This is a genomic window from Rhodoblastus acidophilus (assembly GCF_900187365.1).
Taxonomy (GTDB): domain Bacteria; phylum Pseudomonadota; class Alphaproteobacteria; order Rhizobiales; family Beijerinckiaceae; genus Rhodoblastus; species Rhodoblastus acidophilus.
The window spans coordinates 277,662-331,620 of sequence record NZ_FYDG01000003.1 but is presented as its reverse complement, the minus strand read 5'-3'; the positions used below and the strand labels follow the sequence as shown (position 1 = coordinate 331,620).

Here is a 53,959-nt window from a genome sequence, read left to right as displayed (position 1 = left end):
TTCTGGCACGCGCCTGCGGAGAACCACGCCGGCGACCTGATTTTCATCCAGGGTCATTCCTCGCCCGGCATCTACGCCCGCGCCTTCCTCGAAGGCCGCATCAGCGAGGAGCAGATCCTCAATTTCCGCCAGGAAGTGGACGGCAAGGGCCTGTCGTCCTATCCGCATCCCTGGCTGATGCCGGATTTCTGGCAATTCCCCACGGTCTCCATGGGCCTGGGGCCGCTGATGGCGATTTATCAGGCCCGCTTCCTGCGCTATCTCGAAGGACGCAGCCTGATCCACACCCACGAACGCAAAGTGTGGGCGTTCATGGGCGACGGCGAGATGGACGAGCCGGAATCGCTCGGCGCGATCTCGCTGGCCGGACGCGAAAAACTCGACAACCTGATTTTCGTCATCAACTGCAACCTGCAACGCCTCGACGGCCCGGTGCGCGGCAATGGCAAGATCATCCAGGAGCTTGAGGCCGATTTCCGCGGCGCCGGCTGGAACGTGGTCAAGCTGGTGTGGGGCACGGGCTGGGACGAGCTGCTGGCCCGCGACTTTTCCGGCCGCCTGCGCCAGTTGATGGAGGAATGCGTCGACGGCGAATATCAGGACTTCAAGTCGAAAAACGGCGCCTATATCCGCGCGAAGTTCTTCGGCCGCTATCCCGAGACCGCCGCCATGGTCAAGGACTGGTCGGACGAGAAAATCTGGAAGCTGACGCGCGGCGGGCACGATTCCCGCAAGATCTACGCCGCCTACAAGGCGGCGGTGGAGCACAAGGGCCAGCCCACCGTCATCCTCGCCAAGACCATCAAGGGCTATGGCATGGGCTCGGCCGGCGAAGCGCAGATGATGGCGCATCAGGCCAAGAAGATGAGCCTCGACGCGCTGAAGCAATTCCGCGACCGCTTCAACATTCCCGTCTCCGACGGCGAGATCGAGCATCTGCCGCTGATCAAGTTCCCGGCGGGCTCGGAAGAAGACAATTACCTGCACGAACGCCGCAAGGCGCTGGGCGGCTACCTGCCCGCGCGCAAGCGCCACGCCGAAAAGCTGGAGATCCCGCCGCTGTCGGCGTTCGAGCTGCAATTGCAGAGCACGCAGGGGCGCGAAATCTCCACCACCATGGCGTTCGTGCGCGTGCTGAACCATCTGCTGCGCGACAAGAACATCGGCAAGCGCATCGTGCCGATCGTGCCGGACGAATCCCGCACCTTCGGCATGGAGGGCATGTTCCGGCAATACGGAATCTTCTCGCAGGTCGGGCAGCTCTACAAGCCGCAGGATGCGGATCAACTGTCCTGGTACAAGGAGGACCGTTCCGGCCAGATGCTGCAGGAAGGCATCAACGAGGCCGGCGCCATGGCGAGTTGGATCGCGGCGGCCACGTCCTACGCCAATTCCAACACGCCGATGATCCCGTTCTACATCTATTATTCGATGTTCGGGTTCCAGCGCGTCCATGACCTGTGCTGGGCGGCGGGCGACATGCGCGCGCGCGGCTTCCTGCTCGGCGGCACCTCCGGGCGCACCACGCTCAACGGCGAGGGTTTGCAGCACGAGGACGGCCACAGCCACATCCTCTCGGCCACCGTGCCGAACTGCGTCTCCTATGACGCGACCTTCTCCTATGAAGTCGCGGTCATCGTGCAGCACGGCCTCAAGCGCATGTATGCCGACGACGAGGACGTCTATTTCTACCTCACCCTGCTCAACGAGAATTACGAGCATCCGGCCATGCCGGAAGGGGCGGAAGACGGCATCGTCAAGGGGGCCTACGTCTTCAAGCGCGCGCCCGCCGGCACGCCCAAGGAGAAGAAGGTCACCCTGCTCGGCTCCGGCGCCATTTTGCGCGAGGTGATCGCAGGCGCCGCGCAACTCGAACGCGATTTCGGCGTCCACGCCGACATTGTCGCGGTGACCAGCTTCACCGAACTCAAGCGCGAGGCCGAAAGCGTCGACCGCTGGAACCTGCTGCATCCGCTGGAGGACGAGCGGGTTCCCTATATCACGCAACTGCTGCAATCGCTGGGCGACAGCCCGGTGGTGGCCTCCACCGATTATGTCCGCGCCTTCGCCGAGCAGATCCGCGCCTATGTGCCGACGCGCTACAAGGTGCTGGGCACGGACGGTTTCGGCCGCTCCGACTTCCGCCGGAAGTTGCGCGCCTTTTTCGAGGTGGACCGCAATTTCGTCGCGCTCGCCAGCCTGAAGGCCATGGCGGATTCACAGCTCATCCCGGCCAAGAAGGTCGCCGAGGCGCTCGAGCTTTATCACATTGATCCGGAAAAGCCCGATCCGACGCGCGTGTGAACGCGCGCGATCCGCAAGGCCCGAATTATTTCTGGAAAGTCAAATCCATGTCCAAGATTGAAGTCAAAGTTCCCGATATCGGCGATTTCAAAGGCGTTCCCGTCATCGAAGTGCTGGTGAAGCCCGGCGACGTCATCAAGGCCGAAGATCCGCTGATCGTGCTGGAGAGCGACAAGGCCACCATGGAAGTGCCCGCCCCCGCCTCCGGGCGGGTCGGCGAGGTGCTGGTGAAGATCGGCGACAAGGTGGCCGAAGGCGTCGCCATCCTGACGCTCGAAGCCGAAAGCGCCCCCGCCCCCGCCCCGGTGACGCCGGCCGCGCCGCCGCCCGAACGCCGGGAGCAGCCCATCGCCGTCACCGACGAGTTCGACGCTGGCAAGGCTGCGCCTGCGATGAAACCCGGCCCGGCCCCCTTGCTCGGCCCGCGCGGGGCGCTGGTGGATTTCGGCGCCGTGTTCGCCTCGCCCGCCGTGCGCCGCCTCGCCCGCGAACTCGACGTCGATCTGACCAAGGTGCCGGCGTCCGGCGAAAAGGGCCGCGTCACCAAGGAAGACGTGAAAAAGTTCCTGGGCGGGGGCGCCGCCGCGCCCGCCGCCGCGAGTGGCGCCGGCATCCCCGAAATCCCCGCCATCGACTTTTCCAAATTCGGCCCGATCGAAGAGAAGCCGCTGTCGCGGATCAAGAAGCTTTCGGGGCCGTTCCTGCATCGCTCCTGGCTCAACGTGCCCGCCGTGACGCAGAACGACGAGGCCGACATCACCGATCTCGAAGAATTCCGCAAAAAACTCGACGACGAGGGCAAGAAGGCCAAGGAAGCCTATCGCGTTTCGCTGCTGCCGTTTTTGGTGCGCGCCAGCGTGGCGGTGCTGAAGGAGTTTCCCGATTTCAACTCGTCGCTCAGCCCCAACAAGGACGCGTTGATCCACAAGAAATACTGGAACATCGGTTTTGCGGCGGACACGCCGGAGGGCCTGGTGGTGCCGGTGATCAAGGACGCCGACAAGAAGGGCGTGCTGCAGATCGCCAAAGAACTGGGCGAGCTGTCCACCAGGGCGCGCGCGGGCAAACTGTCTCCGGCGGAAATGTCCGGGGCCACCTTCACCATTTCCTCGCTCGGCGGCATTGGCGGCACCAGCTTCAGCCCCATCGTCAATGCGCCGGAAGTGGCCATTCTCGGCGTAGTCCGCTCGAAAATGGCGCCGGTGTGGAACGGCAAGGAATTTGTCCCGCGCCTGATGCTGCCGCTGAGCCTGTCGTATGACCATCGCGTGGTCGACGGCGCGGCTGCGGCAAGGTTCGCGCGGGCGCTGGCGACGGTGCTCGAAGACATTCGCCGTCTCGCGCTGTGATTGGGGGCTGACATGACCATCGAAATCAAAGTCCCCGACATCGGCGACTTCAAGGACGTGCCGATCATCGAAATCCTGGTCAAGGCCGGCGACACGATCAAGCCGGAAGACCCGCTCGTCGTGCTGGAAAGCGACAAGGCGACCCTGGAAGTGCCTGCGCCGCAGGCCGGCGTGGTCAAGGAAATCAAGGTGAAGGTCGGCGACCGCGTTGGCGAAGGCGCGCTGCTGCTGACGCTGGACGCGGCGGAGGCCCAGCCCCCGGCGAAAGCCGAGGCCGACCGCGCGGCGCCCGCGCCCGCCCCGAGCGCCGCCGCAGCCGCCGACCTGCACGCCGAGGTGCTGGTGCTCGGCGCCGGTCCCGGCGGCTACAGCGCCGCCTTCCGCGCCGCCGACCTCGGCGCCAAGGTGGTTCTGGTCGAGCGTTGGAATATTTTAGGCGGCGTCTGCCTCAATGTCGGCTGCATCCCCTCCAAGGCGCTTTTGCACGCGGCCAAGGTGATCGACGAGGCGCGCGAAATGGCCGACCATGGCGTGTCGTTCGGCGAGCCGAGCATCGACCTCGACAAGCTGCGCGGCTGGAAGGACAGCGTGATCAAGCGCCTGACCGGCGGCCTCGCCGGCATGGCCAAGCAGCGCAAGGTCACGGTCGTCACCGGGTTGGGAAAATTCGCCTCGCCCACCACCGTCGAAGTGACGGCGGACGACGGATCGAAGAAGGTGATCTCCTTCGACAAGGCGATCATCGCGGCGGGCTCCGAGCCGGTCACCCTGCCCTTCATTCCGCATGACGACAAGCGCGTGATCGATTCCACCGGCGCGCTGGCGCTGGAGGACATTCCCGAAAAACTGCTGGTGCTGGGCGGCGGCATTATCGGGCTGGAAATGGCCACGGTCTATGTCGCGCTCGGCTCGCAAGTGACCATTGTCGAGCTGATGGACCAGATCATCCCCGGCGCCGACAAGGATGTGGTGGCGCCGCTGGCCAAGCGCCTCGGCAAGAAGGCCGAAATTCTGGTCAAGACCAAGGTCACGGCGGTCAAGGCGGAAGCCGACGGCCTGCGCGCGACGCTGGAAGGCGCCGATGGCGCGGTTCGCGAGGCGGCGTTCGACCGAATTCTGGTGGCGGTCGGCCGCAAGCCCAACGGCAAGCTGATCGGCGTCGAAAACGCCGGCGTGAACGTCGACGAGCGCGGGTTCATCGCGGTGGACAAGCAGATGCGCACCAATGTCGCGCATATTTTCGCCATCGGCGACATTGTGGGACAGCCGATGCTCGCCCACAAGGCGACCCATGAAGCCAAAGTGGCGGCGGAAGCATCTTTAGGCCACAAGTCGGCCTTCGACGCCAAGGTGATCCCCGGCGTGGCCTATACCGACCCGGAAGTCGCCTTTGTCGGCGTCAGCGAGAACGAGGCCAAAGCCAGGGGCTTGAACTATGGCAAGGCCGTATTCCCCTGGGCCGCCTCGGGCCGCTCGCTGTCGCTTGGCCGCGACGAGGGCCTGACCAAGGTGATCTTCGACGAGGACACCAAGCGCCTGCTCGGCGTCGGCATTGTCGGCCCCAGCGCCGGCGACCTGATCGCGGAAGCGGCGCTCGCCATCGAAATGGGCGCGGACGCCGAGGATATCGGCATGACCATCCACCCGCATCCCACTTTGTCGGAGACGTTCGGCCTCGCGGCGGAGCTTTACGAAGGCACGATCACGGATCTGATCGCGCCGAAGAAGAAAAAGTGAAACGCAAATGAGCCGCTCCGGCGGCTCATTCTTTTGCTGACCGACCGCGCCAAGCCAAAATGCGCCCGATGCTGCGGGAAAGGAACGGCCGCACCGGCAAGAACGCCCGGTAGCCCAGCTCCAGCACGGGCAACACGCCCGGCAGCGACGCCGCGCGCGCCGCCCAGCGCCAATTCGGCAAGCGACGCCAGATCTCGACGAAGGCCGCCGCGCCGGACAAGACGCGCCCGTCGCACGCGCGCACATGAAACCGCGCCATCGCGCGCTGACAGGTCATGCCGTCCGGGGTTGCGGCGCCGGGTTGCGAGACATCGACAAAACAAAGCGCGCCGGCGCGATCCTCGCGGCGATAATAGCCGATCTCCGCCTGACACAACGGACAGGATCCGTCGAAATACACCGTCGATTTCGCAAGCTCCGGCTCCACGGCGATCTCCAAAAAAGTCAGTTGACCAGAACCGGAGCCTGACCGACGTAGGTCCGATCCTCGATCTGGCGAACCAGGAAGTCGGCGACATCCGCCCGCGAGATGAGTCCATTGCGCCACTTCGACACTTCGGCAAGCGTCTGGTAGCGTCCGGTTTTCGGGCCATTGGTCAGAATTCCGGGCCGCGCGATGGTCCAGTCGAGACCGCTGTCCTTAATCAAACGCTCCTGCGCGCTCTTGTCATCGTAAGCGCGGCCGAGGAAAAACTTGAAGGGCAGTTTCTGCAAAAAACCGATGCTGGCGCGGCTGTCGCCGGCGCCAAAACCGGTGACGCAGATCAGACGCTTGACGCCCTTGGCCGCCATCGCCGCGACCAGCACGCGGGTCGCGGCCGAGAACAGGCTGACAGGCTTGAACAAATCTCCGCCGGCGATGCCCAGCGTCTGGATCACGACGTCCACCCCGGCCAGAGCCGCTTCGACATCCGCGGCCTTCAAAGCATCCCCCGAGACCTTTTCAAGATTGGGGTCCGAGATCTCTATTCCGGCGGCGGAGCGCGCGAGGGCGCGAACCTGATGGCCGGCCTTGAGAGCCTGGCGCGCCGTTTCCAGCCCGATCCCCTTGCTGGCGCCGATGATCAGCACATGCATTATGAAAAACCTTCCGTCGCAATTTCGAGCCGCACCGGCGGCTCGGCATTGCATATAGGGATTGCAAATCCGCCCCGGCAGGCTGTCGGCTGCATTTTCCAGCGCCTCAGCTCAAAGGCCTGCACACGAGCGGCGCCGAAAGCAGCGCGCGCCGGTCGGCGCTCAAGCCCACGGAAATGTCGAAATCGCCCGGCTCCAGCCTCGGCGTCAGATCGGGACCGAGGCACGCCAGCGCTTGCGCCGCCAGCGTGAAGGTCACGGTCCTGGTCTCGCCCGGAGCCAACGCCACCTTGGCCCAGTCCTTCAGCTCCAGCAGCGGCGGCGCCGCGCTCGCCACGCGGTCGCGCGCGAACAGAAACACCGTCTGCAGCGACGGGCGGTCGGACAGGTTCTTCGCATCGACCTCGACGCGCAAAATATCCCGGGCGCTGAATTCGCTTTGGCCCAGCCGCAACCTGTCCAGTTCGACCCTCGCATAGGACAGGCCGTGGCCGAACGGGAACTGCGGGTCGTTGGGCGCGTCGATATATTTGCTGGTGAAGGGATCGTTGTCTTTGAGCGGGCGCGAGGCCGGTCGTTCCGCGTAAAAAATCGGGATTTGTCCGACCTCTTGCGGCCAGGTCGCCGGCAACCGCCCGGCCGGGTCGATCCGACCGGTTAAAACCTCGGCGATGGCCTGACCGGCGGCGACGCCGAGGAACCAGGTCGCCACCAGCGCATCGGCCCGCTCCGCCAGCCAGGGAACGATCAGCGGCCGCCCCGACGACAGCAGCGCGACCACCGGGCGCCCGCTCGCCAGCACCGCCTCCGCGAGCTGCCGCTGGCGGCCCGGCAGGCCGGGATGGGCGCGGCTCGACGCCTCGCCGCTCATATTGGCGGCCTCGCCGAGGCAGAGCACGACGACTTCGGCGCCGTCGCACAACGCCACGGCCTCCGCTATGCCGCTGTCGTCGCCGCCGCGGATGCTCACGCCCGCCGCGTGAACAATGTCGCACTCAGGCAGCGCCGCGCGCAGCCCGTCGAGAACGCTCACGCATTGGCTCGCGTCGGCGGCGAGCGTCCACGGCCCGACCATTTCCTCGCGGGCGTCGGCCAGCGGCCCGATCACGGCGATGCGGCGCGTGGTTGCGCCGAGCGGCAGCGCGCCGTTGTTGGTCAGCAGCGTGACGCAGCCGCGCGCCGCCTCCAGCGCGAGTTCCCTGTCGGGCGGCGGCGCCGGCGCCCGGATGCGGCGATACGGATCGTCGAACAGGCCGAGCTTCTGCTTGAGTGTGAGGATGCGGCGCACGGCGGCGTCAATGTCGGCCATCTCCACCAGCCCGCGCGCAAGCGCCTCGGGCAGCGCCGACAGATAGACGCCGCTGACCATGTCGAGGTCCACGCCGGCTTTGAGCGCCAGCGCGCCGGCCTCAACGCGGTCGGCGGCGATTCCATGGTCGATCAGTTCTTCGATGGCGGCGTAATCGCTCATGATCACGCCGTCGAACCCGAGTTTTTGGCGCAGCCACCCGCGCAGCAGCGGAACATGGGCCGTCATCGGGACGCCATTGACCGAATTGAACGCCGCCATGATCGCGGCGCAGCCCGCCTGCACGGCGGCGCGGAACGGCGGCAGATAGGTTTCGTGCAGCGCGCGGTCGGAAATATCGGCGGCGGCGTATTCGCGCCCCGCCAACGCCGCGCCGCCGCCGACGAAATGTTTGGCGGTGGCGGCGACCGAAGCGGGCGAGGCCAGATCGCCCTGGAAGCCCAGCACCTTGGCGGCGGCGAAACGCGCGCCCAACAGCGGGTCCTCGCCAAAGCCCTCGGCCATGCGGCCCCAGCGCGGATCGCGCGCCGTGTCGAGCATGGGCGCGAAGGTCAGATCGGCGCCGTCCGCCGCCGCCTCGGCCGCCGCCGCGCGGGCCGTGCGCTCCCACAGGCCGGGATCGAACGCGCCGGCCTCGGCCAGCGGAATCGGGAATGCGGTTTTATGGCCGTGCAGCACGTCGCAGCCGAAAAACAGCGGTATGCCCAGGCGCGTTTCCTCCACGGCCAGCCTTTGAAACCCTTCGGTGGCCTGCTTGCCCCAGATGTTGAGCAGCGAGCCGGCCTCGCCCTTGCGCAGGCTTTCGGTCGTCGCTTCGCCGCGCACCGGCCCGGTGGTCGCGCCGCCCGCCGTGGCCATGGTCATCTGACCCAGCTTTTCGCCGAGGGTCATGCGGGCGAGCAGGGATTCGATAAGGGTGCCGGTCATGGTGTGCGCCGCCTTTCCCCCGCCATGTTATAAGCTTGGCCTTGGTTTGCGAAGGCGAATGCGATGGCGGGACCCATAGAGGCCGCGGATGAGGATTTTGTCGCGCTGGGGCGGGGTCTGTTGCGCGCGCTCAGCGCCTCGGCGCAGCGGCGGGTTCTGGCGGCGCTGGCGGCAGGGCTGTGCGTCGTGGTCGGCGGCGGCGCCTGGATGCAGATTCGCCTGAACGCCTGGACCAAGGCGTTCTACGATTCGCTCGCCGAGAGGAACCTGGACGCGTTCTTTCATCAGCTATTTCTCTATCTGTTCATCGCCGGAACGCTGCTCGCGCTCAACGTCGCGCAGAAGCGGCTGAATCTCACCATGAAGATGGTGCTGCGCGAGGGCCTGACCCGCGATCTGATCGCGCAATGGCTGGCGCCCGGTCGCGCTTTTCGCATCGGCGCCGCCGGCGCCATCGGGGTCAACCCGGACCAGCGCGTGCATGAGGACGCCAACCATCTGGCCGATCTCTCCACCGAACTCGGCGTCGGCTTGCTGCAATCGGCGCTGCTGCTCGCCTGTTTCATCGGCGTATTGTGGCGGCTGTCGGAAAATGTCGTGCTGTCGTTCCGAGGCCAGCATTTCAGCATCCCCGGCTATATGGTATGGGCGGCGCTGATTTACGCCGGCGCGGCCTCGTTCCTGTCGTGGCGGGCGGCGCGCAAGCTGGTGCCGCTGACGGCGGAACGCTACGCGCGCGAGTCCGACCTGCGCTTCGCCCTGGTCCACGCCAGCGACCATGGCGAGGGCATCGCCGTGCATCGCGGCGAGGCGGAGGAAAGAGGCAAGCTGAACGCGCGGTTCGACCGTCTGCTGGCGGTGCTGCGGCGACTGATCGGCGTGACCACGCGGCTGACCTGGGTGACCGCCGGCTCTGGCTGGATCATGCTGGCGGCGCCGACGCTGGTCGCCTCGCCCGCCTATTTTGCCGGCGATCTCAGCTTCGGCGGGCTGCTGATGGCGGTGGGCGCGTTCGAGCAGGTCAACCAGTCGCTGCGCTGGTTCGTGGACAATTCCAGCGCGATCGCCGACTGGCGCGCCACCCTGCTGCGCGTCGGCGGGTTTCGCCGGGCGCTGGAGGACCTGGATCGCTTCGGCGGCCCCTGCCGCATCGACCGCGCCGTCGCGCCGGACAATGTGCTGCGCCTCGACGATCTCGCCGTCGCCTCGCCGGCGGGCCGGATCAGGCTCGACGCGGCCCATGTCGAAATCGCGCCGGGCCAGCACACGCTGATCGTCGGCGCGCCCGGCGCCGGCAAGACCAGCCTGTTCCGCGCCCTGGCCGGCCTGTGGATCTGGGGCGACGGCCGCATCGGCCTGCCGGCGGACGACCGCATGATGTTCATGCCCAAGCGCGCCTATATTCCCGACGGGCGGCTGCGCGACGTGCTCGCCTATCCGGGCGCGGCGGACGCATTGGACCCCGCCCTGTTCGCGCAGGCGCTGGCGCGCATGGGCCTGAGCCATCTCGCCGGGCGGCTGGACGAGACCGCGCGCTGGGACCAGGAGTTGAGCGAAGCCGAACAGCAGGGCCTCGCCTTCGCCCGCCTGCTGCTGCATCGACCATTGTGGGTTGTAGTCGATTCCGCCATCGACTCGCTGTCCGCCGCCGCGCGCAAGGCGCTGCTCGACCTGTTCGGCGCCGAGCTTTCCGGCTCCACGCTGGTGTATATCGCCGGGCCGCAGGGCGACGATCCCTTCTTCGGGCGCGTGCTGCATCTGGCGCCCCAGGAGACCTGCCCCGCCGTTTCTCTTTCCTCCCAACAACTTCCGCGCTAATAACGCGCCTTCCCCGCAGGAACTCCCGCGAGCCGGTCGCCGGCTTCCGGCCCAGGCTCCTCGAAAACCAGAAACCGAGCGTGACATCGTCGCCCCGACGAGGTCAGGCCGGCCGGACGCACATATGGCCAATCCCGCTTACGATCTCGACCCCATCCATGTCATCGGCGGCGGCCTCGCCGGCTGCGAAGCCGCCTGGCAGATCGCCCGCGCCGGCGTCGCCGTCGTCCTGCACGAAATGCGGCCGGTGCGGCCGACCGACGCGCACAAGACCGACGCGCTGGCGGAACTGGTCTGCTCCAACTCGTTCCGCTCCGACGAAGCCTCGACCAATGCCGTGGGCGTGCTGCATCGGGAGATGCGGGCGATGAATTCGCTGATCATGGCCTGCGCCGACGCCAATCAGGTGCCGGCGGGCGGCGCGCTGGCGGTCGATCGCGAAGGATTCGCCGGCGCCGTCACCGCCGCGCTCGAATCCGACCGCACCATCACCCTGCGCCGCGAGGAAATTTCGCTGCCGGCGGCCGAATGGGACAATGTCGTGATCGCCACCGGCCCCCTCACCTCGCAGGCCCTGGCCGAAACCATCGGCGGCCTGACGGGGGAGGACCAGCTGGCGTTTTTCGACGCCATCGCCCCCATCGCGCATTTTGACTCGATCGACATGGACAAGGCCTGGTTCCAATCGCGCTACGACAAGGCAGGCCCGGGCGGCACCGGCGCCGACTACATCAACTGCCCGCTCGACCGCGACCAATACGAGGCCTTCATCGACGCTCTGCTCGAAGGCGAGAAGACCGCATTCAAGGACTTTGAAAAGACGCCCTATTTCGACGGCTGCCTGCCGATCGAGGTCATGGCCGAGCGCGGCCGCGAGACGCTGCGGCACGGGCCGATGAAGCCGTTCGGCCTCACCAATCCGCACAATCCGACGCAAAAGGCCTACGCCGTGGTGCAACTGCGCCAGGATAACGCGCTGGGCACGCTCTATAATATGGTGGGGTTCCAGACCAAGCTGACCTATGGCGCGCAGATCAAGGCGTTTCGCACCATTCCGGGGCTGGAGCGCGCCGAATTCGCCCGCCTCGGCGGGCTGCACCGCAACACCTTCCTCAATTCGCCGCGCGTGCTCGATTCGCGGCTGCGGCTCAAGGCCGATCCGCGCTTGCGGTTCGCCGGCCAGATCACGGGCTGCGAGGGCTATGTCGAGAGCGCGGCGGTCGGGCTGATCGCCGGCCGCATGGCCGCCGCCGAGCGCCTCGGCGGCGTGCTGGCGCCGCCGCCGCCGACCACGGCCATCGGCGCGCTGATCAACCACATCACCGGCGGCCATATCGAGACCATCGACGCGGGACCGCAGAGCTTTCAGCCGATGAACGTGAATTTCGGCCTGTTCCCGCCGCTGGAAATCGCGCCGACCTCGCCGGAGGGCAAGCGGCTGCGCGGCCCTGAAAAGGCCCAGGCCAAGAAGCGGGCGATCTCCGCGCGGGCCGACGCCGACCTGAAGGCGTGGCTCGGGGTCGTTTAAACTTTGCCGCGCAACAGCGCCCATTGCCGGCGCCATTGCGCGATCTCCGGCAGCGGGCTGAGCGGGTCCGCCGCCTCGTCCATCTGGGCGAGATAGAGCTTGGGCAAGGCCATGACGCGATAGGCCGACGCCTCTGGCTGCGGGGTCTGCTCCAGGGCGGCGACGGTTCGGTCCAGGTCGGCGCGGGCGTGGGCGCGCAAATCGGCCAACGCCGCGCGCAGGCCCGGCGTATTCTCCCGCGTGACCAGACCGAGACCGTAAGTCGCCGCGAGATCGGCGGGAATGAGGCTCTTGTTTTCCGCCGCCAGCCACGGCAAGGCGCGCAGCAGGCCGGTGAGGGCGTAGGCGCGGCCGGCGGGTTCGGCGGCGACGCCGCTCGCCTCCGCGCCCGCGAGGATCTGGCCGGCGAGCCGGAACAATGTCCCCGCCGTGAGGTCGCAATAATGGTCAAAGGCTTCGACGTCGGGATGCGGTTCGCCATAAAGGTCGAACAGCCGCGCCTCCAGCAATTCCAGCAAGGGCTCCCGCTGCAGGCCGCAGGCGTCGAGCGTGGTCAGCAGGGCGTCGGCGACCGGATTGCTGCGCGCCTCGCCCTGCGGCTCGCCATTGAGCAGATCGGTCCAGAATTGCAGCCGCATTTCCCCGAGCAGGGGTTGCGTGACCTGTGACGCCACCCGCGCGACTTCGAGATTGAAAGCGTAGAGCGCGTGGAGATGCGGGCGCCTGTCGGCCGGCGCGAACATGCTGGCCAGCCAGCGGTCGCGATCGCCCTCGCGAAGGGCGGCTTCGCACAGGGCGTAGGAGTCGGGTGGTGAGGTCATGGCCGCGCCGCGATAGTTCGCATGGAAGCTCCTCTTCGCGGCGCGGGCGCCGCTCGTCACGCCACCGCGATCAACAACGCCCCAACGCGGCGCTTTTCGCCAAGCAAAATATTGTAGGTCTGCGCGGCGTTGCCGGTGCTCATCGGGTCGCAGCGCACGCCGCGCTCAAGCAATTTCTGACGCAAAACCGCGGGAACCGGATGCAGCGACGGCCCGCATCCGAACAACAGCAAGTCCACCTCGCCCGGCGGCAGCGCGAACACGGGCGCCAGCGTCGCCTCGTCCACCTCGGAAAACCGGGTGGCCTTTATGGCGCGGACGCCATCGGGCAGGACCAGCAGCGAGCCGACATGCGACATGCCGCCAAACGCGAAGGCCCCCTGCCCGATCGCCTCGATCCGATGCGCGCCGGGAAGAAAGCCGTCGTATTTGCCGCCTTGCATCAAGGCCGGCCGCTCGTCGCCGTTTCGGCGCGGCCGGCGTGCTCGTTGCGCAGGCCGAGATAGATCAGCGTCGGCGAGCAGATGAAGATCGACGAATAGGTGGCGACGAAAATGCCCCACATCATCGCCAGCGAGAACGACCGGATCACCTGGCCGCCGAAGATCACCAGCGACGCCAGCGCCAGGAACACCGTGGTCGCCGTCATCAAGGTGCGCGGCAACACGGCGTTGACCGACATGTCGATCAGCTGGTCCGTGGGCATTTTCTTGTATTTGCGCATCATTTCGCGGATGCGGTCCAGCACCACCACGGTTTCGTTGAGCGAATAGCCGACAATGGTCAGAATCGCCGCGATGGAGGTGGTGTTGAATTCGAGCTGGGTGATCGAGAAGAAGCCCACCGTCAGCAACAAATCGTGCATGGTGGCGATGATCGCGCCGATGGCGAATTGCCATTCGAAGCGGAACCACAAATAGCTGAGAACGGCGAAGATCGACAGCACCACGCCGAGCGTGCCCTGCTGCACCAACTCGCCGGAGACGCGCGGCCCCACCACTTCGATGCGGCGGAATTCGTAGCTGTCGCCCAGCGCCTGCTTGACCTTCTCGACCGCCGCCTGTTGCGCCGCATCGCCGCCGGGCTGCATGCCGAAGCGAATCGAGGCGTCGGCGGGCGTGCCGAATCCCTGCACTTCGAGATCGCCGAGATTGAGATGCTCGGACAGATCGCGAATGTAGGAGAGATCGGCGGTTCCCGACTTGGCCTGCACCTCCAGCAGCGTGCCGCCGGAAAAGTCGATGCCGAAATTCATGCCCACGAACAGGAACAGCAGCACCGAAATGATCGAGAGCACGGCCGAGAACGGGTAGGACACGCGCCGAAAGCGCATGAACGGGAATTTGGTGTTTTCGGGCGCAAGCCGCAGGAGCTTCATCTTGAGAATCCGTTAAATCGGCAGCTTGGTCGGACGGCGATACTTGTACCACAGCGCAATCATCATGCGGGTCATGGTGACCGCGGTGATGATGGTGGTCAGGATGCCGAGCGCCAGCGAAACGGCGAAGCCGCGCACCGGACCGGAGCCGAGGAAGTAGAGGATCGCCGCCACCACGAACATGGTGACGTTGGAATCGACGATAGTGGCGAAGGCGCGGTTGAAGCCGGCGTCGAGCGCCGAAATGATCGACCGGCCCGCATGCGCCTCCTCGCGGATGCGCTCGTAGATCAGCACGTTCGAGTCCACCGCCATACCGATGGTGAGCACGATGCCCGCGATGCCCGGCAGGGTGAGGGTGGCGCGCAGCAGCACCAGCGCCGCGAAAATCATCGAAATGTGGATCAGCAAGGCGAGATTGGCGAAGACGCCGAACGTGCCATAGGTGATCAACATATAGAACACGACCAGACCGGCGGCCCAATAGGCGGCGCGCTTGCCGGCGTCGATCGAATCCTGGCCGAGGCCCGGCCCCACCGTGCGCTCCTCGACGATGGAGAGCTTGGCCGGCAGCGCGCCGGCGCGCAGCAGAATGGCGAGATTGTTGGCCTGCTCGACGCTGAAACGGCCGGAAATCTGGCCGGAGCCGCCGGTGATCGGGCCGAGAATGCGCGGCGCGGAAATCACCTTGTTGTCGAGCACGATGGCGAAGGGCCGTCCGACATTGGCCGAGGTGACCTCGCCGAACCGCTGTCCGCCGCGAATGTTGAAGCGGAAATTGACGACAGGCTCGCCGGTGCGCTGGTCGAAGCCGGGCTGGGCGTCGGTGAGATCCTCGCCGACCACCATCACCTGCTTTTCGACCGGCAATTTGCCGAGCTGTTCGGTCTGGTCGAGCTGGTCCACGTCGGCCGGATTATAGCCGGCGTCCGCCACAAGGCGGAATTCCAGCTTCGCCGTGGTGCCGACGATCTCCTTGAGGCGATTGGTGTCCTGCAAGCCAGGCACTTCCACCAGCACGCGGTCGTCGCCCTGGCGCTGGATGTTCGGCTCGGTGGTGCCGAGACCGTTGACGCGGCGGTTGAGCACTTCGATGGTCTGCTCCACCGCGCGCTTCACCTTGTTGTCGATGGCGACGTCGGTGATGTTAAGGCGCAGCAGGCCGTCCTCGTTGGAAATATCCAGCCCGGAGCCGGGCGCGGTGGCGCTGATCGGCACGAGATGCGCCAGCTTGACCCGGATTTTCTCGACATCATTGGGGTCGGCGAGGCGCGCCTGCACGCCGCGCGCATTCATGCCGATGCCGCCGGACACTCCGACTTTTTCCTCGCGCAGCGTGCGCCGCAGGTCGTCGCGCAGGTTCTGCACCATCGTCTTGACGACGTCGGCGCGATCCACTTCGTAAAGCAGATGGGCGCCGCCCTGCAGGTCGAGGCCGAGAACGATGGCGTTCGGCGGCATCCAGGACGGCATGACCTCGGCGAGTTTAGCCCGGTTGGCCGGTCCGATCATGCTTGGCGCGCAGATCAGCATGGCGATCAGCGTCGCAGAGAGGGTGAGGATGGTTTTCCAGAGGGGGAACCGCAGCATGATCGGTCAGAACTTTCAGGCTTTGTCCTTGGGCGGCTCGTTCGCGGCCGGAGCGTCCTGGGTCGGCTCGGGCTTGGCCGGCTCGATCTTGGCCGGCTCGGCCTTGACCGAATCCTTGCGGGCGTCCTTCTTGTTCTTGTTGGCCGGCTCATCCTTGACCGGTTCGCCCTTGGCGCGCACTTCCGCGATGCCGCCGCGCAACTGGCGGATGCGCACATTCGGCGCGATTTCGATTTCGATCTCCGCGTCGTCGGTGGCCTTGCTGACCCGGCCGATCAGGCCGCCATTGGTGATGACCGTGTCGCCGCGGCGGATATTGCTGACCATTTTCTCGTGCTGCTTGGCGCGCTGCTGCTGCGGCCGCAGGATGAGAAAATACATGATGAGCAGAATGATGCCGAAGGGAGCCATCTGAATCAGGATATCGGACCCGCTCGCGGCGGCGCCGCCGGCGGCCTGAGCATAGGCGGGGGTGACCAAAAACATTTGAACCTCTTCGGCTTGCGTTTTGGCGCGGACTATAACGCGCGGCAGAACGAAAGCAAGGAGAGCCGGGGCTCTGGATGCAGATACGGCGGCGGCGGAACGTCGCGCACGCCGCCCGCCGCGCCAAAACCGGCGGGATTCAACCGAACCGCACCGCCACTTGCTTGACGATGGGGGCGGAGCCGCCGACCCGCACGCCCTCGGCCAATTCCGCCGCGCCGAGGCCCTTGTCGATTCTCAGCCGCAGCCGCCCGTCCTTCGCCGGTCCATCGAGAACCGCGAGCGCGGCCAGCGCCTTGTCGAACATCAGCGCATAGGCGGCCCGATCGCTCAATGGCAGCCCCTTGGCGGCGAAAAGGTCGGCGCCGGAGCGGGCGAGATCGAGGATCAACCGCTGGTCAGCCCCCTGCCCGTCGACGCCCGCCGAAAACAAATCATCTTCGTTGCCGAGCAGCCTTTCGCCCTCAACCGCCACGGCAGCGACGAGACCGCCGCGCGCGAACGGGGAAGGCCGCGGCGAAAATGTCGACGGGCCTGCGGCCGCCGCGACCGGCGCCAACGTGAAAACCGCCGGGAAGAACAGGTCGATGCGCCCGCCGAGCCAGGCCAGCCATTGCGGCCGGCTCATGCCCGCCACGGCGAGAACGAATTGGCGCGCGTCCTTGTCGGTCAGGACGGGATTGCGCGGGGCCAGCGCCTTCGCCAGCAGGGCCTTGGCGCGGTCGCGCCACAGCGCCGCCTGCGCGTCGAGACTTGCGGCGCTCCATTCAAGGCGCAGCCGGGTCGGGTCGGGCCGAGTCGGGCCGATCGAGGACACGAGCGTGAGTCCCTCCCCCGGCGCGCGCGCCGGGGCCGGCGACGGATCGAGTCGCGGCAGGGCGGCGGCGACCGCCGAGGATTGTTCGGCGCGGCGCAATTTGGCGGTCACCCCCGCCGCATCGGCGGCGACGTCGCCGACCAGCGAATCGGGGAACAGCCGGCGCAGGTTGTCGCCGAGGCGCCGGCCGAACAGGGCGCGCAGACGATTCTCGTCGATCTCGAAGGTGATGTCGGCGGTCTGACGCGGCGTTTGCGCCGCGGCGGGCGCAGCGAAGCCGGCGACGCCGAGCAGCAGGCGGCGGCGGTCGAGCCAGGGGGAGTGAGCGGCCATCGTCGTATAATAGCCCAGAATCGGGAAAAAGTTGAGATTGCGCCGCAAAGGGGGCATAGACCGGATATGACCGATCCCACCCCCGCCCTGCTTCTGCGCATCGCCGAAGCGCTCGAACGGCTGTCGCCGCCGCCGCCGCAAAAACCCGATTTCGACTCCGCCCAGGCGTTCGTCTGGCGCGCGGAGACGCAAAGCCTGTCGCCGATCAAGAAGGTGAGCCGGGTCGAGCTGGCGCTGCTGCGCGGCGTCGATCAGGCCCGCGACCAGCTGCTGGGCAACACCGAGCGTTTCGCGCGCGGGCTTCCGGCCAATAATGTGCTGCTGTGGGGCGCGCGCGGCATGGGCAAGTCGTCGCTGGTCAAGGCGGCGCACGCCGAGGTTGACGCCCGGCTCGCCGGCGCGGCCGGCGCTCCCGGACTGAAGCTGATCGAGATCCACCGCGAGGACATTGAAACGCTGCCCGGCCTGATGGCCTTGCTGCGGGGGGATGCGCATCGCTTCATCGTGTTCTGCGACGACCTGTCGTTCGACAGCGGCGACGCCTCGTATAAATCGCTGAAGGCGGCGCTCGAGGGCGGCGTCGAGGGGCGGCCGGACAATGTGCTGTTCTACGCCACCTCCAACCGTCGCCATCTGCTGCCGCGCGAGATGATGGATAACGAGCGCGCCACCGCGATCAACCCCGGCGAGGCCACGGAAGAAAAGGTCTCGCTGTCCGACCGCTTCGGGCTGTGGCTCGGGTTCCACAAGTGCAATCAGGACGATTATCTCGACATGGTGCTCGGCTATGTCGCGCGATTCGGCCTCGAAGCCCCGGCCGAACAGGTGCGCGCCGAGGCGCTCGAATGGGCGATCACGCGCGGGTCGCGCTCCGGCCGCGCCGCCTATCAGTATATTCAGGACCTGGCTGGTCGGCTCGGCAAGACGCTGGGCTGATCACGTCTGCTGCTGCATCGCGGCGAGTCGCGCCAGCAGGCTGGAGCCGTTGCGCGCCCGCTCGCGGCGCAAGGTCTGCAACGCCGCTTGGCCGCGTTGACGCAACGCCGCGAGAACATCGTCTTGCACGCCGGCGGCGGACTCTGACAAGTGCCGGGCCTCTTCGGCGCTCGCGCCCAACTCGCGCAGCAGACTTTCGTAAACAGTCTTCAGGCCGAGTATCTCGCCCGGCCCGGCTTCCAGGCGCGTCTTCAACGCGACCGCCTCGGCGAGACGCGCCTTGACCCGCTCGCGATGGCGTCTCTGTTTTTCCGCGCCGCTCAACGGCTTTTCGCCCAATCTGCGCATGATGTCCTCACCTTGCGCATCGCAAGACTCAACGGCGAAAGAGTCAATACAACCGTTGGATTGATACAGTTGGGTCATTAGGGTTACGTTTCAGTTACGCGGGGCGCGCGTCTTTACCGCTTTTCAACATTTTTCTTGCGGAACCAAGAGAGAACAGATATCGTTCGTTCATGATTTGTTTAAGCGATTCTCGTCGGGCGCACAGATAGAAGCGCCTGCGGGAGGCGATCGGTTCGACCGTTTTCGAGGGTGTTCATGCTCACCAAAAAGCAAAGCGAGTTGTTGCGCTTCATCAACCAGCGGCTCAAGGAGAGCGGGGTGCCACCGTCCTTCGACGAGATGAAGGACGCGCTTGATCTGCGCTCCAAGTCCGGCATTCACCGATTGATCATGGCGCTGGAGGAACGCGGCTTCATCCGCCGCCTGCCCAACCGCGCCCGCGCGCTGGAAGTGTTGCGCCTGCCGGAATCCTCGACGCCTTCGACGCCGCGCGCGAAATTCGAGCCGAGCGTCATTCCCGGCAATCTCGGCAAGGTCCGCCCCCTTCAGGCAGGCGAGGAGGCCGAGCGGAGCAATGTCGCCATTCCCGTGATGGGCCGCATCGCCGCGGGCACGCCGATTTCCGCGTTGCAGACCCGTTCCCATTCGATTTCGCTGCCGCCCGACCTGCTCGGCAATGGCGAACATTACGCCTTGGAGGTGCGCGGCGATTCGATGATCGAGGCCGGCATTCTCGACGGCGACACAGTCGTCATCAAGAAGCAGGACACCGCCGAATCCGGCGACATCGTGGTGGCGCTGATCGACGAGGAGGAGGCCACGTTGAAACGCCTGCGCAAGCGCGGCGCCTCCATTGCGCTGGAAGCCGCCAATCCCGCTTACGAGACGCGCATCTTCGGGCCTGACCGGGTGGCCATCCAGGGCCGGTTGGTCAGTCTGGTGCGGAAATATTGAGCGCGTCCGAGGGGGCGAGGTAAGCTGCGGCGCTCATGCGGCGACTGGTTGTCTCAAAGGGGCGCTCATGGGCGCCAAAAGTCTCCAGAACATCGCCGGGATGCCCGAACGATGAGCGAAGCCCGACGACTTTCGTCGGAACTGCGCCCGCCCTTCGGGTGAACAAACGGCGAAACGGCGTTTCGCCTCAGGGCCGCCGCGTCGCGCTGGCGTGCAGGACCGCGAGGCCCGAGGCCATGGCGACGACGCATAGAGACATGAACAGCTGAAACGGCCAAGCGCCGGGAACGCTGAAGGGCAGACCGCCGGGAAATCCGAACCGGAAGGCGTCCGCGCCCTCGGCGCGGCCGGTTTCGCGGAGTTTGACGTTCAGGCGCGCCAGCGCCGCTTCGGCGGCTTCGCGCTCTCCGTTGGTGACGGCGCCGCGTCGCAGCGCGTCAACCTTGCGCAAGCGCTCCCGCAATTGTTGTTCACGTCTCATAGCTAGGCCTCCGCAGGTGAGATGAGGCCACGGCGGGATCGCGCCGTCAATCCTTTTCGCCTACCCGACTTTTACGCATGGAACTCGGATGCGAACGTCCGTGACCAACGCGCGGGGACAGCGGTCGTTCTAGTGGTTCAGGCGGCGGCCCGGCTGTCTTCGGCGTGCAGCAGGACCTGGATGTGCCGACACTGCCGCACGATGTCGAGCGCCTCGGGCGCGACGGCGGCGCAAGCGGGATCGCGCGCGAACATTTTGAGCGTTGCGATCTCCTCTTCGTCGAAGATCACGTCGCGCAGGTCGAGACCGACGAAATCCTGCTCGATCACGACGCCATTGTAGCGGGCGGCCAGCCGCTCGCAGAATTCGACGGCGGCGCGAACCAACGGCTCCCAGGCCCCGGCGAGCGCCGGCGGCAGGTTTTTTCGCGCCTGGAAATAAGCGTCGGCGTTCGCGCTGATCCGGTCGAGCAGGTCGCAGGCGCGCGGGATCATCCGCAAATCGTCAAGAATATAATCGGCGAGATAAACGATTACGCTTCGGCCCGGCATTTTCGCCCTCTAAATAATCTTGGCCGTGGCCTTACAGAAATGCGCCCGGCGCGGCAAGTTGACCAATGGTCCATGCTCGGCGGCGACTTCTTTTCATCACAATCGGGGTCTAGGGACGCGCCGCACTTCCCATACATCGCCAGTCTCACTCCTCACGCTTGCACGAGGCCTTTCGCGCATGAAGTCGAAGTCTGTCCTGCCCGCCGCTTTGCTGCTGTTCGCCTGTTCCTCCGCTTATTCCTCCGCGTGGGCGAGCGACGCCTATGACGGCCAATGGTCGGTCCAACTCGTTACGGTGAAGGGCGACTGCGACCGGTCCCTGTCCTGGGATGTCGCTGTCGCGTCGGGCCGCATCGCCGAAAACGGCCTGTTCGGCCAAGCCGCCGGTCAGGTCGATTCGCGCGGACGGGTGCGTCTCCAGGTTCTCAGCGGCGCCGACCGGGTGTCGGCGACCGGCGCGCTGCGCGGCGCTTCCGGCGGCGGGGCCTGGACATGGCCCAACCGCGCCTGTTCCGGCCGATGGAGCGCCTCCCGGAAGGCCTGAGCCGCGCCTCAGTCGCCGGACACGTCGTCGTCCTCGGCCTTGGGCTTGCTGACGGCGACCCGGCGCGGCGCCGGCGCGCGCGACCAGGGACGATCCTCGCCCGGCGCGCGCGCCGTCCGCCATGTCACGCTTTCGCCGTCAAAGCGCAGCGCCACCGCGCCGGTTTCCGCGAGCTTGCCCCGGTCGATCACCAGCGGGGCGGCGCACCATCCCGGCGCATGCAGCGGCGAAATGACGATTTTCGCGCGCGCGCAATCTTCGTGAAACGCCTCCGCCTCCAGCACAAGCGCCACCGGCGCGCCGGTCTGCGCGACGGCCGTGCAGCCGAGCGCGTCGCAGCGGCCGGCCGCCTCCGGCTTGTCGCGGTTGTCGGCGTCCGCGCGCAGCCATTGCTCGGCGGCGAAAGCGTTCCTGTGGCGCCCCAGAACGGCCAACGCGCCGGATGCGTCGCGCAGGGCGGCGCTGTCGCCGCCGGGCCCCACGACGAGGTCGAACCGCTCGCCGCTTGCCGCGCCGGCCAGCCCCAGCGCCAGCAGCGGGATCGCCATGAGCCGCAGACTCAGGCTGCGCCAAAGCAGCGCCGACAGCACCGCCAGCGTGAGAAAGACGATGGCCCAGGGCGCGAAGGCGGGCAGCGCGACATTGGCCGCCGGCGCCGAGCCGATCCAGCGCGCCAGCCGCATGATCGTCTCGATGCCCAGGCCGAGCCAGGCCCAGACCGGCCCGTCGAGGCCGATGGCCGAAAGCGCGGCTCCGAGCAGCGCCGCCGGCACGGCGAAAAACTCGATCAGCGCCAGCGTCAATGGATTGCCGATCAGCACGTAGGGGCTGAGTTCGTGGAAATCATAGGCCATGAACGAGGCCGTGGCGGAGGTGGCGCAGAAGGTGGCGAACAGGGCGCCGCCAATCCCGGAATGAACAAAGCCTGTCTGACCAGCGCCAGAGCCGGCCCGCCCGCGCCCGCCCCGGCGCGCGCCCGCTTCCGCCGCAGACGCAATCCGCGCGCGCATCCGCCCTTCGTAAACCGCCACCAGCGCCGCCACCGCCGCGAAAGACAGTTGGAAACTGGCGCCAAGCAAGGCTTCGGGTTCGGTGACGATCACCGCCAGCGCGGCCAAGGCGAGATTGCGCATAGTCAGGGCCGGACGGTCGGCCAGCACGGCGCCAAGCAGAATCAGCGTCATGTAAAGCGCGCGTTCCGAGCCGACGCGCGAGCCCGTGAACAGGGCGTAGCCGCAGGCGCCGGCCATGGCCAGCGCCGCCGCCCATTTCTTGATCGGATAGTTCAGCGCCAGCGCGGGAACGAGCGCCAGCGCCGCGCGAAAGCCGACGAAGAAAATGCCGGCGACCAGGGTCATCTGCACGCCGGATATGGTGATGATATGAAAAATCCCGGCGCGGCGAATGACCTCCCGCGCCTCGTCGGAGAGAAAATCGCGTTTGCCCGTCACCATGGCCGCGGCGATCGCGCCATTGTCGCCGCCGATCGCCCGGTTGACGCGCAGCGCCAGCGTGTTGCGGGCCCGGTCGATGGCCGCGAAAAGCCGCAGGCTGAGGGAGGCCGGCTGGGGCGGGTCGATTTTCTCCGCAGCGCCGAGAACGCCGCCGACGCCGCCGATGCGGGCGAAATAGGCGTCGCGCGCGAAATCGTAGCCGCCCGGCAAGGCGGCGCGGGCGGGCGGCAGCGCGCGCGCCTTGGCGGCGATGAAATCCCCGGCGGCGAAGGGCGGCGGGCCGCGCGTCGTGAGGCGCAGGCGAAACGGCGGCGCGCCCAGCTTCTCCATTTCCGACACGCGCAGCACGAAGCGCGCCCCGGTCTGGCGGTAATCCACCTCCTCGACGAAGCCGGTGACCATGCCGATGAACAGGCGCGGCAACACCGGCGCGTCCACATGGGCGATGCGCCAGCTCGCCAGGATTTCCCCGGCGAAAAAGGCTGAGAGCGCGACCAGAGCCGCCATCAACGCGCGCCGGTCGCGCACCAAAAAGGCGGCGAGGCCGAACAGAGCCGCCAGCGGGGCGACGATCCAGACGGCGGGGTCGGTCGCTGCGAGCAGGTTGACGATCACGCCCGCGCCGGCGCAGACCGGCAGCCAGAGAAACAGGCGCCGTTCGCTCCACTCCTGCTCGAAGGCGTCGGCGATTCGCGCGCGGGCCGCGCGCCAGAGGCCGCGCGCCGCAAATCGCGACGGCGAACGCGACGCCCCGGCGGCGGGGGCGGCGACCGTCAATTCTCCCGCTTCAACCGTACTTGGCCCCTTTTTTTGCGCATTTGCCTCATGCTAGGAGGGACAAGCGCGCCGCGACACCAACCGGGCGCGCGAAATTGAAGGTTTTTTCATGTCCGAGATGATCACGCGCTTCGCCCCCTCGCCCACCGGCTACCTGCACATCGGCGGCGCGCGCACCGCTTTGTTCAACTGGCTGCTGGCGCGCCAGAACGGCGGAAAAATGCTGCTGCGCATTGAGGACACCGACCGCGAACGATCGACCGAACCCGCCATCGCCGCGATACTCGACGGCATGAAATGGCTCGGCCTCGATTGGGACGGCGAGACGATCTATCAGTTCGCCCGCGCCGACCGCCACCGGGCGGTTGCGGAGGAGATGCTCGCCAAGGGCGCCGCCTACAAATGCTACGCCTCGCAGCAGGAACTGGAGGCGATGCGCGAACTCGCCCGCAAGGAAGGCCGGCCGCCGCGCTATGACGGGCGCTGGCGCGACCTGGGCGGCACGCAGGCCGAAGCCGACGCGCTGGCCGAAGGGCGCAAACCCGTGGTGCGGCTGAAGGCGCCCCGCGAGGGCGAGACCGTGATTCAGGACAAGGTGCAGGGCGAAGTTCGCTTCCCCAACAAGGATTTGGACGATCTCATCCTTCTGCGCTCCGACGGCACGCCGACCTATATGCTGGCGGTTGTGGTCGACGATCACGACATGGGCGTCACGCAGATCATTCGCGGCGACGACCATCTCACCAACGCCGCGCGCCAGACCCACATTTATCAGGCCATGGGCTGGGATGTGCCGGCATTCGCCCATATTCCGCTGATTCACGGGGCGGACGGCGCCAAATTGTCCAAGCGCCATGGCGCGCTCGGCGTCGACGCCTACCGCGCCATGGGCTATCTGCCGGAGGCGCTGCGCAATTATCTGGCGCGGCTCGGCTGGAGCCAGGGCGACCGCGAATTCTTCTCCACGCAGGAACTGATCGAAGCCTTTTCGCTCGACCAGGTGCATCGCTCGCCGGCGCGATTCGACTACGCCAAGCTCGAAAACATGAACGGCCAATATATGCGCGGGACTCCCGACGACAAATTGCTGGCCGTTTTCCTCGACACCCTGCCCTATCTGCCGAATGGCGAAGCGATGGCCGCGCGGATCGACGACGCCAAGAAGGCGCAGTTGCTGCGCGCCATGGCCGGTCTCAAGGAGCGCGCCAAGACCCTGATCGAACTGGCGGATGGCGCCAGCTTCCTGTTCGCGCAACGTCCGCTCGCCTATGACGCCAAGGCGAGCGAAATCCTCAAGCCCGAAGCCAAGGCGCATCTCGCCGCGCTGGCGCCGAAGCTCGAGGCGCTGCCGGACTGGACCGCGCACGCCGCCGAGGAGGTGGTGCGCGCCTATGTCGCGGAGACCGGCGCCAAGCTCGGCCAGATCGCCCAGCCGCTGCGCGCGGCGCTGACCGGGCGGGGCACTTCACCAGGTATTTTCGACGTTTTGGAGACGCTTGGGCGCGACGAGGCGCTGGGGCGGATCCGCGACGCGGCCGCCTGAGCTTTTGGCCGGGGCGGATGACCTGGCGGCGCCGCGCGTTGCGGCGCCCCATTGGTCTAGGGTGCGTCATCTTGCCCCAAGCGCGCAACTGGGCTAACCAGAGCAGCGCACAGAATGACGCGGCTCTACCGTCCAAGCCCTCCCGACGAACGCGAATGGGAATAAGGCTCGCCCGGGGCGCTCCCCGAACGGCAGACGCGGACGTGGAACTTGCAAAGGGGCGATGTCATGGGCGATACAGCACAATTCTCGGTCGACGGTAAGGTCGTCGACATGCCGATCAAGCACGGATCGGTTGGTCCGGCCGTTGCCGATATCGGCAAGCTCTATGCGCAGACCGGAATGTTTACTTACGATCCGGGCTTCACCTCGACCGCCTCTTGCGAATCGAAGATCACCTATATCGACGGCGACGAAGGCGTGCTGCTCTATCGCGGCTATCCGATCGAACAGCTCGCCGAAGGCGGCGATTTCATGGAGACCTGCTACCTGCTGCTGAACGGCGAACTGCCGACTCCGGCGCAGAAGGCGGAATTCGATTACCGCATCTCGCGCCACACCATGGTGCATGAGCAGATGGCCCGGTTCTACCAGGGCTTCCGCCGCGACGCCCATCCGATGGCGGTCATGGTGGCCTGCATCGGCGCGCTTTCGGCCTTCTATCACGACTCGATCGACATCACCGATCCGGTGCAGCGTCAGGTCGCGACCGTCCGCATCATCGCGAAGATCCCGACCATCGCGGCCATGGCCTACAAGTACAATATCGGCCAGCCCTTCATGTTCCCGAAGAACGACCTCGACTATACGTCGAACTTCCTGCGCATGTGCTTCGGCGTGCCGTGCGAGGAATACAAGGTCAATCCGGTGCTCTCGCGCGCGCTCGACCGCATCTTCATCCTGCACGCCGATCACGAGCAGAACGCCTCGACCTCCACGGTCCGTCTGGCCGGCTCCTCGGGCGCGAATCCCTTCGCCTGCATCGCCGCCGGCATCGCCTGCCTGTGGGGTCCCGCCCATGGCGGCGCCAATGAAGCCGCGCTGAAGATGCTGACCGAGATCGGCCACGTCGACAATATTCCCAAGTTCATCGCCAAGGCCAAGGACAAGAACGATCCGTTCCGCCTGATGGGTTTCGGCCACCGCGTTTACAAGAACTACGATCCCCGCGCGAAACTGATGGCCAAGACTTGCCATGAGGTTCTGGGCGAGCTCGGCATCAAGGACGATCCCCTGCTCGACGTCGCCGTGGAATTGGAGCGCATCGCGCTTCACGACGACTATTTCATCGAGAAGAAGCTCTATCCGAATATCGACTTCTACTCGGGCATCACGCTCAAGGCGATGGGCTTCCCGGTCTCGATGTTCACCGTGCTGTTCGCGCTGGCCCGCACCGTCGGCTGGATCGCGCAGTGGAAGGAAATGATCGAGGATCCGCACCAGAAGATCGGCCGTCCGCGCCAGCTCTATACCGGCGAACCGTGCCGCCAATACGTGAAGATCTCTTCGCGCGGATGAAGACCCGCGCCGCCGCTCTCGCCGCCCTCGTCCTGTTTCAGGCCGGGGGCGGTCCCGTTCTCGCCCAGGGGCAGTCGATTGAGGAAAGCGGCGCGCTCGACCGCCGCGCACCCGCCGCCGAAGTGGACGACCGCGCGTTCGATTGCCCGGCCTTCAAGGCGGTGATCGCCGCAGCCCCTGACGGATTCGCCGCATTGCGCGGCGGCGTCGCGCGCGAGGAGGACGCGCTCACGGCTTACGCCGTGCCGGCGCCGCTGTTTGGAAGCTGCGAAATTCTCGACAAGAAGAAGATCGCCGAAGTGTCCTACGCCTGTCAGGCGGAAAAGCTGGATCTCGCCGACATCAAGGCGACGTTGGACTCCTGCCTGGGCGAAAGCGCACAGCGCTACGCCGCCAACGAAAACCCGAACGCGCCGTTCCTGCGCTACAACGTACCGGCGGCGGGGCGGCTGGCGCGCATCATGGCGCTGAAAACTTTTGGCAAGGTGACGCTGGCGGTGTTCAATCCGCGCTGACGCCGCAACCGGGTCGCTGTTCAGCCCGGCGCCATCCGCTTGCGCGCCTGCTGCACGCAACGCTCCAGCGCCGACAGAAAGGCCGAGCGGTCGCGCGGCGAAAAGCCCTTGGGGCCGCCCGTAACCTCGCCGCTGGACCGCAAGTCGTCCATCAGATTGCGCATCGCCAGCGCCATGCCGATCGACGAATCGTCGAAAATCTTGCCGTTCGGCGCCAGCACGAAGGCGCCGGCCTTGACGCAGCGGGCGGCCAGCGGAATGTCGGCGGTGACGACGATTTTGCGCGCGTCGGCGCGCTCGGCGATCCAGTCGTCGGCGACGTCCGGCCCTTGTGGAACCAGCACGCGCTCGATCATCGGGTGGCGAGGCGCCTGAAACAGGCGGTTGGCGACCAGGAACACTTTGAGGCCGTGCCGCGCCGCGACCTTGTAACACTCGTCCTTGACCGGACAGGCGTCGGCGTCGACGAAAAGCTCCAGCTCCATGGGCTGCGCCGTTACCGCCGCTTTTTCTTGGCGTAGGGATTATCGCCCTGTTTCAGCGTCATGCGAATCGGCGTTCCCGGCAGGGCGAAGGTCTGGCGCAGGCCGTTGGTCAGGAAGCGGCGATAGGAGTCCGGCAATTCGTCGAGCTGGTTGCCGAAAATGACGAAATGCGGCGGCCGGGCCTTGGGCTGGGTGATGTAGCGAATCTTGATGCGACGTCCCGCGACCGCCGGGGGCGGATTCTGGTCGATCACCCCTTCCAGCCAGCGGTTGAGGCGCGAGGTGGAGAGACGCTTGTTCCAGACCTCATGCGCCGAAATCACCGCGCCCATCAGCGCGTCGAGACCGGCGCCATGCACGCCTGACACCGGCATCACCAGCGCGCCGCGCACCTGCGGCAGCAGTCGCGCCGCCTCCTCGCGCAGGGCGACGATGTGCGCCTTGTCCTCGATCAGGTCCCATTTGTTAAGGCCGATCACAAGGGCGCGCCCTTCGCGCGCCACCAGATCGACGATGGTGAGATCCTGCTTTTCAAAGGGAATTGTGGCGTCGAGCAGCACCACCACCACTTCGGCGAAACGAATGGCGCGCAAAGTGTCGGCGGCGGCGAGCTTTTCGAGCTTTTCCTCGACCTTGGCGCGCTTGCGCAGGCCGGCGGTGTCGAAAATCTTCAAGCGCCGCTCGGCGTCCCTGCCGCGCCAGAGATAATCGACGCTGATGGAATCGCGGGTGATGCCGGCCTCCGGGCCGGTCAGCAGCCGATCCTCGCCGAGCAGGCGGTTGATCAGGGTGGACTTGCCGGCGTTGGGGCGCCCCACCACGGCGATGCGCAGCGGTTTGGTGGGGTCGAGTTCGCTGCCCTCCTCGTCGTCGGCCAGCACCAGCCTTTCGCGGCGCTCGTCATCGTCGTCGGCGAGTTGCGTCGCTTCCGGCAAGGCGGTGAGCAGGCAGGAGAACAGCTCCGCAAAACCGTCGCCGTGCTCGGCGGAGAGCGCGACGGGGTCGCCGAGGCCGAGATCGAAGCCTTCATAGGCGCCGGCTTCGCCCACGCGCCCTTCCGCCTTGTTGGCGAGCAGGATCACCGGCTTGCCGGCGCGGCGCACCAATGAGGCGAAATGGCGGTCCTCCGGGGTCGCGCCGGCGCGGGCGTCCATCACGAAGAAGATGGCGTCGGCCTCCTCGATGGCGGCCTCGGTCTGGGCGCGCATACGGCCCGTCAGCGAGGCGGAATCGCCCTCCTCCAACCCGGCCGTGTCGATCACGGTGAAATTCAGGTCGCCGAGCCTGGCCTCTCCGGCGCGGCGGTCGCGGGTCACGCCGGGCTGGTCATCGACCAGCGCGAGCTTTTTCCCGACCAGCCGGTTGAACAGAGTGGACTTGCCGACATTGGGGCGGCCGATGATGGCGACTGTGAAACTCATCCGGAACGGTTACTTCTTTTCGTTTTGGGGCGCGGGCGTTGCGGCCGGCGGCGTAAACTTGCCGCTGTCTCCGTTTGCGGACGGCGGCGTAAACTTGCCGCTGTCCCGGTTTGCGGCCGGCGGCGTAAACTTGCCGCCGCCGCGCGCCAGCGAAGCCAGGGCGTCGGCGCGCTGCCGCAGCGAGGCGGGCGTGTTGGGATCGACGATGAGCTGGTCGAGCAGCCGTCCGGCGTCTTCGAAATCGCCGCGCCTGAGCGCCGCCAGCGCCAGGATTTCGCGCGCCGAAGACCGGAAGGCGCCATTGAGCAACGGGCCGAATCGGGATTCGAGTTCGGCCTTGTCGGCCACGTCGGCGCGCAGCAGCCCGGCGCGCAGCCGCGCCACCTCCTGCAACAGGCCGGGAACGGCGGAATCGGCGGCCAGCGCGTCAAACGCCTTCACCGCGCCGTCGCGGTCGACGAGCCCCTGCTCCTCGGCGGCGCGCAACTGGCCGAGCGCGCGCACGCCCTCGGGCGCGTCCTTGGCCAGGGCGGCGAAGGCGGCGGCGGCCTCGGCGGACTTGCCGGCGGCGGCTAATTCCTGCGCGGCGGCGTAGCGGGCGCCCGCGGCTTCGGCGGCGACGGTCCGCTCATGACGCAAATAGGCGAACGCCGCCGTGCCGATCACAATCGCGGCCGCCGCGCCATAAACGAAGATGGAATATCGCGCCCAGGTCCTGGACAGTTTGTCGCTGCGAACGTCTTCATCGACTTCGCGGAAAATATCGGCCATCGCCCCTTCCCCGTTTTTGCGGACTCCGCGATTAGCACGGCGGCTTGGAGAAGGCGAGTTTTATCGGTTTTGCGCGGGCCGACCGCAGCTTCGTCGGCGAAGCGGGAGCTTTTCCCGCGCTTTCGGGATTCATTCCAATGTCGCCGCGCCCGCCCTCATGCTAGCTATGGGAGTGCGGCGGGCGCCGCGTTTTGTAAAGCCGACCTCCCAAGGTCTGGCGCCCGCCGTTTCCTTTCGCTTCGGGCCTCCGCAAGCCGGCGATCTTTCGGATCATGGGCCAAAAGATCGCTGTTCTTTTGGAAATCCTATTTACTTCAACAGCTTCTTGAGCGCCTTGCCCTCGGGGCCGTTCAGCTCCTTGGCGTCGAGCGTGCCGTCGGCGTCGGGATTGGCGGCGTTGAAACGCTGCTCGACCACCGCGAGAAACTCGTCCTTGGTCAGGGTTTTGTCCTTGTCCGGGTCGGCGCCGGCGAAATCGGCGCGGCTGAGGCGGCCCTGCAATTCCTTGATGTCGAGCGTGCCCTCGTGATCCTTGTCGAGCTTGTCGAACAGGGCGCCGGCGGCGGCCTTGGCCTCGGCGAGATCGACGGTTCCGTCCTTGTCAGGATCGAGCGCCGCCGGAATCTTGGCGGCGTAGGCGGGCATGGCGAGCGCGACGGTCGCCGCGAAAACAAAGCTGCGAATTTTCATCAGTTCCTCCACCCAATACGCCTCAATCTAGGCCGAGCGCGCCGCAACATCAATGTGGGCTGCGCAGCGCCTCGATGGCGGCGCGCATCAGGTCCATGGAGCTGCGCGCGCCGAGTTTGGCCTTGAGCGCCGTGCAATTGTTGGCGATGGTTTTCGCGGACACGCCGAGCTTGTCGGCGATCCCGCCAATGTCGTCGCCCGCCGCCAGGAGACGAAGGATCTCAACCTCTCGCGCGGAAAGGCCGGACAGCGGCGATTGCGCGCGGGCAAAGGCCATTTTCCGCGCCAGCTCGGCCGGCAGCCAGGTTTCGCCGGCGCAGACCCGCTTCAACGCCGGCAGGAACAGCAAGGGATCGTCGTTCTTGGCGATATAGCCGCGCGCGCCAGCCTGAATGGCGCGGGCGGCGAAGGCGGGGTCGTCGTTCATGCTGAACACGACCAGCTTGGCTTCGGGGTCGTGTTTGAGAATGCGTTGCGCCAGATCGAAGCCCGACAGGCCCGGCAGGTTGATGTCGAGCACGCAGACATCGGGCTGATGCGCGCAAAACGCCGCGAAGCCGGTTTCGGCGTCCCCCGCGGCGAAAATCTCCGCGCCCGGCTCCGCCGCCAGCAGAGCCTTGCAGCCGGACACCACCACAGGATGATCGTCGACGATGAGAACGCGCATCGCGCCAGCCTTGCTCAAACGAATCCGGTCGACAGGATGCGGCGGCGCGGCGCGGCCGGCAAGGGGCGCCGCCAGCCCATTGGAAAAGGCGGCGCCGCCAGCCCGCTACAAAAAGAGGCGCCGCTAGCCCACTGGAAAAAGCGGCGCCTTCAGGCCGCCGTGCGGCGGCCGAACGTCGCACGCCGATCCTGCGGCGGCCGGTACGTCATCAGCAGGATTTCGTCGGCGACGCCGACGCGCTTCGGCGCGGCAGCGCGCGCGACGGCTTGCGCGGCCGGCGCGGCGGTTTCGCGCGCTTCGACGCGGACTGAGGCGGCGGCCTCCTGCGGACGCGGGCGCTCGTCCGGTTCCTCGCCGTCAAACGCGTTTTCGCCCGGATCGCCCTTGCGGAACAGCATTATGCCGAGCAGGCCGAGACCGCCCAGGCCAGCCGCCGCCACGCCCAGCAGCGCCAACAGGACGCCCGCCGCCTTGAAGCCGGCGACGGTCAGCAGTCCGCAGGCGACGCCGCAGCCAAGGCCAACAGCCGCCGGCGCGCCCTGCCACCAGCCGCTCCAACCGAAATCATGCAGCCGCTTGGCCTGGATCGCCAGGCTGATCCACAGCGAGACGACGCCGATCGCCATCATCAGCAGACTGGCGGAGAGGGACGTCCGCAGCGCGTCCAGGCTGGGCGGCGCGCCCGTCGGCGCGGCGAGGCCAAGCGCCGTGAGCTTGGGCATGAACAGCGCAGAATAGACAAGATTGAAAATGAGTTGACCGACGAAAACGACAGCAAACGAGCCACGCCCGATGCGGCCCTTGAAGGCGAACAGTAACTCCGGCACGGAAAGATTCATGACGCAACTCCCGGCGACGCGCCCGGACCAGCGGCCCGGGCCTGAGCACTTGCGCACAAGCCTGCGGGGCGGGCGTGAGCTTCGGGTTAACAACAATGACGTTGCGTCAGTTCGCCGTTTTTATTGGCGCGCGTGGTAAAGTTTGCGTTCAGATCGCGCAATTGTCGATCAGCCGGGTCTTGCCCAACCGGGCGGCGACCAGCAAACGCGCCGGCCCCTCGGCCAGGGTTGCAAGCGGCGCAAGCGTGGCGGCGTGGCGCGCCTCGAAATAATCGACCGCGAAGCCGCCCTCTGCGATCCGGCGCGACGCTTCGGCGCAAACGGCCGCAACCTCGCCGCCCGCCCGCAGCCGTTCCGCCGTGTCGCGCAGCACTTGCGACAGCAGCGCCGCGCGCTTGCGCTCGTCCGCGCTCAGATAGACGTTGCGCGACGACAGGGCGAGGCCGTCGGCTTCGCGCAGGATGGGTACGCCATGAATCTCGGTGGGAATATCGAGATCCCCGGCCATCTGGCGGATGACCGCGAGCTGCTGGTAGTCCTTCTCGCCAAAACAGGCGCAATCGGCCTGGGCGGCGTTGAGCAGCTTGGTCACCACTTGCGCGACGCCGGCGAAATGCTCGGGCCGGAACCGGTCCTCCAGCCCCGCCAGCGCCGGGCCGCCGGGAATGATTTTCGTGCAGAAGCCCGACGGGTACATCTCGTCCGGCGTGGGCGCGAAACAGGCGTCGACGCCGACGCTGGCGAGCTTCTCCAAATCCGCGTCAAAGGTGCGGGGATAGGCGCCGAAATCCTCATTGGCGGCGAATTGGGTGGGGTTGACGAAAATGCTGACGACCACGCGGGCGCAGCGCTGTTCGCGCGCGGCTTGCACCAGCGAGAGATGTCCGGCGTGCAGCGCCCCCATGGTGGGAACCAGGGCGATGCGCTCGCCCTGCCCGCGCCAGCGCGCGCCATTGGCGCGCAGTTCGGCGACGGTGCGGAAAATCTGGGTCATATTATCTTCTCGTTCTTGATGGCGCGGAATTTAGGCGGGGGCGTTTCGGGCACGAGGCCGCCGCAGGCGCGCAGAAATTCAACGTGGTCGCGCGGCAGGCCCTGTTCGGCGGCGGCGGCGACGATGCTCTCCATATAACCGGGCGGCGCGCGCTCGCGGCTGCCATTGGGGCGGCCCAGATAGACCAGCACGCGGACGGCCCCGCCCTTGTCGCGGATCACCGGCAGGACGAGCTTCTCATAGCCGCCTTCCGCAACGCCCTCATAGCGGTCGAGCGCGGCGAGGTCGCCGAAGCTCACCTCCCACAACACGCCGGGCGTCATCGCGGCGGGATCGCGGACCAGCGTGGCGAAGCCGTTGGGCAGCAAAGCGAAGCGGAATTTGGGCAGCCGCGCCAGCCCGAGCCTTTTCGCGCGCGGACAGCGCGCCGCCATCGAGGCGACGCAGAGATTCGAGCCATAAGCGAAGGTCAGCGGCATGGGACGGTTCGGAAAGGGGAGGCTTTTCCTTGCGCCGGCCGGGCCGCCGCGTCAAGCTTTTCGCGGCGTCGCCACGATTTGCGAGACCATCCAGTTGTAGTACCAGGCGATCAACCAGGGCGCCGGCAGGATGAGGAGACAGCCGAACGCCACCAGCAGCGTGCGCCACAGGATTTCGATGCCCGCGCCAATAAAATCGAAGGCGTGGCTGCCCGAAATGTTACGGCAAATCCAGCGCGCCATGAAACGGGCGACCCAGGCCCAGCCGATCAGCGTCAAAACCGACAGGCCGAGCAGCAGATTCCAGCCCAGAAACGCCCAGAAGCCGCCGTCGAAGCTGATCGCCAGCGCGCCGTCGGCGCTGCGCACCGCGCCGACGAACCAGCGCAGGATGAGGTAGGAACAGACCATTTCCGCCGCCGAGCCGATCATGCGCAATGTCGCGACATCGGCGCGGTCCGCCGCGCCGGGATCGTCGGCGGCGGCGATGCCGGCATAGAGCGCGGGCGCGATGATCGACAGGGCGAAACCGACAAACAGCAGCGAAACGCCGAGCGCCGGGGGATCGAGCGTCAGCCGCGCGCCGTTCGGCAACCGCACCCGCTCCGTCGTCCAAGTGTAGAACCACGTGGCGAGCCAGGGCGCGGGAATGACGAACATCAGGCCAAGACCGGCGACGAGGCTGCGCCAGAACAGGCCGAGCGGCGGGAAATCGGCTTGCAGCGCCGAGGCGGCGGCGTTGGGCGCCGCGGCGCCAGCAGCCAGCGCGCCAAACGGCGCGTTGGCCGCGGCGGCCAGTTCGGGAATGTCGCGCGCCGCCACGGGATCGCCGCCTTCGGGCCAGACCAGGCAATCGGGCGCGATGCGCCCCGACCGGGCCACCGCCAGCAATTCCTCGAACGAAACCGGGCCGTTTTGCGCGCCCGTGCGGTCCTTGAAATAATAATTTCCGGCCATGGACAAAACCTATCGTGGCGAAATGACGTCGGCGTGACCGCAACAGTTTGCGCCGACGCAGGGGAAAAGGCCAGCGAGCGATGCGGCCCCGGCCCGCCGTTGCGGCGCGCAAAATAAAAGAGGCGCCCGTTTCCGGACGCCTCCCAAATCCTGCGCGAACGCCGGGGTCTCAGACGAATTCCATGATCACGGCGTCAACCGCGAGCGAATCGCCTTCCTTGCATTTCAGCGAGCGGACGGTGACGTCGCGCTCGGCGCGCAGCACGTTCTCCATCTTCATCGCCTCGACCATGGCGAGGGGATCGCCGGCCTTCAGCTCCTGGCCGATCTCGACATAGAGCGCCTTGACCAGGCCCGGCATCGGGCACAGCAGGCTCTTGGACGTGTCGGCGGGCTTCTTCTCCGGCATCAGATTGTAGATCTGGGCCTCGCGGCGGGTGAAGGTGCGGGCCTCCACCGTGACGCCGGCGTGGGAGATCAGGAAGCCGTTGAGGATGTCGCGGATCTGCATCGAATGGGCTTCGCCGTCGATCAGGCCGTTCCACACGGGCTGGCCGGGAATCCACTCCGACTCCAGCCGGTGGGCGTGGCCGCCCTCGACGAAGCGCACCAGCAGCGCGCCCTCGGCCTCGTCCAGCTCGATCTCATATTGCGTCTTGGCGAGCGCCACCGTGCGCTCGTCATGGAACTTGACCGGCTTTTGCTGCTGCATCTGGCCGGAAATGTGCCGCTTGCGCTGGTTGTACATATTATCCACGAAGGCCGCCACCGCCGCCATGCGATGGGCGACTTCGCCCTCCGCCGTCAGCGGCGAGAAGCCGTTGGGATATTCCTCGGCGATGAAGCCGGTGGACAGATTGCCCGAGCGCCAGCGCTCATGCTGCATCAGCGAGGACAGGAACGGAATGTTGTGGCGGATGCCGTCGATGACAAAGGCGTCGAGGGCGCGCGCCTGCGCGTCGATGGCGACGAGGCGGTCGCCGGCGTGCGTCACCAGTTTGGCGATCATCGGATCGTAGTAGATCGAGATCTCGCCGCCCTCATGGACGCCGGTGTCGTTGCGCACGGTCACGCCGTGCGAGCGGCCCTCCGCCGGCGGACGATATTTCACCAGACGGCCGGTCGAGGGCAGGAAGTTGCGGGTCGGGTCTTCCGCGTAAATGCGCGATTCGATCGCCCAGCCGTTGAGCTTGACGTCTTCCTGCTTGAGCTCCAGCGGCTCGCCGGCGGCGACGCGGATCATCTGCTCGACCAGGTCGATGCCGGTGATCAGCTCGGTGACGGGATGCTCGACCTGCAAGCGGGTGTTCATTTCGAGGAAATAGAACGACTTGTCCTGCCCCGCGACGAATTCCACCGTGCCGGCGGAATCGTAGTTCACGGCCTTGGCCAGCGCGACGGCCTGCTCGCCCATTTTCTTGCGGGTGGCCTCGTCGAGCAGCGGCGACGGGGCCTCCTCGATCACCTTCTGATTGCGGCGCTGAATCGAGCATTCGCGCTCGCCGAGATAGATGACGTTGCCGTGCTTGTCGCCCAGCACCTGAATTTCGATGTGGCGCGGGTTGACGATGAATTTTTCCACGAACACGCGGTCGTCGCCAAAGCTGCTCTTGGCTTCGGATTTGGCCCGCGCGAAACCTTCGGCGACTTCCTCGCGGCTATGGGCGATGCGCATGCCCTTGCCGCCGCCGCCGGCGGAAGCCTTGAGGATGACCGGATAGCCGATGCCGTCGGCGATCTTGACCGCCTCTTCCGGCGTTTCGATCACGCCGAGGAAGCCGGGGACGGTGCTGACCTTGGCGGCGTTGGCGAATTTCTTGGATTCGATCTTGTCGCCCATCGCCTCGATCGCGCCGACGTTCGGGCCGATGAAGGTGATGCCGTTGGCCTTGAGCGCCTCGGCGAAGGCCGCGCGCTCGGACAGGAAGCCATAGCCGGGATGGACGGCCTCGGCGCCGGTCTGCTTGCAGGCGTCGATGATCTTGTCGATGACCAGATAGGATTCGGCGGCGGCCGGCGCGCCGATATACACGGCCTCGGTCGCCATTTCGACATGGAGGGCGTCCTTGTCCGCGTCGGAATAGACGGCGACGGTCTGGATACCCATGGAGCGGGCGGTCTTGATGACCCGGCAGGCGATTTCGCCACGGTTGGCGATCAGGATTTTCTTGAACATTCTTGCCCCGGTGCGGACGAAGGGGTTACCGCTCTAAGCGACATTGGGATTGGGGCCTTTTAGGAGAAGCCGGACCGCGCGTCCAGCTTTGGCGAGCTTGGCCGTCATAGCAATAAGGTTAGTCTTATGACGTACGTCCCCGCCGAAACCGCGCAAAACCGCAGCGAAACACCGGCGACGGCCCGATTTCAGCTTCGACGACGTTCAGAGGACGCCATGTCGCGCAAGCTCGCCGCCGAATTTTTCGGGACGTTCTGGCTGGTTTTCGGGGCTTCGGCGCGCCGGCTGCCCTGATCTGGCGCGGTACGGCCGTCGCCCGGCGAATCGCCGGGCCTGATCGGCGTCAGGCGCAGGCGAGCGCCGCCCGCACCGGGTCGGCCTCGCCCCGCTCGCGCACGGCTTCGACGAACCAGGCGGGAACGCTGTCGGCTTCCGCCAGCACATGGGCCAGCAGCGCGTAAATGGCGGGCGAGAGGTCGCGGTCGGCTTCGGCGATCAGCCAGCGGGCGCTGTCATGATCGAGGATTTTTTCCGGTTTGCCGCGGCACACCAGATGATCGGCGAGGGTCTCGACGAAAAATCGCGTCCATTCGACGCCGGCGCGGCCCTTTTGCGCGCGATGCAGCGCGAACAGGGCTTCGGCTTCGGCGCGGTTCAACGCGTCCTCCTCGAACAGGGCGCGGCGCAATTGGCGCACTTTGGCGGGAGTCATCGCCTCGGCCTTTTCGGCGAGAGAGGCGATCAGCCCACGGCGGTCGCTCGCGGGCTCGAAGCCGTAAAGCGTGTGTTTGGGCAAGGCGCCGAACGTCATGAACCAGAACTCCAGAGTCGCATTGAGTTAAGCGCCGGGTTCTTGCTCGATATTGAAGGAATTTGGTGAATAGATGGAAAGGTTAACGAGTTTTGCCGTGGAATTGTCACAATGTATGGCAGAACGCGCTGAAATGATCGCGCACGCGGGTCTTGCGGGCCTCGTCGGCGCCGCTACGCTGCAGCGCCTCGAACACGGTGCGGGCGGCGACGCGCTCGACGCAGCGTTCCCAAAAGAAATCGCGGGCGCGGCGCAGGACGTCGAATCCGGCGGGGGGATTGGCCCAGACCGCCCGGCCCGCCTGTTCGGCCAGCGCGCCCTTGTACAGGCTGTCGGCGAGCCGCCAGCGCTCCAGCAGCGTTTCGGCGGTCGGCGGCGCGTCGAAGGCGAAAATCCGCGCCGCCGCAGGAGCGGCGGCGGTTGGAAAGGCGATGACTTGCGCGTTCAAGATGACTTGCGCGTTCATGGGGGCGATCCGGCGTTTGGGCGCGTCGCGGCCGTCCTGGCGAGTCTCGCGCCAAAACCCGACACGTTGGGACAGCCTAAGCCCCGCCGATTGCTTAAACCTTGCCGAAAGGCGCGCCGGCTACGCGCCCGCCTGCCCATAGGTGCGGCGATGGTAGATCAGGCTCGGCCCCTGCGCCGGCCGCGCCACCGCCAGCACTTCGCCAAAGAACACATGATGCGTGCCGACGTCCTTCACGTCGGTCAGCTTGCACTCGAAACAGGCGAGCGCGGTCATCAGCGCCGGCTGGCCGTGCGTTCCCGGCTTCCACAGGCCATGAGCGAATTTTTTCTCGAAATGCTCATCGGTGCGGCCGGCGAAAATATCGGAGAGTTCGCGGTCGTCCGGCCCCAGGCTGTTAACCGAGAACAGGCCGTTTTCGAGAAAGCGCGGTCCCGAGGGGGTTGCGCGATTGACGCAGACCAGCAGGGTCGCCGGCGTGTCGGTGACCGAGGCCAGCGCCGTGACCGTCAGTCCCGCTTTCCCCGCTTTTCCATCGGTGGCGATGATATGCACCGGCGAGGCGATGGCGCTCATGGCGTCGCGGTAGTCTTTAGCGTCGATCATACGGGCTCCGTGATGTTCCGGCCAAGCATTTAGCATCGCTGGGGCGCGGGAACAAAGTCCATCCTTCCAACAGGCGCTATTGCCGCAGGACCCGGCGATTGCTAGCGTTCCGGCGCGGCGAATCCGGCGGGGCCATGGAAGTCTTTCTGCAACAACTCATCAATGGCGTAACGCTCGGCTCGATCTACGGGCTGATCGCCATCGGCTACACCATGGTCTATGGCATCATCGGCATGGTCAATTTCGCCCATGGCGACGTGTTCATGCTGTCCGCCTTCATCGCCCTGCTGATCCTGCTGCTGCTGACGCAAATGCTCGGGCTGGGCGCGGCGCCCGCCTTCATCGTGGCGATGGGCGCGTCGATGGCGCTCACCGCCCTGTGGAATTACGCCATCGAGCGGGTCGCCTATCGGCGGCTGCGCGGCTCGTTCCGGCTGGCGCCGCTGATCTCGGCCATCGGCATGTCCACCTTTCTCGCCAATTTCGTCACGGTCACGCAGGGGCCGAACAACAAAAGCATCCCGCCGATGTGGGATCAGGTGATCACGCTCACCTCGGGCGGCGCCTATGACGTCACTTTGTCTTACCGGCAGATTCTGATCGTCGCCGTGACCGGCGTGCTGCTCGCCGCCTTCTGGTTCGTGGTGCAGAAGACGCCGCTGGGGCGGGCGCAGCGCGCCTGCGAGCAGGACGCCAAAATGGCGGCGCTGCTGGGGGTGGATGTCAACCGCACGGTGGCGCTCACTTTCGTGATCGGAGCCGCGCTGGCGGCGGTCGCCGGCTCGCTCTACCTGCTGCAATATGGGGTGGTGAAATCCACCGACGGCTTCGTGCCGGGCGTCAAGGCGTTCACCGCCGCCGTGCTGGGCGGGATCGGCTCGCTGCCCGGCGCCGTGCTGGGCGGGTTGCTGATTGGCCTGATCGAGACCCTGTGGGGGCAATATTTCTCCAGCGACTACAAGGACGTCGCCGCCTTTTCCGTGCTGGCGGTCACCTTGATCTTCATGCCCTCCGGCCTGATGGGCCGCCCCGATGTCGAAAAGGTCTGACGTGGCGCGCCTGGAGAAAATATCGAGCGCCTTGCGCGAGGCCGCGCTCGCCACTCTGATCGTGGCGGGCCTCGGCTTTCCCATCATCGCCTACCGGGCCGAACCCGATTTCAACAATGCGCTGGCGCTGCTGGGGCGCTGGCCGCTGTTTTTCCAATTCTGCCTCGCCGCTTTTGCGCTGCGCTTCGCGCTGGCGTTCTGGCGCGGCGGCGCGGCCAAAGCGCCCATCCGGGAGAGACTCTGGCGGTCGCCGCGCTGGCTCGGGCCAGCGGCGCTGATCGCGCTGGTGGTCTATCCGCTGGCGGTGGTCGGGCTGCTCGGGCCGCAGGCGGCGCTGAAATGGGTGGACACCTATGGCGTGCAGATTCTGATCTATGTGCTGCTCGGCTGGGGGCTGAACATTACGGTGGGCCTCGCCGGCCTGCTCGATCTCGGCTACGCCGCCTTCTATGCGGTGGGCGCCTACGCCTATGCCCTGCTCGCCCCCGCCACCGGCCTGGGGTTCTGGGCCTTGCTGCCGGTGTGCGGCCTGCTCGCGGCGTTTTGGGGATTCTGCATCGGCTTTCCGATCCTTCGGCTGCGCGGCGACTATCTGGCGATCGTCACGCTGGCCTTCGCCGAAATCGTGCGCATCGTGCTGACCAACTGGGATGTGGTCACCCATGGCGAGGCCGGCCTGTTCGGCTTTCCCGGCCTCAACTTTTTCGGCCTGCCGTTCATTCCGGGGCCGCGCGGCTTCGCGGCGCATGCCGGCCTGCCCTTCGCCGGCGTGCATAAGCTGATTTTTCTGTATTATCTCGTGCTGATCCTGGCGCTGGCGGCGAATCTCGTGTCGCTGCGGTTGCGCCGGCTGCCGCTCGGCCGCGCCTGGGAGGCTTTGCGCGAGGACGAGATCGCCTGCCGGGCGCTCGGGCTCGACACCGCCAACATCAAGCTGACCGCCTTCGCGCTGGGCGCCTTTTTCGCGGGCGTCGCCGGCTGCCTGTTCGCGCTGCGGCAGGGATTCGTGTCGCCCTCGGCCTTCACCTTTTCCGAAAGCGCGCTGATCCTGGCCATTGTCGTGCTCGGCGGCGGCGGCTCTCAGCTGGGCGTGGCCGTGGCCGCCGTGTTCCTGGTCGGCGCGTCCGAAGCCTTGCGCGAGATCACATTCTTGAAAAGCGTGTTCGGCGAGGGCTTCGACCCCGCGCAATACCGCATGTTGCTGGTCGGCCTCGCCATGGTGGCGATGATGAATCTCCGGCCGCGCGGCCTCGTCTCCACGCGGGAGCCGACCATCAAGCTGCCGGCGGGCAAGATCGCGGCGGAGACCGCGTCATGAGCGCGCGCTGGATCGACGATCCCATCCTGCGTGTTGACCATCTCACCATGCGCTTCGGCGGGCTGACCGCCGTCAATGACGTGTCGTTTTCGGCGGGGCGCGGCGACGTCACCGCGCTGATCGGCCCCAACGGCGCCGGCAAGACCACCTTGTTCAACTGCCTGACCGGCTTCTACAAGCCGACCAGCGGCCGCATCGCCTTTTCCAGCGGGCGGCTCGACGACGCCCGGATCGAAAAGCTCACCCGCTCCGCCCGCAAGCACGACGGCGAGATTTTCCTGCTGGAGCGCATGGCCGATCATGAGATCGCGCGTCAGGCTCGGCTCGCCCGCACATTCCAGAACATCCGGCTGTTTCCGGGCATGAGCGCGCTGGAGAATCTGATGATCGCCCAGGGCCGCGAGTTGTCGCGCGCCGCGTTCTTTTCCATCGCGGGGCTGCTGGGCCTGCCGGCATGGCGGCGGGCGGAACAGGCGGCGGTGGACCAGGCGACGGCCTGGCTGGAGCGCATCGGCCTGCGTCACCGCGCCAACGATCCCGCCGGCAGTCTGCCTTATGGCGACCAGCGCCGGCTGGAAATCGCCCGCGCCATGTGCCTGCGGCCCACCCTGCTCTGCCTCGACGAACCGGCGGCGGGTTTGAACGCGGCGGAATCGCATGGGCTGGCCGAATTGCTGCGCGCGATCCGCGACGAGGGCGAAACCTCGATTCTGCTGATCGAGCACGACATGTCCGTGGTGATGCGCATTTCAGATCATGTGGTGGTGCTGGACTACGGCCAGAAGATCGCCGACGGCGCGCCGCGCGAGGTGCGCGAAGACCCGGCGGTGATCGCCGCCTATCTCGGCGTCGAGGACCCGGACGAGCCGGCGGTCGAAGCGGTGCTGGCCGGGAACGCGCCGACATGACCGCCCTGTTGTCCATTTCCGGGCTGACCGCCTTTTATGGCTCGGTGCAGGCGTTGCGCGGCGTCGATCTCGAAGTCGGCAAGGGCGAGGTGGTCGCGCTGATCGGCTCCAATGGCGCGGGCAAGTCCACGCTGATGATGTCGATCTTCGGCAATCCCCGCGCGCGCGACGGCAGAATCCTGTTCGACGGACAGGACATCACGGATATGCCGACCCATGAGATCGCGCGGCTGTCGATCGCGCAATCGCCGGAGGGGCGGCGCATCTTTTCGCGCATGACCGTCTATGAGAATTTGCAGATGGGGGCGGCGGTCGCCGGTTTCGCCGGGTTCGAGGCCAATCTCGACAAGGTTTTCGGCATTTTCCCGCGGCTGAAAGAGCGGCTGAAGCAGCGCGGCGGCACCCTGTCCGGCGGCGAGCAGCAAATGCTGGCCATCGCCCGCGCGCTGATGAGCAATCCCAAGCTGCTGTTGCTCGACGAGCCTTCGCTCGGCCTCGCGCCACTGGTGTGCAAGCAGATTTTCGAGACGGTGAAACGGCTGAACGAGGAAGAAGGGCTGTCGGTGTTTCTGGTCGAGCAGGACGCCCACCACGCGCTGAAACTGGCGCATCGCGCCTATGTGCTGGTCAATGGCGCCGTAACCATGTCCGGCAAGGGCGCCGATCTGCTGCGCGATCCCAAGGTGCGCGCGGCCTATCTCGAAGGGGGGGCGCATTGACGGCGTTGGTGACCGGCGACCTCAGGGTTTTCATCGGCGTGACGCTGGTTCTCGGCGGGCTCGCCAGTTTCGCCTCGGGACGGGCGGTGGCCCGCGCCTGGCGCCCGCTCTGGCTGCTGCCGCTTTACGGCCTGCTGCTGGCGCTGGCGATGCGTTTCCTGCATTGGGCGCTGTTTCAGGAGTCGCTGGCGCCCCTGCCCGCGCTCGCCGCCTATGGCTGGAGCCTCGCCGCGCAGGGCGTCGCCTGGCTGCTGGCGCGGCGCGCCATGATGCGGCGGCAATATCCCTGGCAATATCCCTAGCGATTTCCCTGGATGGCGTGATCTTTTCGGCCAAGTTCACGATTTTGCGGGCGCGGCGGGAACTTTGCCGCGCTCTCGCGCTTGTTTGGGCGACGACATCATTGCAGGAGACACGTCATGCGCATTGTCACAATGCTGATGGCGGCCGCTTTGCCGCTGATTCCCCTTTCCCCCGCCGAAGCCGCGCCCATCGCGCCCGCCGTCTTGCGGGGCGACGCCGGCGGGTTGACGCAGACGATCGACTACCGTCACCACTACCGACATCATTACCGGCCCTATTACAGGCATCATTACCGGCCGCATTACCGGCATCATTATCGGCCGCATTACCGGCATTGGCGCCACCATCGCTACGGCTATGATCCCGGCGCGGCGCTGTTCGGCGCGGTGGTCGGCGGCGTGTTGAGCAATCCCTGCCTCTATGGCCGCTGCGGCTATTACGACAACGGCTATTACGGCGGCGGCCCCTATTACGGCGGCGGCTATTATGGCCACCGGCATTACGGCGGCTGGGGCGGCCAGCGCTACGGCGGATGGCATGGCGGCCATCACGGCGGCTTTCGTGGCGGCGGATTCGCCGGCGTGGGCGGCGGCGGCTTCCATCACGGCGGATTCCATGGCGGCGGCTTCGGCGGCGGCGGTTTTCACGGCGGTCATGGCGGATTCCACGGCGGCGGCGGAGGCTTCCATGGCGGCGGCGGCTTCGCCGGCGCCCATCGCTGACGCCGAGCTATCGACAATTCTCCGGACAGGCGTCAAAATCACCTGAATGTCCTGCCGGAGGTCCCGCATGAAGAACAAGGTTTTCGCCGTCGCCGGCCTGCTGGCGGTGCTCGCCGGCCCCGCCGGCGCGCAGATCGTGGTGGGCGTCGGCAGCCCCATCACCGGGTCGGACGCCGCCTTCGGCGCGCAGATCAGGAACGGCGCGGAACAAGCGGCCGCCGACATCAATGCGGCCGGCGGCGCGCTGGGTCAGAAGATCGTGCTGTCGATTGGCGACGACGCCGGCGATTCCAAGCAAGGCCGCGCCGTCGCCAACAAATTCGTCGGCGAGGGCGTGACCTTCGTGGTCGGGCATTTCAATTCGGCGGTCACCATGCCCGCCTCCGAAGTCTATAACGAGGCCGGCGTGCTGGAAATTTCGCCCGGCTCGACCAATCCGCAGATCACCGAGCGCGCCATGCCGCTGCTGTTCCGCACCTGCGGCCGCGACGACCAGCAGGGGATGGTCGCCGCCAAATATCTGGTGGCGCACGCCCGCGACAAGAAGATCGCCATCGTCCACGACAAGTCCACCTATGGCAAGGGGCTGGCCGACGAGGCGCGCAAGGCGCTCGCCGCCGCCGGGATCAAGGAGGTGATGTACGAGGGCCTGAACAAGGGCGAGAAGGATTTCACCGCCATGGTCTCCAAGATCAAGTCGGTGGATGCGGACATTGTGTTCTTCGGCGGCTATTTCACCGAGGGCGGTCTGCTGGTGCGGCAGATGCGCGACCAGGGGGTCAAAGCCATTCTGATGGGCGGCGACGGCATCGCCAGCCAGGAATTCGCCTCCATCGCGGGGCCGGGCGTCGAGGGCGCGCTGATGACCTTCCCGCCGGACCCGCGCAAGCGCCCGGAAGCCGCCGCCGTGGTCAAGACGTTCGAGGCCAAGGGCTACAATCCCGAAACCTATACGCTTTACGCCTACGCCACGATGCAGGTGCTGAAGCAGGCGATCGAGAAGGCCAAGTCCACCGATCCGACCGCCGTCGCCAAGGCGTTGCGTGAGGCCGGGCCATATTCGAGCGTGGTGGGCGAATTGTCGTTCGACGCCAAGGGCGACGTCACCCGCGCCGACTACACGATCTACGAATGGCGCAAGGGCGCCGACGGCAAGGTGACGTATCAGCAGATCGCCGACTGAGGCGCGCCGGATTTCGCCCCGCCGGGGCGGGAACCTTTTGGCATGAGGCTGATTCTTCCGGTGATCCGACGGGAGTCAGCTTGATGCCATTCATTTCAGCCAAGGACGGCGCGCAGATTTTCTACAAAACCGTCGGCAAGGGGCCGGCGGTGGTTCTCATCCACGGCTGGCCGCTCAACGCCGACAGTTTCGACGACCATGCGCTCGTCCTCGCGGAGGCCGGGTTTCGCGCCGTCTCCTACGACCGGCGCGGCTTCGGGCGCTCGGAGCAGACCCCGGACGGCTACACTTACGACGTGTTCGCCGACGACCTCGCCAGCGTGATCGACGCGCTGGATCTCAAAGAGGTCGCGCTGGTCGGCTTTTCCATGGGCGGCGGCGAGATCGCCCGCTATCTGTCGCGCCATGGCGCGAGCAAGGCGAGCCGCGCCGTGTTCATCTCGGCGGTGACGCCGCTGCTGCTGCAAACGCCGGACAATCCGGACGGCGCGCCCGCCGAGGTTCTGGAGGACATCAAGGACGAGATTCGCGCCGACCGGGCCGAATTCTTCAGCGGGTTTTTCGAGGATTTCTATGGCGTCGGCGTCATCACCTCGCCCGTGTCCGACGGGGTGCTGCACTGGTCGTGGACCATGGCCATGCAGGCCGGACTGAAAGCCACACTCGATTGCGTCGATGCGTTCGGCCACACCGATTTTCGTCCGGATCTCAAGGCGATCACCGTCCCCACCCTGGTGATCCACGGCTCCGGCGACCAGACCGTTCCCATCGACGCGACGGGGCGCGCGCTGGCCAAGGCCCTGCCCAACGCCCGGCTGGTGGAGCTGGACGGCGCGCCGCATGGCGTGCTCGCCAGCCACAAGCAGGAGGTGTTGGGGGAATTGCTGGCGTTTCTGCCGGCAAAAGTTTGAAAGCCGCCCCTCTCCCGGCTTGCCGGGAGAGGGCGCGCGCCCGCGTTTAAAGCGCGGCCCGCTTGGCCGCCTGCAGCGTGTTGGACATCAGCAGCGCGATGGTCATCGGGCCGACGCCGCCGGGAACCGGGGTGATGGCGCCGGCCACGTCGAGCGCTTCCTGCAAGGCGACGTCGCCGACCAGCCGCGTCTTCGGCTGGCCCTGGGCGTTCAAACCCTCGCCGGGAACGCGGTTGATGCCGACGTCGATCACCAGCGCGCCCGGCTTGATCCAGTCGCCGCGAATCATTTCGGGACGGCCGACCGCCGCCACCAGAATGTCGGCGCGCCGCGCCACGGCGGGCAGATCTTTGGTGCGCGAATGCGCGACCGTGACCGTGGCGTTCTGCGCCAGCAGCAATTGCGCCATCGGCTTGCCGACAATGTTGGAGCGGCCGACGATCACCGCCTCGGCGCCGGAAATGTCGCGGCCCAACGCCTTGGCGGCTTGCTGGATCAGCAGCATGGCGCCGGCTGGCGTGCAGGGAACCAGCGCGCGCTCCGTCAAACCCGCCGAGAGCAGGCCGACATTGACGGGATGGAAGCCGTCCACATCCTTTTCCGGCGCGATGGTTTCCAGAACCTTGCTGGAATCAATGCCCTTGGGCAGCGGCAATTGCACGAGAATGCCGTGAATGGCCGGATCGGCGTTGAGGCTTTCGACCAGCGCAATCAACTGCGCCTGCGTCGTGGTCGCCGGCAGGTCGTGCTGCACCGAATGGAAGCCGCACTCCTTGGCCGCCTTGCCCTTGGATTTGACATAGACCTGGCTGGCCGGGTCCTCGCCCACCAGAACCACGGCGAGGCCGGGTTTGTGCGCAAGATTGGCCGTTTCCGCCGCGACGCGCGCCAGCACGGCCGCCGAGGCCGCCTTGCCGTCGATGAGCAGGGCTTTTTTTCCGGAGGGTTTGATGATCTCGCTCATGACTTCTCCTCAGCACATGGTCCCGACAAGGGATGGCCGGTTTTCGGCCAAGACCCTGCGCAAATGTCAAGTGGGATGAAAGGTGTCGGCCTTGCGCAATTGCGGGAACAGCGCCGCCCAGACGCCGACCACGACAATGGCGGCGACCCCGCCGAACAAAGCCGCGCCGACCGGGCCGAGCAACGCCGCCGCCAGCCCGGATTCGAATTCGCCGAGCTGATTGGAGGCGCCGATGAACAGGAAATTCACCGCCGACACCCGGCCGCGCATGTCGTCGGGCGTGGCGATCTGCGACAGGGTCTGGCGCACCACCATGCTCACCACGTCGAAAGCGCCCAGCGAGGCCATCGCGGCCGCGGACAGCCAGACATCGCGCGACAGCGCGAAGACGACGGTCGCCAAGCCATAGGCGGCGACGGCGGCGAACATTTTGACGCCGACCTTGCGGCGCAACGGAAACACCGACAGCAGTAGGCTGACCCCGATCGCCCCCGCCGCCGGCGCCGCGCGCAGAAAACCCAAGCCCTCCGGGCCGACATGGAGAATGTCGCGGCAATAGATCGGCAGCAGCGCCGTGACCCCGCCGAACAGCACGGCGAACAGGTCGAGCGAGATCGAGCCGAGCAGCACCTTGTTCGACCAGATGTAACGCAGCCCGTCGAGCGCGTTTTTCTCCTCGGACGCATCGGTCGGCTCGGGCGCGTTGGGCAGGGCTATGCGCAGGGCCAGCGGCGCGGCGGCGGCCGCGAGCAGCGCGCAGGCCAGGAAGATTTTTTCGGCGCCCCAAGCGTAAAGCAGGCCGCCGAGCGCCGGCCCGGCGATGGTGGCCGCCTGGAACATGGTGGTCGAAAGCGCCACCGCGCGGGAGAAATGGGCGCGATCCACGATCTGCGGCAGCAATGAGGAATTGGCCGGCCCGGAAAAGGCCCGCGACGCGCCGAGCGCGAACAAGGCCGGGTAAATCCACACGACGGGCGCGTCGGACACAGCCAGCAGGAAGATCGCCAGCGAAGCCGCGCCCTGGCCGAGGGCGGCGAGGGCCGAGATCTTGCGGCGGTCATAGCGGTCGGCGGCGGGGCCGCTCCAGCGCAGCAGAACCACCAGCGGCAGGAATTGCGCCAGACCGACAAGGCCGAGACTGAGCGCGCTGCCCGTGCGGGCGTAAACGTGCCAGCCGATGGCGACATCGAGCATTTGCGCGGTGAAGGCGCCGAGCCCCCGCATCAGCAGGAACAGGACGACGTTGCGCCCGGCGGAAAAGGTGACCATGGCGTTTCCTATCGGGAATCAGCCGGCGCGCCAACAAAATGTCGCGGCCTGGCGCGTCTTTTCGCCCGGCGCGAGCACGCGCATCGCGGGCTTCTGGAACAGGTCGCCTTCAAAACCGACGGGGTCGCCATGGCCGGTCCAGGCTTCCAGGCAGAGAAATTTCGCCCCGGGCAGCGTCCACAGGGCGAAATGTGGCAAATTCTCAACCTCCATGCGCAACACTTTATCGTCGGCGCGAAAGTCCAGCGCGCGGCTGCGGGCGTCGAGAAAGCACAGCGCCTCGCTGAACAGATCCGGCTCCAGCGCGAGGCGTCGGCCCTGGAGCGGAACGGCGCGCGTCTCGGCGGAAAACAGGCCGCCCGGCGCGATCACCGGGACCTCGGCGACCTCATTGGCGTCGAACACAATCTCATGCCGACCGGAGGCGCCGGGCAGCGGCCAGCGGAAGCCGGGATGCAGGCCGAATGCGTAAGGCATCGGACGCTCATCCTCGTTCTGAACTTCAGCTATGATCTCCAAGCCATTGGCCGATATGCCATAATCTATGGTTAAGCAAAACTTGAAGGGAAACAGCGAAAAACTCTCCGCGCTGGCGCGCAGCGCGAGTCTCGCCCTGTCCGCGGCGACGGCGACGACGTCAAAATCCGCGGCGCGCGCAAAGCCGTGCAGGCCCAAAGGGTAGCGCCGCCCGTCCACCCGGATCCCATCGCGGGTCCAACCCACCACCGGGAACAGCAGCGGCGAAGAGTCCGGCCAAGAGGCGGGATCGCCCGGCCACAACAGATCGTCGTCGCCGACGCGCCAGCTTTTCAGCTCGGCGCCGCGCAGGGCGATGCGGGCGCGGGCGTCGCCGCAGGCGATTTCGATGACGTCGGTCATGGCGCCCGCCGATGGCGGCGGTCTTCGATTTGCAATAGGCTGGAGCGCAGACGGGAGTTCGGCATGACGCAATCCGAAAAAGCGATTCGCATGGTGGGCGTGAACAAATGGTATGGCGCCACGCATGTCCTGCGCGACATCCATCTTGAGGTCGCGCCCGGCGAAAAGCTGGTGCTGTGCGGCCCCTCGGGATCTGGCAAGTCCACGCTGATCCGCTGTCTCAACCGGCTGGAGCGGCATCAGGCGGGAACCATCGTCGTGGACGGCGTGGAATTGACCGATGACGTGAAGTCCATCGAGGGCGTGCGGCGCGAGGTCGGCATGGTGTTCCAGCAGTTCAACCTGTTCCCGCACCTGTCCGTGCTGGAAAATTGCATGCTGGCGCCGATCCATGTGCGCAAGACGCCCAAGCCGGAGGCGCGCGACCTCGCGCTGCGCTATCTCGAACGGGTGCGAATCGTCGAGCAGGCGGACAAGCATCCGGGCCAGCTTTCGGGCGGCCAGCAGCAGCGCGTCGCCATCGCCCGCGCCCTGTGCATGAAGCCGAAGATCATGCTGTTCGACGAGCCGACCTCCGCGCTCGACCCGGAAATGGTGCAGGAAGTGCTGGACTGCATGGTGGAGCTGGCCCGCGAGGGCATGACCATGCTGGCGGTGACCCATGAAATGGGATTCGCCAAGCAGGTCGCCGACCGCGTTGTGTTTCTCGACCAAGGGCAGATTCTGGAAATCGCTCCGCCCGAGGCGTTTTTCGGCGCGCCCCGGCACGAGCGGACCAAGGCCTTTTTGCAGCGCATCCTGCATTGACGCCGCTTCAGGGGGCCGCCGCCTCCGTCAGATGGATCTTGCGGTAATCGACCTCCGGCGGGTCGCCCTCCTGCTGCGCCGGAGTGACGATGTCCGAGAACACATGGCCGAATCGCAGGTCGGCGGCCATATAGGCCCGGCGCACGATCAGCCGCTGGCCCGAAGCTTCGTCGTGACCGTTGAACACCAGCAGGAAGCGCGCCTCCATCGCCGCGAGATCCTCGGAAGAAAGGCCCTGCAGCGGGCTTTCGGCGTCGATCGGGTGAAACAGGGTCCAGGACAGGGCGAAGATGGGGTTGCGCTCCTGCGTCAGCTTCAGCGGGTGGAACCGGACGTAGCGCCGCCCCTCCTGCGTGTCTTCGGCATGGATGAACCAGAGTTCCGCCTCGGCTTCCGTCACCGCGCTGTGGCGGGCGTTGGCGAGGCGGGCCATCAGCATGGCGCGGCCGTCATGCGGGCCGAGCGCCAGCGCGTCGGCGAAGATCACCCGGGCGCGCGGCCGCGCGAATCGGGCGAAGATCAGGCCGGTGAACACGGCCAGCGTCGACAGGCCGGTGAAGATTTCGACCGTGACGATGAGATGGGCGTAAACATCCGCCGGGTGCATGTCGCCATAGCCCACCGTGGCGAGCGTCTCGACGGAAAAGAAAAATTTGTCGGTGAAGGAGCCCGGCCGCGCATTGGCGATGCAATCGCCGCCCAGCTGGAACAGGGTGGCGAATATCAGGTTCATCGCGAGGAAATAGACCGCGAATCCCGCGAAAAACGCGGGCCAGGAGGCCCGCATCGAATTATGGAAAGCGTCGCCGAACAGCGTCGGCTTCAGGCCGCGCGCCAGGAATTCGCGGTCGGCGACGAGAATTCTTTTCGCCTTGTCGGTGGGCTGGAAAATCATGGGCGGTCGATAACAGGCGGAAGCGTCAGGGTCAAAAAACAGCAAGAAATGCGTGCGCGGGCGTCTTGCGGACCGAAATTTATCTCGTTATAGAGAGGTCATCCGCTCCCTTCGTCTAGCGGTCTAGGACGTCGCCCTCTCACGGCGAAAACAGGGGTTCGAGTCCCCTAGGGAGCGCCAAGCGTGTTTTTAACATGCTGTTTTTTCCTGCCTTTTTCTGAGTTTCCCCAAACTCTTATGGAGAGGTTTGGGATGGCTTATTCGCGGATTGATCCTCGAGTTTGAGGAACGCCGCTTTCCGTGCCGGTCGTGCCAGAGTTCGACATAGGGCGGCAGCTTGCGAGGCATTATCAATCGTCCCAGGTGCTATCTGCTTGGTTTTCGCCCTCGTAGGGCAAATGATCGGCGGCCTGATCAAGGTCTTGCCGGTCCCAAACCTTCATCGAATGCAGGCGCTTGGGCGCTGGCAAGAGTCCGTCTTTCACCAGCTTGTCGAAGGTCGCGGCGGAAATATCGAGGTAGGTCGCCGCGCGCTCTCGCCGCAGCAGACGGGGACTGAAAGAGTTTTGCGGCCGGTAATTCGCCATTTCTCATCCATTCCAGAATAATGCGCGACCTTGCTTCCCTTGACCCGGTCAATTCCCTCGGGGGCGGGAGAGAAGCTTTCCGTTGTTGGACGGGCCGCCGCGCCCTCGCTCGATCCCCCGAAATCAGATGATCGGATGAACACGATGAAAATTTCGCCGTCCACAACCATGCGACGGGCGATCATGGAGAGCAGGCCATCGAGATTCGTCAGGCCGTCCGCGTCGCAGCAGCGACACCAGCGCGTGAAGGCGGCGTTCAGCGCGCGGCGCGTCTCCCGGTTCGGGTGCTGCGACTGCGCCTTGAAGCCGGAGCCCACCAGCGCGGAAACCCACGCCTCAACGCCAGCGGCGGCGTGGCCGTTGTTGCTGGCGAGATAGCGGGCGCGGCGGCCCAGCGGTTTGTTGGCGGCGATCTGCGCCGGCAGGGGCAAGGGGATTTCGCCGGCGCCATTCAGGCGGCGCCCGCCGGCAGCGCCGTCGAAGCCGAAAGAGCGCGTCTTGATGCGAGTGGCGCGGTGTGAAGAAATGGGTTTCGGGGCTGAAACGGTCATTTGCCGTCGCCCTCATCGTGCAGGCCACGCATCTTGCGAACCGCAAAAGCGATTTCCCAAGAAATGGCATTCAGGTTGATGACTGTCGGAACTGGATCATCAAACCAGCCCAGATTGTCCATTACCGAACCCGTCGCGTTCAATTCGCGAAATTCGAGGACATCCGAAAATGACTTCCGGCCGATTCCGATCCAGGGCGCATATCCTTCGGCCGCCAGTTCGAGCGTGTGGCGCATTTCGTTGACGAGATCGACAGCGGATTGCGCCGCTAAGCCGCGCTGAGTGAGCAGAACAACAATTCTCGCGCCTATCGCGTCCGCCAGATCAAAACGCGACCAGCCTTCCTTGTCCGCATGATGCGGGAACAGGCCGTTACGATTGCGCCACGCGCGTAGCGTGCTGGCTGGGCACGACGCGGCGGCGCAAATCTCGGCGGAGGTGAGGGTCTTTTCCATATTGATGCAAACGTATCACTTTGCCAAAAGTGATGCAAGCGCGTCGTTTTTAGTCAGGCGGCGTGCGAAGGAATAAACCGCCGATTGATCCAGCGGGCGGCGGCGATCAGCAACGGCCAGACGCGGCCAAGACGACGGCGGACAGGCGCGAGCGCGCGGGGTCGGAAGATGACCAATGCGCCGCCGTGGGACGCATCATCAGCCTTCCTGGCCTCAGCCCAGGCAATCTTCTGCGCAGCGCCGAGGTCGAGGGGCGTTTCGGCGATGAACGCCGAAAGCGGGCGATTGTGAATGACGCGACTTCCGATGATTCGCACGTCGAGGTCATAGGTGCGGCGTGCGATTTCCTCGCGCCGCTTGCGGGCGATCGCCCAAGCGCGGCGCATGATGGCCGCACGGTTGTAGACGTGGATTGTCTGTGACATTGCAGCCTCCTCTTGGCGGTCAATCGCCATTGCCGCCCGGCAGATGCACCGGCTGGAGCGAGGCTTCTGCGCAGCTAAAGAAGTCATCGTCGATCATATCAGCCTCGTCGAATTCGCCGGCTATTTCTTCAGGCAAACCCTCTTGGTCGCCACCGTCTTCGCCGTCAGCGTCGCCGTCCAGCTCGTCGAGCAGAGCGATGATGTTCTCGACCGTGGCTTCCAGCCGGCGGCGAATGGTGGGGGTGATTTCGACAAAGAGAGTCCGTTCACGATCCATGATGTTCATGGCGCGCCTCATGTGGTAAGGAAAATTTCAGACGGTAGGTTTTCTACCCCAGATGGGACGTGTGGTCAAATTTAGACCATATGGAGCAAAAATGATCCATGGCGCGCAGATTCGGGCAGCACGGGCGTTGGTCCGCTGGTCGGTTGAGGAATTGGCCAAGAGGGCAAGCGTCGGGGTGATGACCATTCGTCGGGCAGAGGCTGGCGACGGGGTTCCCTCCATGCTGCCGAACAATATGGCCGCGATTCGCGCCGCCCTCGAAGCCGCTGGCGTCGAGTTCATCCCCGAGAACGGCGGCGGTGCTGGCGTTCGCTTGCGAAAGGAAAATCACGATGGATGAGTACAATAAGAACCGCAAAGATATTCATATTTTGAACGGCAAGCTATTCTATAATATTGAAATATTCGGAGACTATTTGGCGCAGCGTGAAAAATACAAATCACACAAGGGACTTGATGCAGTTCATTTCTATCTGGTCTGCAAATACGGTTGGTTGCCCAGCGTGGCCCGGTCGCTTTCATTCGACGACTTGAACTTCTTGCTTGCCGAGGAAATGCACGGTTGGACGCTTCCGCCGGAAGCGCGTTGATCATCGGCTCATCCACGCCGACTTTATGACGCGCGGCTTTGCCGGAACCGCACCTGGCGCGGTCGTCTCGCCCGGCTCTCGCTTCGGCATGTCGGCGAATCGCTTCGCTTCGTCCCCGAGCCGCAACCCTTTGGCGACCAGGCTTTGCAGTGCGGCAAAGGCGTAAACGCGGCAGTCAAGGGCCTCGTTGCGAACGGCGGGGTCCTTGCGCCACTCCATCAGCGCCACGCCCTTGCGATAGGTCCGAATTTGCCGTTCCGCGCCAAGCTGGCGGAAGTAGTCCAGATCACGCGCAAGCGGGAAATGGCAATAGCCCGGGCCGGGATCGATGCCACGCAATCGAGCGACGATGATTTCCTTCGCCGCATCGACGCCGATGATATAGGGCGTGAACGCTTTTTCGCGGACTCTGGGCGGCCGACGCGGCCAAACTGGTATGCCCCTACCTCCCCGCCCCTTGATGGCCCATACAGAGCGCCCTGCGCGCTCTTGAGCGTATCTGTAAACCGTTTGCGTGTGGTGGCCGCCGGAATCGATGCAAGCCGCGCGGACGTGCATTCGGCCGGCGCGGGGGTGCTCGAAGGCGCGCAGCAGCTCGGCGTCAAGCGTCGCCCATAGGTCTGGCTTCGAGGGGTCGCCCCAAATTTCATCGTATTGCAGTGACCAGGATTCCTCGCCGAC

General features: G+C 66.1%; 57 protein-coding genes and 1 tRNA gene (2 of these 58 only partly in view). 23 read left to right on the top strand and 35 right to left on the bottom strand.

From position 1 onward, the window contains the following. The 3 genes in view from aceE to lpdA are tightly spaced (at most 47 nt apart) and all read left to right on the top strand, a layout consistent with a single transcriptional unit that may run on beyond the window. Positions 1-2,304, top strand: partial view of a pyruvate dehydrogenase (acetyl-transferring), homodimeric type gene (aceE, locus tag CFB24_RS09925; protein WP_244593271.1) — the 3' portion only. 357 nt of this gene lie to the left of the window's left edge; the window shows 2,304 of its 2,661 coding nt (coding positions 358-2,661); its start codon lies off the left edge, out of view; the stop codon is at positions 2,302-2,304. A 47-nt stretch (positions 2,305-2,351) separates the two neighbouring features. Continuing rightward, entirely contained in the window at positions 2,352-3,653 is a 1,302-nt protein-coding gene (aceF, locus tag CFB24_RS09920) for a dihydrolipoyllysine-residue acetyltransferase (protein ID WP_088520478.1), read from the top strand. A 12-nt stretch (positions 3,654-3,665) separates the two neighbouring features. Then, a complete protein-coding gene (gene lpdA / locus CFB24_RS09915; RefSeq protein WP_088520436.1) occupies positions 3,666-5,390 on the top strand; it encodes a dihydrolipoyl dehydrogenase in 1,725 nt (574 codons plus the stop codon). Positions 5,391-5,415: 25 nt separating this feature from the next. On the opposite strand, the gene CFB24_RS09910 is transcribed toward lpdA, so the two are convergent. The 3 genes from CFB24_RS09910 to CFB24_RS09900 form a co-directional block, all read right to left on the bottom strand. After that, on the bottom strand, positions 5,416-5,817 hold the full coding sequence (locus CFB24_RS09910; protein ID WP_088520477.1) for a thiol-disulfide oxidoreductase DCC family protein: 402 nt from the start codon (positions 5,815-5,817) through the stop codon (positions 5,416-5,418). 17 nt (positions 5,818-5,834) lie between these two features. Then, complete coding sequence (locus tag CFB24_RS09905; protein WP_088520435.1) at positions 5,835-6,467, bottom strand: NAD(P)-dependent oxidoreductase; 633 nt, start codon at positions 6,465-6,467, stop codon at positions 5,835-5,837. A 106-nt stretch (positions 6,468-6,573) separates the two neighbouring features. Further along, positions 6,574-8,703 (bottom strand): glycoside hydrolase family 3 N-terminal domain-containing protein, encoded by a 2,130-nt coding sequence (locus tag CFB24_RS09900; protein WP_088520434.1) that lies wholly within the window; start codon positions 8,701-8,703, stop codon positions 6,574-6,576. A gap of 63 nt (positions 8,704-8,766) precedes the next feature. On the opposite strand from CFB24_RS09900, the gene CFB24_RS09895 reads away from it, so the two are divergent. Both CFB24_RS09895 and trmFO read left to right on the top strand, forming a co-directional pair. Beyond that, positions 8,767-10,521, top strand: a complete 1,755-nt coding sequence (locus CFB24_RS09895) for an ABC transporter ATP-binding protein/permease (RefSeq protein ID WP_088520433.1) — start codon at positions 8,767-8,769, stop codon at positions 10,519-10,521. A 124-nt stretch (positions 10,522-10,645) separates the two neighbouring features. Then, complete coding sequence (trmFO, locus tag CFB24_RS09890) at positions 10,646-12,049, top strand: methylenetetrahydrofolate--tRNA-(uracil(54)-C(5))-methyltransferase (FADH(2)-oxidizing) TrmFO (RefSeq protein ID WP_088520432.1); 1,404 nt, start codon at positions 10,646-10,648, stop codon at positions 12,047-12,049. Here trmFO and CFB24_RS09885 read toward each other — a convergent pair. From CFB24_RS09885 to CFB24_RS09860, 6 genes are all read right to left on the bottom strand, one after another. After that, positions 12,046-12,870: a phytoene/squalene synthase family protein gene (locus tag CFB24_RS09885; protein WP_141098414.1), complete on the bottom strand. Its 825-nt coding sequence runs from the start codon at positions 12,868-12,870 to the stop codon at positions 12,046-12,048. The two genes, trmFO and CFB24_RS09885, sit on opposite strands and share 4 nt — an antisense overlap. Positions 12,871-12,926: 56 nt before the next feature. Beyond that, on the bottom strand, positions 12,927-13,313 hold the full coding sequence (locus CFB24_RS09880) for an Mth938-like domain-containing protein (protein ID WP_088520430.1): 387 nt from the start codon (positions 13,311-13,313) through the stop codon (positions 12,927-12,929). Then, positions 13,313-14,248 carry a protein translocase subunit SecF gene (secF, locus tag CFB24_RS09875; RefSeq protein WP_088520429.1) on the bottom strand — a complete coding sequence of 312 codons (936 nt, stop codon included), beginning with the start codon at positions 14,246-14,248 and terminating at the stop codon, positions 13,313-13,315. The genes CFB24_RS09880 and secF overlap by 1 nt, the downstream gene beginning before the upstream one ends. A 12-nt stretch (positions 14,249-14,260) precedes the next feature. Next, the gene (gene secD, locus CFB24_RS09870; protein ID WP_088520428.1) at positions 14,261-15,838 is read right to left on the bottom strand and encodes a protein translocase subunit SecD; all 1,578 of its coding nucleotides are present in this window, start codon (positions 15,836-15,838) and stop codon (positions 14,261-14,263) included. A 15-nt stretch (positions 15,839-15,853) separates the two neighbouring features. Then, positions 15,854-16,324 carry a preprotein translocase subunit YajC gene (yajC, locus tag CFB24_RS09865; protein WP_176440427.1) on the bottom strand — a complete coding sequence of 157 codons (471 nt, stop codon included), beginning with the start codon at positions 16,322-16,324 and terminating at the stop codon, positions 15,854-15,856. A 139-nt stretch (positions 16,325-16,463) separates the two neighbouring features. Then, positions 16,464-17,474: a hypothetical protein gene (locus tag CFB24_RS09860; protein WP_141098413.1), complete on the bottom strand. Its 1,011-nt coding sequence runs from the start codon at positions 17,472-17,474 to the stop codon at positions 16,464-16,466. 66 nt (positions 17,475-17,540) lie between these two features. Here CFB24_RS09860 and CFB24_RS09855 point away from each other — a divergent pair, with 66 nt between their 5' ends. After that, on the top strand, positions 17,541-18,410 hold the full coding sequence (locus tag CFB24_RS09855; RefSeq protein ID WP_088520426.1) for an ATP-binding protein: 870 nt from the start codon (positions 17,541-17,543) through the stop codon (positions 18,408-18,410). Here the strand turns inward: CFB24_RS09855 and CFB24_RS09850 are convergent, their stop codons facing one another. After that, entirely contained in the window at positions 18,411-18,758 is a 348-nt protein-coding gene (locus CFB24_RS09850) for a hypothetical protein (protein ID WP_141098412.1), read from the bottom strand. A gap of 255 nt (positions 18,759-19,013) precedes the next feature. On the opposite strand from CFB24_RS09850, the gene lexA reads away from it, so the two are divergent. Further along, positions 19,014-19,712 (top strand): transcriptional repressor LexA, encoded by a 699-nt coding sequence (gene lexA / locus CFB24_RS09845; protein ID WP_088520424.1) that lies wholly within the window; start codon positions 19,014-19,016, stop codon positions 19,710-19,712. Positions 19,713-19,899: 187 nt separating this feature from the next. Here the strand turns inward: lexA and CFB24_RS09840 are convergent, their stop codons facing one another. Beyond that, a complete protein-coding gene (locus CFB24_RS09840; RefSeq protein ID WP_141098411.1) occupies positions 19,900-20,193 on the bottom strand; it encodes a hypothetical protein in 294 nt (97 codons plus the stop codon). A gap of 137 nt (positions 20,194-20,330) precedes the next feature. Then, positions 20,331-20,744, bottom strand: a complete 414-nt coding sequence (locus tag CFB24_RS09835) for a hypothetical protein (protein ID WP_088520422.1) — start codon at positions 20,742-20,744, stop codon at positions 20,331-20,333. Between the two features lie 178 nt (positions 20,745-20,922). Here CFB24_RS09835 and CFB24_RS09830 point away from each other — a divergent pair, with 178 nt between their 5' ends. Further along, positions 20,923-21,288, top strand: a complete 366-nt coding sequence (locus tag CFB24_RS09830; RefSeq protein WP_088520421.1) for a hypothetical protein — start codon at positions 20,923-20,925, stop codon at positions 21,286-21,288. A gap of 8 nt (positions 21,289-21,296) precedes the next feature. Here the strand turns inward: CFB24_RS09830 and CFB24_RS09825 are convergent, their stop codons facing one another. Continuing rightward, entirely contained in the window at positions 21,297-23,519 is a 2,223-nt protein-coding gene (locus tag CFB24_RS09825; RefSeq protein ID WP_088520420.1) for a ComEC/Rec2 family competence protein, read from the bottom strand. Between the two features lie 109 nt (positions 23,520-23,628). Between CFB24_RS09825 and gltX the strand changes: the two genes are divergently transcribed. The 3 genes from gltX (at position 23,629) to CFB24_RS09810 (ending at position 27,095) form a co-directional block, all read left to right on the top strand. After that, positions 23,629-25,062, top strand: a complete 1,434-nt coding sequence (gene gltX, locus CFB24_RS09820) for a glutamate--tRNA ligase (protein WP_088520419.1) — start codon at positions 23,629-23,631, stop codon at positions 25,060-25,062. Between the two features lie 228 nt (positions 25,063-25,290). Next, complete coding sequence (gltA, locus tag CFB24_RS09815; protein WP_088520418.1) at positions 25,291-26,580, top strand: citrate synthase; 1,290 nt, start codon at positions 25,291-25,293, stop codon at positions 26,578-26,580. Beyond that, positions 26,577-27,095 carry a hypothetical protein gene (locus tag CFB24_RS09810; protein ID WP_088520417.1) on the top strand — a complete coding sequence of 173 codons (519 nt, stop codon included), beginning with the start codon at positions 26,577-26,579 and terminating at the stop codon, positions 27,093-27,095. The genes gltA and CFB24_RS09810 overlap by 4 nt, the downstream gene beginning before the upstream one ends. Before the next feature lie 20 nt (positions 27,096-27,115). Here CFB24_RS09810 and CFB24_RS09805 read toward each other — a convergent pair whose 3' ends face one another. The 13 genes from CFB24_RS09805 to CFB24_RS09745 form a co-directional block, all read right to left on the bottom strand. Beyond that, positions 27,116-27,580, bottom strand: a complete 465-nt coding sequence (locus tag CFB24_RS09805; protein WP_088520416.1) for a YaiI/YqxD family protein — start codon at positions 27,578-27,580, stop codon at positions 27,116-27,118. Between the two features lie 11 nt (positions 27,581-27,591). Then, positions 27,592-29,001: a ribosome biogenesis GTPase Der gene (der, locus tag CFB24_RS09800; RefSeq protein WP_088520415.1), complete on the bottom strand. Its 1,410-nt coding sequence runs from the start codon at positions 28,999-29,001 to the stop codon at positions 27,592-27,594. 9 nt (positions 29,002-29,010) lie between these two features. Next, on the bottom strand, positions 29,011-29,772 hold the full coding sequence (locus CFB24_RS09795) for a hypothetical protein (protein ID WP_176440426.1): 762 nt from the start codon (positions 29,770-29,772) through the stop codon (positions 29,011-29,013). A 309-nt stretch (positions 29,773-30,081) separates the two neighbouring features. Next, the gene (gene lanM, locus CFB24_RS09790) at positions 30,082-30,462 is read right to left on the bottom strand and encodes a lanmodulin LanM (RefSeq protein WP_088520414.1); all 381 of its coding nucleotides are present in this window, start codon (positions 30,460-30,462) and stop codon (positions 30,082-30,084) included. A gap of 49 nt (positions 30,463-30,511) precedes the next feature. Beyond that, the gene (locus tag CFB24_RS09785; RefSeq protein ID WP_088520413.1) at positions 30,512-31,129 is read right to left on the bottom strand and encodes a response regulator; all 618 of its coding nucleotides are present in this window, start codon (positions 31,127-31,129) and stop codon (positions 30,512-30,514) included. Between the two features lie 149 nt (positions 31,130-31,278). Continuing rightward, positions 31,279-31,968: a DUF805 domain-containing protein gene (locus CFB24_RS09780; protein WP_088520412.1), complete on the bottom strand. Its 690-nt coding sequence runs from the start codon at positions 31,966-31,968 to the stop codon at positions 31,279-31,281. Between the two features lie 148 nt (positions 31,969-32,116). After that, positions 32,117-32,962, bottom strand: a complete 846-nt coding sequence (gene panC / locus CFB24_RS09775; RefSeq protein WP_088520411.1) for a pantoate--beta-alanine ligase — start codon at positions 32,960-32,962, stop codon at positions 32,117-32,119. Beyond that, the gene (locus CFB24_RS09770; RefSeq protein WP_088520410.1) at positions 32,959-33,441 is read right to left on the bottom strand and encodes a gamma-glutamylcyclotransferase family protein; all 483 of its coding nucleotides are present in this window, start codon (positions 33,439-33,441) and stop codon (positions 32,959-32,961) included. The genes panC and CFB24_RS09770 overlap by 4 nt, the downstream gene beginning before the upstream one ends. A gap of 51 nt (positions 33,442-33,492) precedes the next feature. Then, a complete protein-coding gene (locus CFB24_RS09765; protein WP_088520409.1) occupies positions 33,493-34,398 on the bottom strand; it encodes a DUF4339 domain-containing protein in 906 nt (301 codons plus the stop codon). A gap of 169 nt (positions 34,399-34,567) precedes the next feature. After that, positions 34,568-36,574, bottom strand: coding sequence for an acetyl-CoA carboxylase biotin carboxylase subunit (locus CFB24_RS09760; protein WP_088520408.1), 2,007 nt, complete (start codon positions 36,572-36,574; stop codon positions 34,568-34,570). A 343-nt stretch (positions 36,575-36,917) separates the two neighbouring features. Then, the gene (locus CFB24_RS09755; RefSeq protein WP_088520407.1) at positions 36,918-37,385 is read right to left on the bottom strand and encodes a hypothetical protein; all 468 of its coding nucleotides are present in this window, start codon (positions 37,383-37,385) and stop codon (positions 36,918-36,920) included. A gap of 106 nt (positions 37,386-37,491) precedes the next feature. Beyond that, the gene (locus tag CFB24_RS09750; protein WP_088520406.1) at positions 37,492-37,851 is read right to left on the bottom strand and encodes a hypothetical protein; all 360 of its coding nucleotides are present in this window, start codon (positions 37,849-37,851) and stop codon (positions 37,492-37,494) included. 120 nt (positions 37,852-37,971) lie between these two features. Further along, positions 37,972-38,457 carry a flavin reductase family protein gene (locus tag CFB24_RS09745; protein WP_158255189.1) on the bottom strand — a complete coding sequence of 162 codons (486 nt, stop codon included), beginning with the start codon at positions 38,455-38,457 and terminating at the stop codon, positions 37,972-37,974. Between the two features lie 134 nt (positions 38,458-38,591). Here CFB24_RS09745 and CFB24_RS09740 point away from each other — a divergent pair, with 134 nt between their 5' ends. From CFB24_RS09740 to CFB24_RS09705, 8 genes are all read left to right on the top strand, one after another. After that, the gene (locus CFB24_RS09740) at positions 38,592-39,506 is read left to right on the top strand and encodes a branched-chain amino acid ABC transporter permease (protein WP_088520404.1); all 915 of its coding nucleotides are present in this window, start codon (positions 38,592-38,594) and stop codon (positions 39,504-39,506) included. Beyond that, positions 39,490-40,824, top strand: a complete 1,335-nt coding sequence (livM, locus tag CFB24_RS09735) for a high-affinity branched-chain amino acid ABC transporter permease LivM (protein WP_088520403.1) — start codon at positions 39,490-39,492, stop codon at positions 40,822-40,824. The genes CFB24_RS09740 and livM overlap by 17 nt, the downstream gene beginning before the upstream one ends. Then, positions 40,821-41,732 carry an ABC transporter ATP-binding protein gene (locus tag CFB24_RS09730; protein WP_088520402.1) on the top strand — a complete coding sequence of 304 codons (912 nt, stop codon included), beginning with the start codon at positions 40,821-40,823 and terminating at the stop codon, positions 41,730-41,732. The genes livM and CFB24_RS09730 overlap by 4 nt, the downstream gene beginning before the upstream one ends. Beyond that, a complete protein-coding gene (locus tag CFB24_RS09725; protein WP_088520401.1) occupies positions 41,729-42,451 on the top strand; it encodes an ABC transporter ATP-binding protein in 723 nt (240 codons plus the stop codon). Before CFB24_RS09730 ends, CFB24_RS09725 begins: the two co-directional genes overlap by 4 nt. Then, positions 42,448-42,753, top strand: a complete 306-nt coding sequence (locus CFB24_RS09720) for a DUF6867 family protein (protein ID WP_111390698.1) — start codon at positions 42,448-42,450, stop codon at positions 42,751-42,753. The genes CFB24_RS09725 and CFB24_RS09720 overlap by 4 nt, the downstream gene beginning before the upstream one ends. A gap of 117 nt (positions 42,754-42,870) precedes the next feature. Next, on the top strand, positions 42,871-43,476 hold the full coding sequence (locus CFB24_RS09715) for a hypothetical protein (protein WP_088520399.1): 606 nt from the start codon (positions 42,871-42,873) through the stop codon (positions 43,474-43,476). A 67-nt stretch (positions 43,477-43,543) separates the two neighbouring features. After that, on the top strand, positions 43,544-44,659 hold the full coding sequence (locus CFB24_RS09710; protein ID WP_088520398.1) for a branched-chain amino acid ABC transporter substrate-binding protein: 1,116 nt from the start codon (positions 43,544-43,546) through the stop codon (positions 44,657-44,659). A gap of 83 nt (positions 44,660-44,742) precedes the next feature. Beyond that, positions 44,743-45,570: an alpha/beta fold hydrolase gene (locus CFB24_RS09705; RefSeq protein ID WP_088520397.1), complete on the top strand. Its 828-nt coding sequence runs from the start codon at positions 44,743-44,745 to the stop codon at positions 45,568-45,570. Positions 45,571-45,616: 46 nt separating this feature from the next. Here the strand turns inward: CFB24_RS09705 and CFB24_RS09700 are convergent, their stop codons facing one another. The 3 genes from CFB24_RS09700 to CFB24_RS09690 all read right to left on the bottom strand — a co-directional run bounded on the left by CFB24_RS09700 (position 45,617) and on the right by CFB24_RS09690 (position 48,682). Next, positions 45,617-46,534: a bifunctional 5,10-methylenetetrahydrofolate dehydrogenase/5,10-methenyltetrahydrofolate cyclohydrolase gene (locus CFB24_RS09700; RefSeq protein ID WP_088520396.1), complete on the bottom strand. Its 918-nt coding sequence runs from the start codon at positions 46,532-46,534 to the stop codon at positions 45,617-45,619. A 66-nt stretch (positions 46,535-46,600) separates the two neighbouring features. Then, positions 46,601-47,803 (bottom strand): MFS transporter, encoded by a 1,203-nt coding sequence (locus CFB24_RS09695; protein WP_088520395.1) that lies wholly within the window; start codon positions 47,801-47,803, stop codon positions 46,601-46,603. Positions 47,804-47,821: 18 nt separating this feature from the next. Beyond that, positions 47,822-48,682, bottom strand: a complete 861-nt coding sequence (locus CFB24_RS09690; RefSeq protein WP_088520394.1) for an aldose epimerase family protein — start codon at positions 48,680-48,682, stop codon at positions 47,822-47,824. A gap of 63 nt (positions 48,683-48,745) precedes the next feature. Between CFB24_RS09690 and CFB24_RS09685 the strand changes: the two genes are divergently transcribed. Beyond that, complete coding sequence (locus CFB24_RS09685) at positions 48,746-49,489, top strand: amino acid ABC transporter ATP-binding protein (protein ID WP_088520393.1); 744 nt, start codon at positions 48,746-48,748, stop codon at positions 49,487-49,489. 7 nt (positions 49,490-49,496) lie between these two features. Here the strand turns inward: CFB24_RS09685 and CFB24_RS09680 are convergent, their stop codons facing one another. Then, positions 49,497-50,384 carry an ion channel gene (locus CFB24_RS09680; RefSeq protein WP_088520392.1) on the bottom strand — a complete coding sequence of 296 codons (888 nt, stop codon included), beginning with the start codon at positions 50,382-50,384 and terminating at the stop codon, positions 49,497-49,499. A 104-nt stretch (positions 50,385-50,488) separates the two neighbouring features. Here CFB24_RS09680 and CFB24_RS09675 point away from each other — a divergent pair. Further along, positions 50,489-50,564, top strand: a tRNA-Glu gene (locus CFB24_RS09675). Between the two features lie 301 nt (positions 50,565-50,865). Here CFB24_RS09675 and CFB24_RS09665 read toward each other — a convergent pair. From CFB24_RS09665 to CFB24_RS09650, 4 genes are read right to left on the bottom strand one after another with little or no spacing between them, the layout of a single operon-like run. Then, entirely contained in the window at positions 50,866-51,522 is a 657-nt protein-coding gene (locus CFB24_RS09665) for a phage portal protein (protein WP_088520390.1), read from the bottom strand. Next, positions 51,519-51,977, bottom strand: coding sequence for a MerR family transcriptional regulator (locus CFB24_RS09660; RefSeq protein WP_088520389.1), 459 nt, complete (start codon positions 51,975-51,977; stop codon positions 51,519-51,521). Before CFB24_RS09660 ends, CFB24_RS09665 begins: the two co-directional genes overlap by 4 nt. Positions 51,978-52,030: 53 nt before the next feature. Next, the gene (locus CFB24_RS09655) at positions 52,031-52,402 is read right to left on the bottom strand and encodes a hypothetical protein (protein ID WP_111390697.1); all 372 of its coding nucleotides are present in this window, start codon (positions 52,400-52,402) and stop codon (positions 52,031-52,033) included. Between the two features lie 19 nt (positions 52,403-52,421). Next, positions 52,422-52,688 (bottom strand): hypothetical protein, encoded by a 267-nt coding sequence (locus CFB24_RS09650; RefSeq protein ID WP_088520387.1) that lies wholly within the window; start codon positions 52,686-52,688, stop codon positions 52,422-52,424. 91 nt (positions 52,689-52,779) lie between these two features. On the opposite strand from CFB24_RS09650, the gene CFB24_RS09645 reads away from it, so the two are divergent. After that, a complete protein-coding gene (locus CFB24_RS09645) occupies positions 52,780-53,028 on the top strand; it encodes a helix-turn-helix domain-containing protein (protein WP_088520386.1) in 249 nt (82 codons plus the stop codon). Continuing rightward, positions 53,021-53,278, top strand: a complete 258-nt coding sequence (locus tag CFB24_RS09640; protein ID WP_088520385.1) for a hypothetical protein — start codon at positions 53,021-53,023, stop codon at positions 53,276-53,278. The genes CFB24_RS09645 and CFB24_RS09640 overlap by 8 nt, the downstream gene beginning before the upstream one ends. Here CFB24_RS09640 and CFB24_RS24075 read toward each other — a convergent pair whose 3' ends face one another. After that, positions 53,279-53,959: the final stretch of a phage terminase large subunit family protein gene (locus CFB24_RS24075; protein WP_206605451.1), read on the bottom strand. The gene runs 1,038 nt beyond the window's last position; only the last 681 of its 1,719 coding nucleotides appear in the window; the start codon falls outside the window, past its right edge; it ends in the stop codon at positions 53,279-53,281.

What these genes read in the sequence shown, in the direction of transcription:
- CFB24_RS09740 (WP_088520404.1), top strand. Translation starts at nt 38,592, where the DNA reads ATGGAAGTCTTTCTGCAACAACTCATCAATGGCGTAACGCTCGGCTCG.
- secD (WP_088520428.1), bottom strand. Translation starts at nt 15,838, where the DNA reads ATGCTGCGGTTCCCCCTCTGGAAAACCATCCTCACCCTCTCTGCGACG.
- CFB24_RS09770 (WP_088520410.1), bottom strand. Translation starts at nt 33,441, where the DNA reads ATGCCGCTGACCTTCGCTTATGGCTCGAATCTCTGCGTCGCCTCGATG.
- CFB24_RS09760 (WP_088520408.1), bottom strand. Translation starts at nt 36,574, where the DNA reads ATGTTCAAGAAAATCCTGATCGCCAACCGTGGCGAAATCGCCTGCCGG.
- CFB24_RS09780 (WP_088520412.1), bottom strand. Translation starts at nt 31,968, where the DNA reads ATGAATCTTTCCGTGCCGGAGTTACTGTTCGCCTTCAAGGGCCGCATC.
- aceF (WP_088520478.1), top strand. Translation starts at nt 2,352, where the DNA reads ATGTCCAAGATTGAAGTCAAAGTTCCCGATATCGGCGATTTCAAAGGC.
- CFB24_RS09755 (WP_088520407.1), bottom strand. Translation starts at nt 37,385, where the DNA reads ATGACGTTCGGCGCCTTGCCCAAACACACGCTTTACGGCTTCGAGCCC.
- CFB24_RS09730 (WP_088520402.1), top strand. Translation starts at nt 40,821, where the DNA reads ATGAGCGCGCGCTGGATCGACGATCCCATCCTGCGTGTTGACCATCTC.
- CFB24_RS09860 (WP_141098413.1), bottom strand. Translation starts at nt 17,474, where the DNA reads ATGGCCGCTCACTCCCCCTGGCTCGACCGCCGCCGCCTGCTGCTCGGC.
- CFB24_RS09785 (WP_088520413.1), bottom strand. Translation starts at nt 31,129, where the DNA reads ATGCGCGTTCTCATCGTCGACGATCATCCTGTGGTGGTGTCCGGCTGC.
- CFB24_RS09855 (WP_088520426.1), top strand. Translation starts at nt 17,541, where the DNA reads ATGACCGATCCCACCCCCGCCCTGCTTCTGCGCATCGCCGAAGCGCTC.
- CFB24_RS09805 (WP_088520416.1), bottom strand. Translation starts at nt 27,580, where the DNA reads ATGGAGCTGGAGCTTTTCGTCGACGCCGACGCCTGTCCGGTCAAGGAC.
- CFB24_RS09725 (WP_088520401.1), top strand. Translation starts at nt 41,729, where the DNA reads ATGACCGCCCTGTTGTCCATTTCCGGGCTGACCGCCTTTTATGGCTCG.
- CFB24_RS09655 (WP_111390697.1), bottom strand. Translation starts at nt 52,402, where the DNA reads ATGTCACAGACAATCCACGTCTACAACCGTGCGGCCATCATGCGCCGC.
- CFB24_RS09830 (WP_088520421.1), top strand. Translation starts at nt 20,923, where the DNA reads ATGAAGTCGAAGTCTGTCCTGCCCGCCGCTTTGCTGCTGTTCGCCTGT.
- CFB24_RS09850 (WP_141098412.1), bottom strand. Translation starts at nt 18,758, where the DNA reads ATGCGCAGATTGGGCGAAAAGCCGTTGAGCGGCGCGGAAAAACAGAGA.
- CFB24_RS09700 (WP_088520396.1), bottom strand. Translation starts at nt 46,534, where the DNA reads ATGAGCGAGATCATCAAACCCTCCGGAAAAAAAGCCCTGCTCATCGAC.
- CFB24_RS09900 (WP_088520434.1), bottom strand. Translation starts at nt 8,703, where the DNA reads ATGACCGGCACCCTTATCGAATCCCTGCTCGCCCGCATGACCCTCGGC.
- CFB24_RS09880 (WP_088520430.1), bottom strand. Translation starts at nt 13,313, where the DNA reads ATGCAAGGCGGCAAATACGACGGCTTTCTTCCCGGCGCGCATCGGATC.
- CFB24_RS09840 (WP_141098411.1), bottom strand. Translation starts at nt 20,193, where the DNA reads ATGAGACGTGAACAACAATTGCGGGAGCGCTTGCGCAAGGTTGACGCG.
- der (WP_088520415.1), bottom strand. Translation starts at nt 29,001, where the DNA reads ATGAGTTTCACAGTCGCCATCATCGGCCGCCCCAATGTCGGCAAGTCC.
- CFB24_RS09660 (WP_088520389.1), bottom strand. Translation starts at nt 51,977, where the DNA reads ATGGAAAAGACCCTCACCTCCGCCGAGATTTGCGCCGCCGCGTCGTGC.
- CFB24_RS09905 (WP_088520435.1), bottom strand. Translation starts at nt 6,467, where the DNA reads ATGCATGTGCTGATCATCGGCGCCAGCAAGGGGATCGGGCTGGAAACG.
- CFB24_RS09765 (WP_088520409.1), bottom strand. Translation starts at nt 34,398, where the DNA reads ATGGCCGGAAATTATTATTTCAAGGACCGCACGGGCGCGCAAAACGGC.
- trmFO (WP_088520432.1), top strand. Translation starts at nt 10,646, where the DNA reads ATGGCCAATCCCGCTTACGATCTCGACCCCATCCATGTCATCGGCGGC.
- CFB24_RS09645 (WP_088520386.1), top strand. Translation starts at nt 52,780, where the DNA reads ATGATCCATGGCGCGCAGATTCGGGCAGCACGGGCGTTGGTCCGCTGG.
- lexA (WP_088520424.1), top strand. Translation starts at nt 19,014, where the DNA reads ATGCTCACCAAAAAGCAAAGCGAGTTGTTGCGCTTCATCAACCAGCGG.
- CFB24_RS09710 (WP_088520398.1), top strand. Translation starts at nt 43,544, where the DNA reads ATGAAGAACAAGGTTTTCGCCGTCGCCGGCCTGCTGGCGGTGCTCGCC.
- lanM (WP_088520414.1), bottom strand. Translation starts at nt 30,462, where the DNA reads ATGAAAATTCGCAGCTTTGTTTTCGCGGCGACCGTCGCGCTCGCCATG.
- CFB24_RS09745 (WP_158255189.1), bottom strand. Translation starts at nt 38,457, where the DNA reads ATGATCGACGCTAAAGACTACCGCGACGCCATGAGCGCCATCGCCTCG.
- yajC (WP_176440427.1), bottom strand. Translation starts at nt 16,324, where the DNA reads ATGTTTTTGGTCACCCCCGCCTATGCTCAGGCCGCCGGCGGCGCCGCC.
- CFB24_RS09750 (WP_088520406.1), bottom strand. Translation starts at nt 37,851, where the DNA reads ATGAACGCGCAAGTCATCTTGAACGCGCAAGTCATCGCCTTTCCAACC.
- CFB24_RS09690 (WP_088520394.1), bottom strand. Translation starts at nt 48,682, where the DNA reads ATGACCGACGTCATCGAAATCGCCTGCGGCGACGCCCGCGCCCGCATC.
- CFB24_RS09665 (WP_088520390.1), bottom strand. Translation starts at nt 51,522, where the DNA reads ATGACCGTTTCAGCCCCGAAACCCATTTCTTCACACCGCGCCACTCGC.
- CFB24_RS09810 (WP_088520417.1), top strand. Translation starts at nt 26,577, where the DNA reads ATGAAGACCCGCGCCGCCGCTCTCGCCGCCCTCGTCCTGTTTCAGGCC.
- CFB24_RS09885 (WP_141098414.1), bottom strand. Translation starts at nt 12,870, where the DNA reads ATGACCTCACCACCCGACTCCTACGCCCTGTGCGAAGCCGCCCTTCGC.
- gltX (WP_088520419.1), top strand. Translation starts at nt 23,629, where the DNA reads ATGTCCGAGATGATCACGCGCTTCGCCCCCTCGCCCACCGGCTACCTG.
- CFB24_RS09795 (WP_176440426.1), bottom strand. Translation starts at nt 29,772, where the DNA reads ATGGCCGATATTTTCCGCGAAGTCGATGAAGACGTTCGCAGCGACAAA.
- CFB24_RS09835 (WP_088520422.1), bottom strand. Translation starts at nt 20,744, where the DNA reads ATGCCGGGCCGAAGCGTAATCGTTTATCTCGCCGATTATATTCTTGAC.
- lpdA (WP_088520436.1), top strand. Translation starts at nt 3,666, where the DNA reads ATGACCATCGAAATCAAAGTCCCCGACATCGGCGACTTCAAGGACGTG.
- CFB24_RS09695 (WP_088520395.1), bottom strand. Translation starts at nt 47,803, where the DNA reads ATGGTCACCTTTTCCGCCGGGCGCAACGTCGTCCTGTTCCTGCTGATG.
- panC (WP_088520411.1), bottom strand. Translation starts at nt 32,962, where the DNA reads ATGACCCAGATTTTCCGCACCGTCGCCGAACTGCGCGCCAATGGCGCG.
- gltA (WP_088520418.1), top strand. Translation starts at nt 25,291, where the DNA reads ATGGGCGATACAGCACAATTCTCGGTCGACGGTAAGGTCGTCGACATG.
- livM (WP_088520403.1), top strand. Translation starts at nt 39,490, where the DNA reads ATGTCGAAAAGGTCTGACGTGGCGCGCCTGGAGAAAATATCGAGCGCC.
- CFB24_RS09895 (WP_088520433.1), top strand. Translation starts at nt 8,767, where the DNA reads ATGGCGGGACCCATAGAGGCCGCGGATGAGGATTTTGTCGCGCTGGGG.
- CFB24_RS09715 (WP_088520399.1), top strand. Translation starts at nt 42,871, where the DNA reads ATGCGCATTGTCACAATGCTGATGGCGGCCGCTTTGCCGCTGATTCCC.
- CFB24_RS09705 (WP_088520397.1), top strand. Translation starts at nt 44,743, where the DNA reads ATGCCATTCATTTCAGCCAAGGACGGCGCGCAGATTTTCTACAAAACC.
- CFB24_RS09685 (WP_088520393.1), top strand. Translation starts at nt 48,746, where the DNA reads ATGACGCAATCCGAAAAAGCGATTCGCATGGTGGGCGTGAACAAATGG.
- CFB24_RS09680 (WP_088520392.1), bottom strand. Translation starts at nt 50,384, where the DNA reads ATGATTTTCCAGCCCACCGACAAGGCGAAAAGAATTCTCGTCGCCGAC.
- CFB24_RS09650 (WP_088520387.1), bottom strand. Translation starts at nt 52,688, where the DNA reads ATGAACATCATGGATCGTGAACGGACTCTCTTTGTCGAAATCACCCCC.
- secF (WP_088520429.1), bottom strand. Translation starts at nt 14,248, where the DNA reads ATGAAGCTCCTGCGGCTTGCGCCCGAAAACACCAAATTCCCGTTCATG.
- CFB24_RS09640 (WP_088520385.1), top strand. Translation starts at nt 53,021, where the DNA reads ATGGATGAGTACAATAAGAACCGCAAAGATATTCATATTTTGAACGGC.